The organism is Kocuria sp. JC486 (assembly GCF_011602805.1).
Classification (GTDB): Bacteria; Actinomycetota; Actinomycetes; order Actinomycetales; family Micrococcaceae; genus Kocuria; species Kocuria soli.
This window is the reverse complement of sequence record NZ_JAAOZS010000019.1, coordinates 1-57671: the sequence shown is the minus strand read 5'-3', so window position 1 is coordinate 57671 and position 57671 is coordinate 1. Positions and strand designations below refer to the sequence as shown.

The window sequence follows — 57671 nt, the reverse complement described above, 5'->3', positions numbered from 1 at the left end:
GCCACGTCAGGGCGGCCGCGACGGCGGCAAGCCCGATGCGCGCAACCGGTGGGAGTCCGGACGCCGGGAGGAGCAGCGCACGGAACGCTTCGGTCGACGTGATGAGCGAGATTCCCGGCGAGACGAGCGTCGTGACGACCGCAGGGACGACCGCAACGGTGACCGCCGTGGTTCCTGGCGCGACAACCGGCGAGATGACCAGCGAAATGACCGCCGCGACGGTCGACGTGAAGATCGTCGGGATGGCCGCGCAGGCGACAACCGTCGGGACGACCGCGGGGGCCATCGGAGCGACAGCCGGCGCGATGACCGCGGCAGCGACCGCCGGGACAACCGGCGTGGTGACCACAGGGGCCCGCAGCGCGATGACCGCCGGACGCAGGACCGTTTCCGGGATGATGCTGACCGTAAGCCGCGGCTGACCGCCCCGGAACTGGACGACGACGTGACCGGTGAGGAGCTGGATCGCGCGACCTTGCACCAGATCCGCTCGTTGGAGGCCACGAACGCCGAGGGCGTCGCCAAGCACCTGGTGATGGTGGGCCGTTACCTGTACGACGTGCCCGAGTTCGCACTGGAACACGCGCGCTACGCGGTGAGCCGGGCCGGTCGCGTGGCAGCTGCCCGCGAGGCCGCCGCCGTCGCGGCCTACGAGAACGGTGAGTACCACGAGGCTCTCAAGGAGTTCCGCACCTTCCGCCGCATGACCGGCGACGACGTGCACCTCCCGCTCATGGTCGACTGCGAACGAGCCCTGGGGAAGCCGGACAAGGCGCTTGAACTGGCCACCTCCGAAGCCGTGGAGAACCTTGACGCGAACGCCAAGGTGGAGCTGGCGATCGTCGTCGCCGGTATCCGACGGGACCAGGGGGACCTGGAAGGCTCCCTCAAGGCCCTTGAGATCCCGCAGCTGGACCGCAACCGTGGCTTCTCCTACAGCCCGCGACTGTTCCGGGCTTACGGGGAGGCGCTGCGCGGTGTGGACCGGGACCGCGAGGCCCAGGGGTGGGAGCGGCAGGCCGTTGTGGCCGAGGCAGCGCTCGGCCTGGGGCAGTTCAGCGAGCCGGAGATCTTCGACCTGGTCGGGGAGGAGCCCGAGGTCGAGGAGGGCGTGACCCTGGCCGACCCTGACGAATCGACAGAGTCCGCTCCGGACACCGCCGACGACGCCGGGACTGACACGACGGACGCCGACGCCGACGCCGACGCCGACGACGACGTCGCGGCCGATGCCGAGGCGGCCTCTGAAGTCAGGGCCGATGAAGCTCCCGCTGTCGGCGCCCCCACCACAGAGGATGCGACCGCAACAGAAGCTGAAGCCACGGAAGCAACTGGCGGAGCAGCGGCCACGGAAGGATCCGACCTTGACCGGTGACCGCTTGATCGACTCCTTCGACGCGGTTCTCTCCGACCTGGACGGTGTGGTCTACGCGGGCCCGGACGCCATTCCGGGCGCGCCGGAAGCCCTGGAAGCCGTCAAGGCCGAGGGGGTGCCGGTCATCTTCGTGACGAACAACGCCTCCCGGTCCGTGGACCAGGTGGCCCAGCACCTCAGTGACCTGGGCGTCCGGACAACGGGCGCGGAGGTCATCAGTTCCGCGCAGGCTGCGGCGGGGGTGCTCGCGGAGACGCTGGATCCGGGATCGAAGGTCATGATCACGGGTTCCCGCGCTCTGGCGGACATCGTGGCGGACGCGGGTCTGGAACCGGTGTGGTCGGAGGACGACGCGCCGCAGGCCGTGGTGCAGGGATTCGATCCAGGGATCGCGTGGAAGGACCTGGCCGAAGCTGCGTTCGTGCTCGCGGACCCGAACGTGCTCTGGGTGGCCACGAACACGGACGGCTCCATTCCACAGGCGCGGGGGATCGCCCCCGGCAACGGGACGTTGGTGGCCGCCGTGGCATCGGCGACCAAGCGCACTCCGCTGGTTGCAGGCAAGCCGGAGGCCCCGATTTTTCACGACGGCGCCAAACGGGTGGGTTCCTCACGCCCGGTGGTGATCGGCGACAGGCTCGACACGGACATCCAAGGCGGAAACCGGGCGGGTTTTGCGACCATCGCCGTGCTGACCGGCGTGGACACTCCCGAATCGATTCTGGGTGCCGTGACGGAGCAACGTCCCACGCACGTGATCAACACCCTGGCGGAGCTGTTCGAACCGGTGTCCTCGGTGCGCACGGAACTGGGCGACGACGGCTCGGACGGAGAGGTTTCCGGTCACTGGGTCCGCGCCGACTGCGGTCAGGCCAGTGCCAGAGCACAAGGGCAGAGCGTGGTGGTGCGCGGTGAGTCCTCGGACCTGGACGCATGGCGGGCAGCCTTCGCGGCGTGGTGGGAACTGAACCCGCAAGCTGAGGAGCCGACGTCGCCCTGCGTGGTCTGGGAGCACGCGTGAGCGAACCCACGAGCACGGCGGAGGCAGTCCGGGGCGAGTTCAACCCCACGGGGCACACCGCCGTGGACCGCGCACTGACCGAGCTGGAGCAGATCACGGCCAGCGCCGTCGACGAGCACGCCGGGCTCTACCAGGAGGCCCACGAACGGCTGACCGAGGTTCTTGACGCGCCCGTCAACGCCGTTCCGGCCAATGGCGCAGCTGCCCCATCCACCCCGGGGCCCCGGGCTTGAGCTCGGCGGATCCGGTGCGCCTGGACCGCGCCCTGGTGGACCGCGGCCTTGCCCGTTCGCGTACTCAGGCTTCCGGGTGGCTCGATGAGGGGAGAGTCAGCGTCGACGGCGTCGTCGTGCGCAAGTCCTCCGTCAAGGTGGGTCCGCAGGCTGAGGTCACCGTGGCTCCCGGTACCGAGCCCGAGTACGTGAGCCGCGCCGGACACAAACTGGCCGGTGCGCTGGATGCGTTCCCTGACGTCCGTGTGCAGGGGCGTCGCTGTCTGGACGCAGGGGCCTCAACAGGCGGATTCACGGACGTCCTGCTGCGCCGCGGGGCGGATCACGTGGTCGCGGTCGACGTCGGCCACGGCCAACTGGTCGAATCCCTGCGGCAGGACCGGCGAGTTCACGTGCACGAAGGCCTCAACGTCCGGTACCTGACGCCCGAGCGGATCGGCGGACCGGCTCAGCTGACCGTGTGCGACCTGTCCTTCATCTCCCTCACGCTCGTGGTCGAGCCGCTGACGCACGCCACGGAACCCGGCGGCGATCTGATCCTGATGGTCAAGCCTCAGTTCGAGGTCGGTGCCGAGCGCCTGGGCCGCACAGGCGTGGTCACCAGCGAGCAGCAGCGTCTGGAAGCTGTCGAAACCGTGGTGGCCTCGGCGCGCGCGGCAGGCTTGGAAGAGCACGGACGTGTCCTGTCACCGCTGCCGGGCCAGGACGGCAACCGGGAGTTCTTCCTGTGGCTCCGGCGCCCGGGCAGCGGGGCCTGAACCCACGGTGTCCTCCCGAACACGTAGGCTGGAACCCATGACTACTGACGTGACCGGTGACCAGGTTGCGGGCACCCGTCGCGTCTTGGTGCTCGCCCACATGGGCCGCGCCGAAGCGCGCATCGCCGCCGAACAGACCGTGCAGCAACTGCACGACGCCGGGCTGCGGCCGGTCCTGACCGAGGACGACCGCCGGGCCCTGGCCGATGCAACGAACGGGCAGGCCATGCCGCCCGTTGACCTGCTGCCCACGGACTGTGCCCTGCGGGAGCTGGAACTGGTCATGGTCCTGGGCGGTGACGGGTCCATCCTCCGCGCCGCAGAACTCATCCGTGACGTCGACGTCCCGCTGCTGGGCGTCAACCTGGGGCACGTCGGGTTCCTGGCGGAATCCGAACGCTCGGGCCTGGCCGAAACCGTGGAAGCCGTGGTCGACGGTCGCTACACGGTCGAGAACCGCATGGCCCTGGACGTCGTGGTGTGGCAGGACGGCAAGAAGGTCCTGCACACCTGGGCTCTGAATGAGGCCTCGATCGAAAAGGGCGACCGCGAGAAGATGCTCGAGGTCGTCACCGAGATCGACCAGCGACCCATCTCCAGCTTCGGTTGCGACGGCGTCATCCTGGCCACGCCCACCGGCTCCACGGCCTACGCGTTCTCCGCGGGCGGCCCGGTCGTGTGGCCGGAGGTCGAAGCCCTGCTGATGGTGCCCTTGTCCGCACACGCCTTGTTCTCCCGGCCGCTGGTCGTCGCGCCGTCGTCGACCATGGCGGTGGAGGTCCTGACCCGGACGGATGCCCGCGGTGTCCTGTGGTGCGACGGCCGTCGTACGGTCGACCTGCCACCGGGATCACGGATCGAGGTCACGCGCTCGCCGCGGCCGGTGACCCTGGCACGCATGCACCTGACTCCGTTCTCCGAACGGTTGGTGCGCAAGTTCGAGCTCCCCACGGTGGGTTGGCGCGGCCCGCGCACCCAGTCCGAGGACGCCCCGCCGCCCACCTCCACGTTGCCCATCGTCCAACCGACGTACGGGACCCAACCGGTCGAGGGTCAACGCATCCCCGTGGGGCGCGAGATCGCGCACGATCCGTTCGACGACGCCGACCGTCACGGTGAGAAGTCAGCTGGAACGGACGGGGGACCCTCGTGATCGAGGAGATCCACATTCGCGACCTGGGCGTCATCACCGATGCCGTCCTGCCGCTGGGCCCGGGCCTGAGCATCCTCTCGGGCGAAACCGGCGCGGGCAAGACCATGGTGGTCACCGCGCTGGACATGCTCCTGGGACACCGGGCCGACGCCGGAGCGGTGCGCACGGGGGCTGACAAAGCGTTGGCGGAAGCCGTCGTCACGGTGCCTGTCGACCACGCCGCCGTGGCATTGGTCGAGGATGCCGGGGGAGACGTGGACCGCGACCCCGGTGAGAACGGCACGGCCACTCTCCAGCTCAGCCGCACCGTCGCGGCTGCCGGGCGTTCCCGGGCACACGTGGGAGGGCGCAGCGCGCCGGTCGCCAGGTTGGGTGATATCGGGGAGACCCTGGTGGCCGTCCACGGCCAGTCCGACCAACTGCGTCTGACCTCCGCGGCGGCGCAGCGGCACGCCCTGGACACCTACGCCACCGTGCACGCCTCGGGTGACTTCCCGCAGATGCTAGCGGCCTACCGGCAGACCCTCGAACAGTTCGAAGCCACACGCGCCGAATTGCGCGAGATCCGCGACAAGGTCCGCGAACGCGCACTGGAAGCCCAGAGCCTGCAGGTCGCGCTCGAAGAGATCGACGGTGTCGAGCCCCGCCCCGGGGAAGATGTCGAGCTGGACGCCGAGTCGCAGAAACTGACCCACCTGGAATCCCTGCGTACCGCCGCCACCACCGCGCACGCGGCGCTCAACGGCGACGACGCGGAGCCGGACGCGCCGGCAGCCGTCGTGCTGATCGCAGCGGCGCAAAACGCCCTGGACCAGGAATCGGACGCGGATCCGGAGCTCGAAGACCTGGCAAAGCGGGTGCGGGAACTGTCGATTCTGGTCAACGACGTCGCCGGGGACCTCTCCGGATACGCCGCGGGTCTGGACGAGGACGGGCCCGCTCGGCTGGCGGAAGTCGAATCGCGCCGGGCGGCCCTGCGCTCCTTGACCCGTACCTACGGTGCTGACATCGCCGAGGTCCTGGAGTTCGCCCGCACCGCGCGCGAACGGCTCGACACGCTCGTCGAGGACCCTCACCGCGAGGAAGAACTGGCCCAACGGCTCGAGGAGCTGGAACGCGAACTCTCGGCTCAGTCCGCGGGGTTGACGGATCGTCGTCGTGCCGCGGCGGAGGAACTGTGTGCCTCCGTTCGTGAGGAACTGGCCGCGCTGGCCATGCCGAACGCGGCCCTGGTCGTGGAGGTCGAACCGACCGAGTCCTTCGACCGCAACGGGCGGGACCGCGTCGAGTTCCTGCTGCGTCCCCACGCGGAGGCCTCACCGCGCCCGTTGGGCAAGGGCGCATCGGGCGGTGAGCTCTCCCGTCTCATGCTCGCGCTGGAAGTCGTGCTGGCCGCCGTAGATCCCGTTCCCACGTTCGTGTTCGACGAGGTGGATTCCGGGGTGGGCGGTAAGGCAGCCGTGGAGATCGGACGCCGCCTCAAGATGTTGGCCCAGCACGTCCAGGTGCTGGTGGTCACCCACCTGCCCCAGGTGGCCGCGTTCGCCGACGAACACATCCTGGTGTCCAAGAGTTCGGATTCGACCGTGTCCGACGTCCGAGTCCTGGACCCGGACGAACGTGTGATCGAGTTGGCCCGCATGCTCGCGGGACACGAGGACTCCCGGGCGGCACGCGAACACGCGCAGGAACTCCTGAACAACGCGGTGCTACCGGAGTCACACAGCTCCTGACGTAATTCCTCTCCTGTTCCCCTCCCTCCAGTGATAGGCTCGAATCCCGTGGTGAACGCATACGACGCCGCCTCGACGGCAGGCCAGACGCAGTCCGAGACCCCCGCTTCCGCGAAGGTCACCCGACAGATTTTCGTCACGGGAGGTGTCGCCTCCTCCCTGGGTAAGGGACTCACGGCATCCTCACTGGGCATGATTCTCAAAGCCCGTGGCCTCAAGGTCACCATGCAGAAGCTCGATCCCTATCTCAACGTGGATCCGGGCACCATGAACCCCTTCCAGCACGGTGAAGTCTTCGTGACCGACGACGGTGCCGAGACCGACCTGGACATCGGGCACTACGAGCGCTTCCTGGACGAGAACCTTGACGCATCCTCCAACGTGACCACCGGCCAGGTGTACTCCGCGGTGATCGCCAAGGAGCGTCGCGGCGAGTACCTGGGACAGACCGTGCAGGTCATCCCGCACATCACGGATGAGCTCAAGACCCGGATGCGCTGGCACGCGGACAACGTGCCGGAGGGCGAAGAGGCTCCCGACATCATCATCACGGAGATCGGCGGCACGGTCGGTGACATCGAGTCCCAGCCGTTCATCGAAGCCGCCCGCCAGATCCGCCGGGACATCGGGCGAAAGAACGTGTTCTACCTGCACGTCTCCCTGATCCCGTTCATCGGCCCCTCAGGCGAGCTCAAGACCAAGCCGACCCAGCACTCGGTGGCGGCCTTGCGCAACCTCGGCATCCAGCCGGACGCCCTGGTCCTGCGCTGCGATCGTGAGGTCCCGGACGGAATGCGCAAGAAGGTCGGCGATGCGTGTGACGTCGACGTCGACGCCGTGATCTCCTGCGCGGACGCGCCGTCGATCTACAACATCCCCAAGACGCTGCACTCGCAGAACTTGGACTCCTACATCCTGGACTGGTTCGGAATCCCCACCCAGGAAGCCGACTTCGGGCAGTGGGACCGCCTGCTCTCGGCCGTGCACGAGCCGGCGCACCACGTGACCGTGGGCCTGGTGGGCAAGTACATCGACCTCCCGGACGCCTACCTGTCCGTCTCTGAGGCCCTGCGGGCCGGCGGGTTCGCCAACAACACCCGGGTCAAGCTCAAGTGGGTCGCCTCCGACCTGTGCGCGACTCCCGAAGGAGCTGCCCGTGAACTCGGTGACGTGGACGCCATCTGCGTCCCGGGCGGTTTCGGCATCCGCGGTCTTGAGGGCAAGCTCGGGGCCCTGAAGTTCGCACGGACCACCGGCCTGCCGACCATCGGACTGTGCCTCGGCCTGCAGTGCATGGTCATGGAGTACGCGCGCAACGTGGCCGGACTGCCGGAGGCTTCCTCCACGGAGTTCGACCCGGACACCAGCACGCCCGTGATCGCGACCATGGAGGAGCAGAAGGCCTTTGTGGAGGGCGCGGGGGATCTGGGCGGAACCATGCGACTGGGCCTGTACCCGGCCACGCTCAAGGAAGGGCCCGTAGTCGCAGCGGCCTACGGCGCGACCGAGGTGCAGGAGCGCCACCGGCACCGCTACGAGGTCAACAACGCCTACCGTCAGCAGCTCGAGGACGCGGGACTGGTCTTCGGCGGCACCTCCCCGAACGGCACCCTGGTCGAGTTCGTCGAGCTGCCCGCGGAGGTCCACCCCTACTACGTGTCCACGCAGGCACACCCCGAGTACCTCTCCCGCCCGACCCGTCCGCACCCGTTGTTCGACGGGCTGGTCAAGGCGGCATTGGACCGGCAGGCCGCTCGCGCCGAAGAACCCGCGCAGGCCTGAGCGCCGGGCCGTGACCGGCCCGTCGCATCCCACCCGCACCCAACCGCCCCGGAAGGATCGCCGTGGAGTTCGTCGAACTGGGACCCGAGGAGCTCGCTGACGCCGTGGACCCGCGCCGGGTCCTGAGCTCCGAGCGCGTGTACGAAGGCCGGATCTGGGACGTCCAGGCAGAGCAGTTCGAGCTGTCGGACGGCGGTCCGCGGATGACCCGGGACTTCATCACCCACCCGGGCGCCGTGACGGTGGTGGCCCTGGACGACCAGGACCGGATGCACCTGATCCGCCAGTACCGGCACCCGGTGGGAATGACCATGTGGGAGATCCCGGCGGGCATCCTGGACATGGAAGGGGAACGCCCGGAAGTCACGGCGCGCCGGGAACTCGCGGAGGAAGCGGACCTCGAGCCCGAGGACCTCCGGATTCTGGCGGACTTCAACAACAGCCCCGGCTCCTCGGCCGAGGCCATCCGGGTGTTCCTGGCCCGTGGTCTGAGCGAGGTGCCGGAGGACCAGCGGCACGAACGATCCGACGAGGAGTCCGAGATCGTCAGCGCCCGGGTTCCCCTGGACGACGTGGTCGCGGCTGTTCTGGCGGGCCGGGTCAGCAGCCCCAACCTGGTGGTCGGCGCGCTGGCCGCCCACGCCGCCCGCGCCACCGGGTGGGCCACCCTGCGCGATCCGTCGGCGCCCTGGCCCGCCCACCCGCAACTGCGGAACTCCGGGGGAGTGGTGACCCGCTCGATCATCCCTCCGGACCAGCGTTGACGGTCCGAGGACTCTCACGGTGACCGCTCCGACGCGGTTGGAGCGCGCCGTCGAACGGTATCTCCAGCACCTGGTGGTGGAACGCGGGGTCGCTGCGAACACCCTCAGTGCCTACCGGCGAGACCTGACCCGCTACCTGGACTTCGTCCAGCACGTTGCGGACCCGCCGGCCGCCGCCCCCGTCGACGACCCCGCCTCGGTCCAGGCCGCTCACGTGTCTGCTTTCGTGCGCCACCTCCAGCGTCCATCGGATGGGCCGGTCCCGGGGGCTGGTCTGAGCGCCAGGAGCGCGGCGCGCGTCGTCGTCGCTGTCAGGGGTGCACACCGGTTCTGGGCACTCGAAGGTTTGACGACGACGGACCCGGCGGCCGAAGTCTCCCCGCCGACACCCGGGATGCGGCTGCCCAAAGCCATCTCCGTACGGGACGTGACGCGGCTGCTCGAGGCGCCCGACCCGTCCACACCCGCGGGGTTGCGGGACCGCGCCCTGTTGGAGGTCATGTACTCGACGGGTGCCCGGGTGTCGGAGGCCATCGGCCTGGACGTCGACGACCTTTCAGCCGCCGTTCGCGGTGCCACCGGGGGCGAGGAACAGGGGCTCCCGTTCATCCGTCTGTTCGGCAAGGGGTCGAAGCAGCGGATGGTGCCGTTGGGGCGTCCGGCCGTGGCGGCGCTGGACGCGTGGCTGGTCCGTGGCCGCCCCGAACTGTCGGCCAAGGGCAAGGCCAACGCGGCGGTGTTCTTGAACGCCCGCGGCGGTCGGATCAGCCGACAGACTGCGTGGAACACGATCAAGGCCGCCGCCGAACGGTCCGGGCTGGCCGAAGACGGCGTGGAGGTCACCCCGCACACTCTGCGCCACTCGTTCGCCACGCACCTCTTGGAGGGCGGGGCGGACCTCCGCGTGGTGCAGGAGCTGCTGGGGCACGCGTCGGTCACCACCACCCAGGTCTACACGCTGGTGACGGCCGATTCCCTGAGAGAGGTCTGGAGCACGGCCCACCCGCGGGCGCGTTAGACGCCCAGGGGCGATTACCGCCGTTACCGGCCCGCGACGTGCGACGCGATTGTGATCAAGGTGCAACCTCCCAGGCAACGCCAAGGTTCGGTTGCGGATCTAATCTCAAGACATGAGCATGTCTGGCAGCGTCGCCACTTGCGACTCCCGCACCCCGGCCGTGTCCGTTCCGCATGGTCCGGAGCCTCAGCGACGACGTCGAAGTCTCTGGCAGGCACTGGTCCTGCTGGTCGTTGCCCTCCTGGCGTCGTCGATGCTCGCGGCGACCTCCGGCACCCCGGCCTCGGCAGCCACCGCCATCGATGCCAAACACGCGGCTGAAGGTGGCTCCACAGGCTGGATGGGACCACCCACGACCGCTGAACGTTGCGGGTTGGCGCAGGGCGGATGCGTCCGCGGCTACCGGACGGCGATCATCCTGTGGAGCCCCAAGACCGGGGCCAAAGTGGTGTCCGGCGCGACGTTGAGCTCCTACCTCAAGCACGGCAGGGAGGGCGGTGTCCTCGGCTACCCGACGGCGGACAAAGCCTGCGGACTGCGGGACGGGGCCTGCTGGCAGCCCTTCCAGCACGGGCGGATCTACTGGAGACCGGCCAATGGGGCGCACCCGGTGAACGGAGCGACCTACACGGCGTGGAACGCTCAGAAGCGGGCAAGCGGACCGCTCGGTTATCCCACGTCGGACAAGACCTGCGGCTACGGGTGGTGCACCCAGTCCTTCGAACGTGGCCGCATCGGCTGGACCCCCAGCCGTGGAACGCGGACCTATCGCAACATCGACGAGGCCAACAGCATCTTCACGCTGGTCAACAAGAAGCGACCGCTCAACCCCAAGACCTATGCACCGACCGACCTGCGCGCCACGAGCGGCATCTACCTGCGTGACCCCGCCGCGGACGCGTGGGACCGTATGCGCCGGGACGCCTCTGCCCAGGGCGTGGGCCTGACCGCCGTCAGCGGCTACCGGTCGTACGCCACCCAGTCGTCGCTCTACAACGGGTACGTGAACAAGTACGGGCAGGCCCAGGCTGATCTGATTTCGGCCCGCCCCGGTTACAGCGAACACCAGACCGGGCTCACCGTGGACGTCGGCAACCCGAACGGAGCCTGCGGCCTCCAAGCCTGCTTCGAGACCACACCGGCAGGCCGCTGGGTCGCCAACAACGGGTGGAAGTACGGATTCATCATCCGCTACCCCAAGGGCCACACCGCAACCACGGGATACTCCTACGAGCCGTGGCACCTGCGCTACGTGGGCACCAAGACCTCCAAGTCGCTCCGGTACAGCGGGTACGTGACCTACGAGGGCTACCTGGGCCAGCCGAAGGCGCCGACTTACTGACCTGGACCGGACGGGAGCCTTGACAGGGAAACGGCCATCTTCAGCCCCTCGGCAGGGCCTTTTCCCTGTCAATCTCCACTGAGGGCCCGTGTGAGCCAGAGATGGAGGCCGTACAGGCGATCCGGGAGCTTCAAGTCGTTCAACAAGACATTGCGGATCTGCCACCCCGCGTCCTGAAGTTGATTCAAACGGTGCATCTCTTCCACGTAGCCGGGGTCCAGGTAGTGGCCGCGACCGTTGTATTCCAGCCCGACCTTCTTGTCCGGCCAGGCAAGATCCACGTAGGCCGTGGAGTGGTCCGGAAGCATCACGCAGACGTTCGGCACGGGCCGTGGGAACCCCCAGTGCTCAACCAGGAGCCGGAGAACAGTCTCCATGGGGGACCACGTCCGCTCGACGGCCCTGGACACACCAACCCGCAAGGACCTGGCCCCGTGGGTATGGATGGGAAGTGCATCCAGTTCACTTTCGAGCTCGGCGATGCTCATCGGACGACGGTCAGTCATGGATGTCCCGTGCGCCAACAGGAAGTCCACGGCAGCAACCCCCCTCCAACCCGGCAGGAGGGGCTGCAACGCCAGGAGAGTCTCCAGGGCGCTGGTGACGTTCGCTCCCCACAAGCCGTTGGCCGGAGGCAACCCCAGGCCTCGGTGAAGTACGTGGCCTTGTGCCGACTGGCTCGGACGGCCGTGAGCTTTCGACAGGTGCGGGCGTTCGTCGTGTCGTGGTGTCTGTGGGGCCTCTCCGAGGAGGTCGTGGATCCAGGCCAGGTGTGGGGACAGGGGAAAGCCCCACAGACGGCCCGCGCTCAGATGCGAGACCCGTAGGTCAGGGCCCAATAGTGGCTGCAACAGGGCGGCCCTCTCCCAATGATGCAGGTCCACCGGTGGGATCCCCGCTGGCCAGCGCGCCCAGTACCCGTGAGACACCCGGGTCATCCGGGGATCGTTCGACAAGGCACGGGAGCGCCGTCCCCAGTCCCAGGTGCTCCGGACCTCCGGTTTGGGGAAGCGCTGTCCTGTGCGTGGCGGTGACTTCACACGGTGACCATAGGGTCGCAGGAGTGTGGATGGGCGTTGTCCACAGACCACTTACGTAGCAGACGGGAGCCTTGACAGGGAAACGGCCATCTTCAGCCCCTCGCCAGGGCCTTTTCCCTGTCAAACCCTCACCAACAGCGCGCACGACGACGGCACCGCCCTCCGTGGAACGTCAAGCAATGCAGTTCCAGAAGGGCGGCACCGTCGTCGTCGGTCCAACAGAGCTGAAGGTCAGCTCACGTGGCGCTCCTCAGAGCCGTTGTAGGCCGACAGCGGGCGGATCAGGGAGTTCGCCGCACGCTGCTCGATGATGTGCGCGGTCCAGCCGGTGATGCGGGCGCACACGAAGATCGGGGTGAACGTGGGGATGTCGAAACCCATGAGCCAGTAGGTCGGCCCCGCGGGGTAGTCCAGGTTGGGCTTGATGCCCTTGGCCTCGTCCATGGACTTGGCCAGACCGTTGTAGAGGCCCAACAGCTCGGGGCGCTCGTAGTGGTCCAGCATGCGGAACAGGGCGTCCTGCATGGTCGGCACGCGGGAGTCACCGTTCTTGTAGACGCGGTGGCCGAATCCCATGACCTTCTTCTTCTGCGCCAGGGCGTCGTCCATCCAGGCCTTGGCACGCGCCTCGGCCTCCTCGGCGGATTCGTCCTTGCGGATGCCGAGTTCCTCGAAGGTGTGCATGACGGCCTCGTTGGCGCCACCGTGCAGCGGGCCCTTGAGCGCGCCGATTGCAGCGGTCACGGCCGAGTGCAGATCGGACAGGGTGGAGGTCACCACGCGTGCCGTGAACGTCGACGCGTTGAAGGAGTGCTCCGCGTACAGGATCATCGACACGTTGAAGGCCTCGACCACCTCGGGCGCCGCCTCCTCGCCGAAGGCCATCCACAGGAAGTTCTGCGAATAGTTCAGGTCCTCACGCGGTTCGATCGGCTCCTGGCCGTGGCGGCGCCGCTGGTCATAACAGACCACGGCCGGCATCTGCGCGAAGAGCGCCTGGGCCTTTTCGAGCTCCGCCTCAGGGGACTCGTCCTCAGCCTTGGGGTGCTGCGCGCCCAGGACGGAGGCCGCGGTACGGCACACGTCCATCGGATGGCAGTCGGTGGGCAGAGCGTCGATCACTGCCTTGAGCTCCGGCGTCAGGGCGCGGTTGGCCCGCTCGAACGACGTGAACGTGGCAAGTTCCTCGTCCGTGGGAAGCTCACCGTTCCACATGAGCAGTGCAACCTGCTCGAAGGAACAGCTGGCGGCCAGTTCCTGCACCGGATACCCCCGGTAGAGCAGGGAGTTGGAATCAGGGTTGACCTTGGACACCGCGGTGACATCGGCCACCACACCGGCCAGACCCTTCTTGATCTCAGTGTTCTCGCTCATGATCGTCCTCCGGGAACCTCGAAGTTGAAGACATTGCTGTCGAATGCGCCGTAGCCGTCGTAGTCAACTGTCTCGTACAAACGGGCACGTGTCTGCATGTCGGCCACGGCCGCCTGCTGGGTGCCGTCGGCCTTGATGGTGTCCAGCAGTCGTTCGACCGCGCCCATGGCCGCCCGCTGGGCGGAAACGGGGTAGATCACCATGGACACCCCGGCGTCCTGCAACTGCTGGACCGTGAACAGTTCGGACTTGCCGAACTCGGTCATGTTGGCCAGCACCGGCACGGACACGGCGGAGGCGACGGCCTCGAACTCGTGGATGTCCCGCAGCGCCTCCGGGAAGATCACGTCCGCGCCGGCCTCCACGAGGGCCTGGGCCCTTTCGATCGCGACCTCGAGTGGTTCGATCGCGCGGATGTCCGTGCGGGCCATGATCACGAAGTTCGGGTCACGGCGTGCCTGGACCCCCGCCTGGATCCGCTTGACGGCGGTTTCCAGGTCCACCACGGACTTCCCGTCCAGGTGGCCGCAGCGCTTGGGGTTGAACTGGTCCTCGATGTGGCACCCGGAGACCCCGGCGTTCTCGAGTTCCTGAATCGTGCGGGCCACGTTCATGGGCTCACCGAAACCTGTGTCGGCGTCGATCAGGGTGGGCAGGTCCGTGGACCGGGCGATCTGGGCGCCGCGCTGGGCCACTTCCGTGAGGGTGGTCAGGCCGACGTCGGGAAGCCCGAGTTCGTTGGCCAGCACACCGCCGGAGATGTAGACGCCGTCGAAACCCTTGTCCTGGATGACCTTGGTGGCCAACGGCGTGAAGGTCCCCGGGAACTGGACGCAACGGTCCTCGGCCAGCAGCTGCCTGAACTTGAGGCGCTTGGCCTCTGCTGTGACGTGTGAGTACAACATCAGAAGATCCCCTTCGTGCCGGTCTTGAGTTCGACGGCGGCGGTCACGTTGAGCGCGTCCAGGTCCCCGGCGCCCAGCTCGGGCAGGCTCTCGGCGGCCTGGATGAACCGCTCCAGTTCGGTGTCTGCCACCAGGCCGTCGGCCAGGGTGCGTAGCTTGTTGAGGTACTGCTCGCGGGCGAACGGGCGGGCACCCAGCGGGTGGGCGTCGGCCACGGCGATCTCGTCGACGATCGTGGAGCCGTCCTTGAGCACGATCTCCGCGCGGCCACCGAAGGCCTTCTCGGAGATGTCCAGGGAGTGGTACCGGCGGGTCCACTCGGCGTCCTCCTCCGTGGTGATCTTGTGCCACAGCTCGACCGTGTCCGGGCGGCCCGCACGCTCGGGGGCGTAGGAGTCCACGTGGTGCCAGGACCCGTCCTGCAGGGCCACGGTGAAGATGTAGGGGATCGAGTGGTCCAGAGTTTCGCGAGTGGCCTTGGGGTCGTACTTCTGCGGGTCGTTCGCGCCCGAACCGATCACGTAGTGCGTGTGGTGGGAGGTGTGCAGGACGATGCGCTCCACGTTGGCCGGATCCGCGATCTCGGGGTGCTGGGAGTGCAGCTTGCGGGCCAGGTCGATCCAGGCCTGGGCCTGGTATTCGGCCGAGTGCTCCTTGGTGTAGGAGTCCAGGATGGCGCGCTTGGCCTCACCCGGGGCGGGCAGCGGGACCTCGTAGGCGGCGTCCTTGCCGTCCAGCATCCAGGCGATCACGCCGTCCTCGCCCTCCCAAATCGGGGTGGGGGAGGTCTGCCCGCGCATCGCACGGTCCACGGCCTCGACGGCCATCTTGCCGGCGAAGGCCGGGGCGTGGGCCTTCCAGGTGGAGATCTCGCCCTTGCGGGACTGGCGGGTGGCGGTGGTGGTGTGCAGCGCCTGCCCGATCGCGTGGAAGATCGTGGTGGTGTCCAGACCCAGCAGGGTGCCGATGCCGGCGGCGGCCGACGGGCCCAGATGCGCCACGTGGTCGATCTTGTGCTTGTGCAGGCAGATCGCCTTGACCAGGTCCACCTGGATCTCGTACCCGGTGGCCAGGCCTCGGACCAGGTCCCGGCCGTTGGAACCCGCGTGCTGGGCCACGGCAAGGATCGGCGGGATGTTGTCACCGGGGTGGGAGTACTCGGCGGCCAGGAAGGTGTCGTGGTAGTCGAGCTCACGGACGGCCACACCGTTGGCCCAGGCAGCCCATTCGGGGGAGACCTTGGTCTGGGCGGCGTCCACACCGAACACCCCCGCGCCGGTTCCACCGGGGCCGGGCTTGTGCGCCAGTGCCTGGTCACGGGCGGACACGATCGGCCCGCGGTTCAGAGACGCGATCGCCACGGAGGCGTTGTCCAGGACGCGGTTGATGACCATTTCGGTGACCTCGGGCGTGACCTCCACGGAGTCGGCCGCGACCTCGGCGACCTTCCATGCCAACTGGTCTTCCTTGGCCAGGTTGTCCGACGACGGGTGGACTCGGACGGAGTGGTTGACGGTCATGGAATGTCCTCTCGTGGTTCTGCCCGACGGCGCCGGGCCACTTGCTGGGATTCGGGCGGTTGCCCGGTGTCACGCCTGGGCGGGAGCTTCGCTGAGACTGCTGTCGGAGTTGCTGTGCGGATTGCTGTGCGGCGCTCGGGTGAGCGCGGAGTTCAGGGCGTTGTTCAGGTGCAGCCGGACCGCTGCTTCGGCCAGCTGGGTCGATCCGGTCGAAATGGCGCGGGCGATCTGTTCGTGCTCGCGTGCGGCGGCTGCCAGACGGGAGGGGTCGTGAGCGGCCAGGCGCCGGACGCGGGCCAGCTGCATGCGCACGGTGGACGACGCCGCATCCAGCCACGGGTTGGCGGCCGCGGCGTCGATGGCGCGATCCATCTGCTCGACGAGCTCGTAGTACGTGGCTGGTGGATCCTGGTCCGTGCAGTGCTGCGAGGAGTCGAAGAGGCCGGCGACCTCCTGGAGCCGGTCGGCCAGGGCCGCGAACTCGGCAGGATCGCAACGCAATGCGGCCAACCGCGCAGCCTGGATGTCCAGGGCTTCCCGCACCTCGAACAGAGGGGCGATGTCGTCCACCGTGACTTCAGAGACGACGACGCCGCGACCACCTTGCTGCTCTGCCAGGCCCTCCGCGGCCAACCGGCCGATGGCCTCGCGCACCGGGGTGCGGGACATGCCGAACCGTTGGGACTGCTCGACCTCGCCGAGTACCTGACCGGGCGGGAGGACGCCGTCGAGAATCTCGCTGCGCAGTTGTTCGTACACGCGTTGGCTGGCTCGCACGGTGATCCTCCTCTCATGGCCGTTGCGCCCTAATGTATACACAGATCGCAGGATTCGCACCATCCACCACGGAAGTGCTCAAGAAACTTGGAAAAATGTATACATAGGGGTGGTGGTGCGTGATCGGGGTCACTAGTGTGGCCATCAGTGACGGACGAGTGACGAAGACCGGTCCAGGCCTCTTGAATCCCAGGCCTGCCGAGTCCGGGACCACCGAGACCGAGATCGCAGCGAAAGGAAGCGGCCATGAGCCAGCATCAGGAAGAACCCACACAGGACGCCACGGATCTGCCTGCGGCCGGGGGCCTCGGTTCGCTGCCCGGTGACGGCACCTATGCGGCCGAATTCACCCGCAGCGTCCAAGACCCCGAAGGGTTCTGGCTCGATGCCGCCCGACGCATCGACTGGGAGACCGCGCCGACCAAGGCCCTCGACGATTCCAACGCCCCCATCTACCGGTGGTTCCCCGACGGTGTGCTCAACACCTGCCACAACGCCGTGGACCGCCACGTCCAGGCCGGACACGGGGACCGCACGGCGATCATCTACGACTCCGCCGTGCTCGGCCTCCAGGAGAAGATCACATACGCCCAGTTGCAGGAAAAGGTCGCCGCGTTCGCAGGGGCGCTCGCAGCGGCCGGCGTGAGCAAGGGTGACCGCGTCCTGATCTACCTGCCGATGATTCCCCAGGCCGCGATCGCCATGCTGGCCACTGCGCGTCTGGGTGCCGTCCACTCGGTGGTGTTCGGCGGGTTCGCGCCCAAGGAACTCGCGGTGCGTATCGACGACTGCCGGCCGACCGCCGTCGTGACGGCATCCGGTGGTGTCGAGCCCAAGCGTCGTATCGAGTACCTGCCCGCTGTGGCCGAGGCGATCGGCATGGCCGGGCACACCCCGGGAACCGTGTTCGTGCACGAGCGTGACGGGTTCGAGCACTCCGTCCAGGAAATGCAGACGGAAGCCGACGCCGGATCGACCGGCGTGGCCTGGAAGTCGTGGGCCGGCGCGGTCGCGGAGGCCGAACCGGCCGACTGCGTGCCCGTGGCCGCCACGGACCCCCTCTACGTGCTCTACACCTCCGGTACCACGGGCACTCCCAAGGGTGTGGTGCGGGACAACGGCGGTCACGCGACCGCTCTGGCCTGGACCATGGAGAACATCTACAACGTGGCCCCGGGCGAGGTCATGGCCACCGCCTCCGACGTCGGCTGGGTGGTGGGCCACTCCTACATCGTCTACGGGCCGCTGATCGCCGGCGCGACCACCGTGATCTACGAAGGCAAGCCGGTGGGCACCCCTGATGCCGGTGCGTTCTGGCGGTTGATCCAGGACCACCAGGTCAGGTCCTTCTTCACCGCACCCACGGCCCTGCGCGCCATCCGGCGCCAGGACCCGGAGGGTGAGCTGGTCAAGGACTACGACATCTCCAGCCTCCGGACCCTCTACGTGGCCGGCGAGCGCCTGGACCCGGAGACCTGGAGCTGGGCTTCCCGCGTCCTGGGGGTCCCCGTGGTGGACCACTGGTGGCAGACCGAAACGGGCTGGGCGATCGCGGGCAACCCCATGGGCCTGGAAGCACTGGAACTCAAGTCGGGTTCCCCGACCGTGCCGATCCCCGGTTACCAGGTGGAGATCCTGGACCCGCTGGGCGACCCCGTGGGCCGTGGCGAGGAGGGCAACATCGCGGTCAAGCTCCCGCTGCCTCCCGGGACGTTGGCCACGCTGTGGGGCAACGACCAGCGTTTCATCGACTCCTACCTCACGGCCTTCGACGGCTACTACGCGACCGGTGACTCGGGGCTCATGGACCAGGACGGTTACGTCTACGTCATGGGCCGCACCGACGACGTCATCAACGTCTCCGGCCACCGCCTCTCCACGGGGCACATGGAGCAGGTGCTCGCGTCCCACCCCAAGGTGGCCGAGTGCGCGGTCATCGGTGTGGCCGACGATCTCAAGGGTCAGCGTCCCTCCGGGTACGTGGTGCTCAAGGCGGGCGCGGAGATCGACGAGGACCGCCTGATCCAAGAGCTCGTGGCCATGGTGCGCAACCAGATCGGTGCGGTGGCCGACCTCAAGCACATCGCGGTTGTGGACGCGCTGCCCAAGACCCGCTCCGGCAAGATCCTGCGCAAAACCATGCGTCAGATCGCCGACGGCGTGGAGGCGCCGGTGCCCTCGACCATCGAGGACCCGGCCGTGCTGGAAGCGATTTCGGAAGTCCTGCGTACCGGCGCCTGAGCGCTCAGCGGCCGTATTCCATCTCCGGGCGGCCCACGGTCCCGTGCCGTGGGCGCCGCTGGGCAAGGTGGCGTTCGGCCAGGTACTCCAGGTAGCGCCGGGCCGTCACACGGGACATGCCGGCGCGTGCGGCCAATTCGGTGGCCGAGAGCCATTCACCCCCGGCCAGGATCTCCTGGACCCGTTGCAGGGTTTCCGGCGCGAGTCCCTTGGGGGTGGAGGCGGGTTGGCCGGGGGAGCGCAGCGCGGTCATGGCCCGGTCTAGGTCGGCCTGGTCGATGGTGCCCGTGGCGTCCAGGGCCTGTCGGTAGTCCCGGTAGGCCTCGAGGCGACGGACCAGGTCCTCGCGGAGGAAGGGCTTGATGACGTACCCCACCACGCCCAGGGCGCTGGCCGCCCGGACGGTGTCGACGTCCCGGTGCGCGGTGACCGCGAGCAGGTCCACGTTCTCCCCGGCGCCACGCAACCTCCGGGCCACGTCAAGGCCCGTGGCATCCGGGAGATTCACGTCCAGCAGGATGAGATCCACCGGGCGCCCGGTCTTGCGCAGCCCGGCCACTGCGCGTAACGCCTCGGCTGCCGTGCCCGCCGTGCCCACGGGTTCGAAGCCCGGGGTGTGGCGCACGTATTCGAAGTGCGACTCCGCCGTCAGCGGCTCGTCCTCCACGATCAGCACGCGCAGGACGGGGCCGTTCGCGCCCCGGTTCCGCGTCACCTCGGGGTTCATGCGTCGGCCTCCATCACGTGGGTCGGGTTCGGTTCGGGGACACGGGGTGAAGCCGCGGGGACGGCCTCACCGTGCCCGGGCGTCTCGGTCGCAGCCAGCGGGACCGTCACCACGAACACGGCGCCGCCGTCGTCATGGAACTCAATGCTGCCACCGTGCCGCTCCACGACCGTGCGCACCAGCGCAAGCCCCACGCCGCGGTTCGGGTCACCGTTGTCGACCGGTTTGGTGCTGAAACCCCGCTGGAAGACAGATTCCTGAAGGTCGGGGGAGATCCCGGGGCCGTTGTCCGCGACCGTGAGGAGTGCTGCGGGGTGGCCGCCGTCGTCGATCTCCGTGAGCTCGACCTCCACGGTGGGTGCTTCCGTGTGCGCAGCGGGGTCGGTGGTGCCCGTCTGCGGCCCCGAACCGTCCCTGTATTCGACCAGGGCGTCCACGGCGTTGTCGATCAGGTTCCCGACGACGGTCACCGTCTCTCCCGGGGTGAACGGCAGGGGTGGAGGATCCCCGTGGACGCTGACGTCCAGGCGCACGCCGCGTTCATGGGCGGCCGAGGTCTTGCCCAGCAGGAGCGCTGCCAGCACGGGATCGGTCACGGCCGATTCCACGTCCCCGGCAAGTCCCCGCGAACGGCGCAGGTCCTCGGAAGCGAAGTGCAGCGCCTCCTCCGGCCGGTTCAGCTCCAGGAGCGAGACCACGGTGTGCATCCGGTTGGCGTGCTCGTGGGTCTGCGAGCGCAGGGCATCGGCCATGAGGGTCGTGGACTGCAGCTGCCCGGACAGCCGGCTCAGCTCCGTGTGGTCCCGGACCACGGCAACGGTGCCGTTGGAGGGCTTGGATGCCGGCGTGGTGCTCACGATCAACGTGTGTTCCCCGACGACGACCCAACGTTCCAGCACGTTCTCCTCGGCCAGCAGCAACGCCACGAGTTCCTCCGGCAGGTCCAGGTCCGTGAGCTTGACCCCGCGCGCTCGCCGTCGTTCGAGCATGCGCCACAGGGCGGAGGTGTGAGCCCGGGGTTCGGACAGGACGTTGTCGTCGATGTCCAGCAGTTCCCGGGCTCTGGGGTTGGCCAGGACCAGGCGGCCGTCGTCGACCAGCAGCAGGCCCTGAGCGGCGCGTTCCAGGACGGCGTCCTGGACGGCCACGGCTTCCGCCAGTTCCTCGGGCTGCCTCCCACCCGTGACCCGGGAGAGGTAGCGGGAGAGTCCGGCGGTCACGGCACTGGCGGCCAGGAACAGGACCAGCGCGATCGCGATCAGCAGCGGAACCTGCGCCCAGGAATCGGCCGCGATGTTGTCCAGCAACACCCCCGTGGCCACCAGTGCGACGATCTCCCCGTCCTGGTCCCTCACCGGTGCGATGGTGCGGGCGGACATGCCCATCTGCCCCATCTCCGTGGTGGTGCTCAATTCCCCGTCCAGGGCGGCGTCGATCGAGCCGCTGTACGGCTTGCCGATGTACTCCGGCCACGGGTGGGTCCACCGGGTGCCGTCGGTGTCCATGATCGTGACCCAGTCGATGTCCGAATCGGCCACGAGTTCATCGGCCAACGGCTGCAGAGTTGAGTGCGGGTCCTCGGTCTTGGCCTGTTCGGCGATCCACTGGTCCTCGGAGAGAGTCAGGGTCGTGGCCCGGGTGACGCTGCGCGCTTTGTCCTCGACGTCCGAAGAGGTCCGGTCCACCAGCACCACGGCAACGATCACGGTGATGCCCAGTACCAGCAGCAGCTGCATCAGCAGGAAGCGGCGTGCAAGGGACATGGCGGCCTCCTCTTCTCGGTCCTCGGCGTTGTCGTCGGTCTCTGTCGTTCGTCGTCGTTGTGCGTCCGCACTGCGCGGAGCGCGGACGGTGTCCCCAGAGTTGTGATCGCGACCACTATGACCGCAATGCGACGGCGGTCACGTTCCCGGGGAACTCTATGACGTGAACCTGGGCCACGAGTGCCCGGGTCCAGGCCCGTCCAGTATCCGCCGTGAATGCACCGGCGCCGACCTGCTGAGGAGAACCTCGTGGCCAACGCAGCCTCTGAGCCCGCCAACGCGACATCGTCGTCGCAGGGCGCACCCGTCAAGAAGAAGGACCGCACCCACTTCCTCTACATTTCCGTGATCGTGGCGGTCATCGCGGGTGCCGCACTGGGCCTCATCGCCCCTGACACCGCGGTGGCCCTCAAGCCGCTGGGCACGGCGTTCATCGCGCTCATCAAGATGATGATCGCCCCCGTGATCTTCTGCACCATCGTCCTGGGCGTCGGATCCATCGCCCAGGCCGCCACGGTCGGCAAGGTCGGCGGTATGGCCCTGGCCTACTTCCTGACCATGTCCACGTTCGCGCTGGCCATCGGCCTGCTGGTGGGCAACATCATCCACCCGGGCAGCAACCTGGACATGAGCCAGGCGACCTATGAGGTCCCGGCCGACGCCGGACACGGCGGTGGCGGTAGCGGTAGCGAGGAAGGCGGCATGATCGGCTTCCTCCTGGGCATCATCCCCACCACGCTGCTGTCCGCCCTGACCGAGGGCAACATTCTCCAGACCCTGTTCGTGGCACTGCTGATCGGATTCGCGCTGCAGGCCATGGGGGAGTCCGGCAAGCCCGTGCTCAAGGCGATGACCTACATCCAGGCCATCGTGTTCCGACTGCTCATGATGGTGATGTGGCTGGCCCCGATCGGCGCGTTCGGCGCCATCGCCGCCGTCGTCGGTGCCACCGGCGTGCAGGCCATCACCTCGATGATCGTCCTGATGGTGGCGTTCTACATCACCTGTGTGCTGTTCATCGTGGTCATCCTGGGCATCATGCTGAAGGTCGTCTCCGGCGTGAACATCTTCTCGCTCATGAAGTACCTGGCACGCGAGTACCTGCTGATCTTCTCGACCTCCTCCTCTGAGGCCGCCCTGCCGCGCCTGATCGCCAAGATGGAACACCTGGGTGTGTCCAAGCCGGTCGTGGGCATCGTGGTCCCCACCGGATACTCGTTCAACCTGGACGGAACCGCGATCTACCTGACCATGGGCTCGCTGTTCGTGGCCGATGCCATGGGGACCCCGATGGCCCTCGGTGAGCAGATCACCCTGTTGGTGTTCATGATCATCGCCTCCAAGGGCGCGGCCGGTGTCTCCGGTGCGGGTCTGGCCACCCTGGCCGCCGGCCTGCAGGCCCACCGTGCGGACCTGGTCGACGGCGTCGGCCTGGTCGTCGGTATCGACCGCTTCATGTCCGAAGCCCGTGCGCTGACCAACTTCTCCGGCAACGCCGTCGCCACCCTGGTTCTGGGCACGTGGGTCAAGCAGATCGACAAGCAGCGCGTCCGCGACGTCCTCAAGGGCGAGCTGCCCTTCGACGAGGCCAGCATGGCCGTGGATCCGCACGCCTCGCCGAACTCCGCGGAGCAGGCCACCGAGGGTTACCCGGCCTCCAAGGTCTACTGACGTAGAGCCCGTCCCTGCTGACCGGTGAGTCGTCCCGCCCATCACCCCTGATGGGCGGGACGACTCACCGGTCAGTGCTCGTTCTGGGCCTCCTCACCGGTTCTGCGCAAAACTGCCCTCGGCGGTAGTCTGGCCCGGAGCGTGTGCGCTGGCCGCCGCCGCCTTCCCCCGGTGAACCCGTGATTGCGCGGGTGCAGTGCCGTGCACAGACAAAGAGACTTCCGAGATTCCGAGGAGAGTACGCGAGTGAGCAGCAAGAGCGAGGACCGGTTCCCGGAACTGGACGACGCCAGCTCGGGCAAGGTGGGCCCCACGGGTCGACCGCTACGGACCTTCCCGGATCCTGCGCCCCTGGACTCGCACGGCCCGGCACGAATCATCGCCATGGTCAACCAGAAGGGTGGCGTGGGGAAGACGACGTCGACCATCAACCTGGGGGCCGCGCTGGCCGAATGCGGGCGCAAGGTGCTCATGGTGGACTTCGATCCGCAGGGCGCATTGTCCGCGGGCTTCGGCGTGAACCCGCACGAGCTGGACCAAACCATCTACAACGTGATGATGGAACGCGGCGTGGACCCCTGGGACGTGATCCTGGAGACGGAGGTCGAGAACATCGACCTCATGCCCGCCAACATCGACCTCTCCGCGGCCGAGGTGCAGCTGGTCTCCGAGGTGGCCCGAGAGCAGGTGCTGGCCTCCGCGCTGCGCAAGGTCGAGGACCACTACGACGTGATCCTGATTGACTGCCAGCCCTCCCTGGGTCTGCTGACCGTCAACGCGCTGACCGCCTCCCACGGCGTGATCATCCCGCTGATCTGTGAGTTCTTCGCCCTGCGCGCCGTCGCGCTGCTGGTGGACTCGATCGAGAAGGTCCAGGACCGCCTCAACCCCAAGCTGGTGATCGACGGCGTCCTGGCCACCATGTTCGATTCCCGCACCCTGCATTCGCGGGAGGTGCTGGATCGGATCGTGGAGGCCTTCGGGGACAAGGTCTTCGACACCGTCATCAAGCGCACCGTGAAGTTCCCGGACGCAACGGTCGCGGCCGAGCCGATCCTGTCCTTCGCCACCAACCACCCGGGTGCGGAGGCCTACCGGCAGTTGGCCCGCGAGCTGATCTCCCGCGGCGGCGCTCCCTGATGAGCACGCTGGTGCCCGAGGTGGACTCCGGTGAGCTCTCACCGGGTCTGTCCTCCGGGTTCGCGGTGGAGCTGGAGAACTTCGCCGGGCCGTTCGAGGTCCTCCTGGGGCTGATCGGCAAGCACGAGCTGGACATCACCACCGTGGCGTTGTCCGTGGTCACGGACGAGTTCATCGAGTACGTCCGTGCGCTGCGCCTGGAGAATTCGCCCGCGGCGTTGGATGCGGCATCCGAGTTCCTGGTGGTGGCCGCAACGCTGCTGGACCTCAAAGCCGCCCGTCTGCTGCCCCGCGGGGAGGTCGACGACGACGAAGACCTGGCACTGCTCGAAGCCCGCGACCTCCTGTTCGCCCGGCTGCTGCAGTACAAGGCGTTCAAGGACGTCTCCCACCTCATGGCGGACTCCATGCGCACCGAATCGGCGCGTCAGGCCCGGTCCGTGCCCCTGGATCCGGAGTTCGCGTCGTTGCTGCCCGAACTCGTCTGGCGCACCACGCCGGAACAGTTCGCCGAGATCGCCCGCAAGGCTTTTGAGCCGCGCGCGGAGGTCCCCACGGAGGTCGGCACGGACCACCTCCACGGATTCGCGGTGACCGTCCGGCAGGAGGCGGAGGAACTGCGTCTGCTCCTTGAGGACGGGGCGGAGCACGGGTTCAGCGCGTTGATCGCGCAGGCGGAGTCGGTGCTGGTCGTCGTCGTGCGATTCCTGGCGATCCTGGAACTGTTCCGCGACCGCGCCGTGGACCTGCGGCAGGACGCGCCCCTGGACGAACTCTGGGTCACCTGGACCGCCGACGAGGACTGGACCGCCGCGCGGCTCTCCGACGAACACGACCGCCCTGCGCTCCCTGAGGACGACGCCGCGGCCGGTCCGGTCACGGCCGAGGAGGTGGCGTCTTGAGCGCCGAACCGTCACAGCCCGTCACGCTCGATCCGGACACCGTGCCCGGCGGACTGGCCGCCGCGTTGGAGGCCGTGCTCATGGTGGCTGACCGCCCGGTGAGCGAGTTCGACCTGTCCGAGGCACTGTCCATTCCCGTGGCCGAGGTCCGTGCCACGTTGGATTCCCTCCGAGCCGAGTACGACGGCGTCGGCCCGGCAGGCGGTGTGCCGCGTGGATTCGAGCTGCGAAAGGTGGGCGGGGGCTGGCGGTTCTACTCCCGCGCCGAATTCGCCCCGTTGGTCCAGGCCTTCGTACTCGAGGGGCAGACCTCCCGGTTGAGTCAGGCCGCGATGGAGACGCTGGCCGTCGTCGCGTACCGCCAGCCCGTGAGCCGGGCCCGGGTCTCCGCCATTCGCGGGGTCAACGTGGACGGCGTGGTCCGGACCCTTGTGGCCCGTGGGCTCCTGGCGGAGGTGGACCGGGACCCGATCAGCGGGGCTCTGCTCTACGCGACCACCCCGTACTTCCTGGAGAAGCTGGGGCTGGACTCCCTGGAGGAGCTGCCCCAGATCTCCCCGCACCTGCCGGGCGTGGACCAACTCGACGAGTTCCAGGCGTAACCGCCTCTTTGCCGCGACCACACCGCTGATTGCGACCACACCGGGTGTCCGCGGTGTGATCGACAGCTACCGGTGTGGTCGGGACTTGGTGGGGGCTTGGCGGTAGACTTGGGGCTTTGCGGCGCCTCGCAATCCCCACCCTTTGACGCGATTCACGGGGCGGGATCCTGCGGTCCGTCATTCACGACGACGGCGCCCCACGCGGACCGGATGAGCCATCCTCCGCGCGAACTCCACCACAGACCTAAACAGGACAGTGAGACATGGCTGAGAACAGACAGAACAACAACCGCGGGGGACGCCCCGGTCAGGGCGGATCCGGCCGCGGCCAGGGGCGCCCCGGCGGAAAACCCGGATCGGGTGGCCCGGGCAACCGTCCCGGCGGCAAAGCAGGTACAGGTCGCCCGGGTGGAAAGCCCGGCTCCCGCGGCCCGGCCGGCAAGTCAGGCCCGGGCAAGCCGGGTGCAGGCAAACCCGGTTCGGCCAAGTCCGGACCCGCCCGCAACTCCAAGGCCCCCGCGGGCAAGGGCCCGCAGCGCGGCGCCCCGCAGCAGGGTGGCGACCGCCCCTACGCCAACACGGACCGCTACGGCCGCAAGATGCCGGACAAGGTCGCCATTTACGGGCCGCACCGTCGTCGTCGTCCCAAGAACCCGCCGGTGGACCGCCTGGAGGTCCACGACGCCGAGGGCGTGCGCCTGCAGAAGCTGCTGGCCAACGCCGGCGTTGCGTCGCGCCGCGTGTGCGAGGAGATGATCTCCGAGGGCCGCGTGACCGTTGACGGCGACGTGGTCACGGAGCTCGGCGTCCGCGTGGACCCCAAGACCGCGGAGATCACCGTGGACGGGCTGCCCATCCAGCTCGACGACAAGCTGGTCTACTACGCGTTCAACAAGCCCGAAGGCGTGGTCTCCACCATGGAAGACCAGGAGGGCCGCCAATGCATCTCCGACTTCCTGGTGCCACACCGTCACCAGCACCGCATCTTCCACGTGGGGCGCCTGGACATCGAGACCGAAGGTCTGCTGCTGCTGACCAACGACGGCGAACTCACCAACCGCCTCACCCACCCCTCCTACGAGGTCCCCAAGACCTACCTGGTGCAGGTCCGCGGCCCCATGGAGAAGGGCGTGGGCGATCAGATGAAGGAAGGGATCATGCTCGACGACGGCATCGCCAAGGTCGACTCCTTCCGCCTGGTCGACTCCGTCCCGGGGCACATCCTGGTGGAGGTCGTCCTGCACTCGGGTCGCAACCGCATTGTGCGTCGCCTCTTCGACGCCGTGGGGCACCCCGTGGAGCGGCTGGTCCGCACCCAGGTGGGACCGATCCGCATCGGCAACCAGAAGCAGGGCGTGGTCCGCGACCTGTCCAAGACCGAGGTGGGGCACCTGCTCGCCTCCGTCGGACTGAGCAGCTGACGTGGTCGCTGACGCAGGGCGGGACGCGGATTCCCTGACGGAATCGACGGAGCCTGAATCCTCGGTACCCGAATCAGCGACGACGGCGACCAACGCCCCCGTGGGCACGGTCCTGATCGTCGGCGCCGGGCTGTTGGGCGCCTCGATCGGCCTGGGACTGCGCAACCTGGGAGTCGACACCTGGCTGCGGGACGCCTCACCGACGGCGGAAGCCGTGGGGGAGGACATCGGCGCGGGCCTGAGCGAACGCGCCTGGCCGGGGCAGATGGGCGACCCGCAGCTGGTGGTCGTGGCCACCCCGCCGGATGTCACGGTGGACCTGGTGGCGGCAGCGCTGCGGGAGTTCCCGCGCGCCGTCGTCACGGACGTGGCCTCCGTCAAGGGTGCCGTGCTGCGTGGGCTGGAAGAGGCCGGAGCCGATCTGGCCCGCTACGTGGGCTCGCACCCCATGGCCGGGCGGGAGAAGTCCGGGCCGGTGGCCGCACGCGGTGAGCTGTTCACCTCCATGCCGTGGGTCCTGTGCTCGGCCGAGCAGACAGCTCCGTCCACCCGCCGGCTGGTGAAGGCGCTCGCCGTGGAACTGGGTGCCACGGTCACCGAAATGTCCGCGCAGGAACACGACGACACCGTGGCCCTGATTTCCCACCTGCCGCAGGTCATGTCCTCCTTGCTGGCCTCCCGCCTGCAGGACACCGCCTTGCACCACCTGGCCCTGGCGGGTCAGGGGCTGCGAGACACCACGCGGATCGCCGGATCGGACCCGGGCCTGTGGGTGCAGATCCTCAGCGCCAATGCGTCCTCCCTGGTCCCGGCGCTGCACGGGGTGCGCGAGGACCTGGAACGCCTGATCACCACGCTGGAAGCACCCACCGCCCCGGGTGCGCGCCTGGACGTGGCCCAGCTGATCGCCGAAGGCAACGCGGGGCAGGCACGCATTCCGGGCAAACACGGCGGCGCGCCCAAGGCCTTCGCACAGCTGACGGTCCTGGTGGACGACATCCCCGGGACCATCGCGCACCTGCTCACGTTCATCGGGGAGATCGGCATCAACCTGGAAGACTTGCGCCTGGACCATTCACCCGGGCAACCGGTGGGTCTGGCAGAAGTGTCGGTGGAGCCCAACCGCCGGGACGAACTCGTGGAAGCTCTCACCGCAAACGGATGGAAGGTGGTCCAGTGACGGATCCAGTTCAGGTCGTCGTGGCGATCGACGGGCCCTCGGGTTCCGGGAAGTCCACGGTCTCCAAGGAGATCGCCCGCCGCCTGGACCTCGGGTACCTGGACACCGGTGCGATGTACCGGGCCGTCGCGTGGTGGGCCCTGGACCAGGGCGTGGACCTGAGCGACCCGGCTGCCGTCGTCGACGCCGCCCGCAACGCCCCCGTGGAGATTTCCACGGACCCTGACCACCAGACCGTCCAGGTGGGGGAGACGGACGTGACGGACGCGATCCGCACCCCGGAGGTCACCTCGCACGTCTCCTCCGTGGCCACCGTGCCCGCGGCCCGTGAGGTGCTGGTGGACCGTCAGCGGCAGGTGATCGAGGACTCCGGGCGGCGCATCGTGGCCGAAGGCCGTGACATCACCACCGTGGTGGCCCCGGATGCCGATGTCCGCATCCTGCTGGTGGCCTCCGAGCAGGCGCGCATGAACCGCCGCGGCGCCCAGCTGGGTGGCTCGCAGAATGCCGAGGCACTGCGGCAGCAGGTGGTCGGACGCGACGCCAAGGACTCGACCGTGGTCAATTTCTCCACCGCGGCCGACGGCGTGACCACCCTGGACAATTCGGAACTGAACCTGGAGCAGTCCGTGCAGGCCGTCATGGACCTGGTCCTGCGCGCCGTTCCTGAACTTGCCTGATCACAGGCCCCACACTTTGTAAAAGCTTTAGTGAGAGGAGGGTCCTCGATGACTGAGAACCCCACCCCCAATCTTGAACCGTGGCAGCGCCCGGTCGACCCCTACGTCGAGTCCGTGCTGGGCGGTGAAGACGACGACGTCGTCGAGCGCCTCAACGCCATCGACGACGACGAGGCCGACCAGCGCGCCGAAGCCCTCCGCGCAGGCCTCGAGGACTACGACCTGGACGACGAGGACCTGGCGCTCCTGGGCGACTGGGAAGACGACGAGTTCGGTGCCCTGACCCGCAAGCCCGCGCCCGTGGTCGCCGTGGTGGGTCGCCCGAACGTGGGCAAGTCCACGCTGGTCAACCGCGTGATCGGCCGCCGTGAGGCCGTGGTGGAGGACGTCCCCGGTGTGACCCGCGACCGCGTGTCCTACAGCGCAGAATGGCTCGGCCGCCCGTTCACCATGGTGGACACCGGTGGCTGGGAGTCGGATGCCCGCGGCATCGACAAGACCGTGGCCGACCAGGCGGAACTGGCCGTGCAGCGCGCGGACGCCGTGCTGCTGGTCCTGGACACCGTGGTCGGGGTGACCGCCACGGACGAGGCCATCGTGAAGATGCTGCGCCGTGCCGGGCGTCCTGTGATCCTGGTGGCCAACAAGTGCGATTCGCCCGCGCTGGAACTGCAGGCCACCGAGCTGTGGTCCCTGGGCATGGGGGAGCCGTACCCGGTCTCCGCGCTGCACGGCAAGGGTGCCGGTGACCTGCTGGACGCCCTGTTCGAGATCCTGCCCGAGTTCTCCGAGGTGGCTGAGCCCGAGGTGATCGGCGGTCCGCGCCGCGTGGCCCTGATCGGCCGTCCGAACGTGGGCAAGTCCTCCCTGCTCAACAAGTTGGCCGGTGCCGAGCGCGTGGTGGTCAACGAGCTGGCCGGCACCACCCGTGACCCGGTGGACGAGATGGTCGAGCTGGGTGGCCGCCCCTGGCGCTTTGTGGACACGGCCGGTATCCGCCGCCGCGTGCACATGCAGCAGGGCGCGGACTACTACGCCTCCCTCCGCACGCAGTCTGCCCTGGAGCGCACCGAGGTGGCCGTGGTCCTCCTGGACGTTTCCGAGCCGCTGGCCGAGCAGGACGTCCGCATCCTGCAGATGGCCATCGACTCCGGCCGTGCCCTGGTCCTGGCTTTCAACAAGTGGGACCTGCTGGACGAGGAGCGCCGGTACTACCTGGATCGGGAGATCGACAAGGACCTGGCCCACGTGGCCTGGGCCCCGCGCGTGAACATCTCCGCCAAGACCGGGTGGCACAAGGACAAGCTGGTGCCCGCACTGGAGAAGTCCCTGGAGTCCTGGGACACCCGCATCCCCACGGGGCGCCTCAACGCGTTCCTGGGCGAGCTGGTCGCAGCACACCCGCACCCGCTGCGCGGTGGCAAGCAGCCCCGCATCCTGTTCGGCACGCAGGCATCCGCCCGCCCGCCCAAGTTCGTGCTGTTCACCACCGGGTTCCTGGATCCGGGGTACCGCCGTTTCATCACCCGCCGCCTGCGGGAGACCTTCGGCTTCGAAGGCACCCCGATCGAGGTGGCCATGCGCGTCCGCGAACGGCGGCCGCGCAACAAGCGCTGAATGGGGCGGGCATCAGCCTGACCTCATCACGACGACGGCGGTGGGCCACCTTTCTCGGGTGCCCCACCGCCGTCGTTACAGGGGAGGGATTTCTCAGGTGCCGCCTTGGCCAGGGACACCGTTACGACGCCGACACATTGGGCTGGCATGAAGAACTCCAGAGGCCCGGAAATGCGGTGGCGGTCACGTCATGGACAGGTGTCACCGTAGACTGGTGCCACCGCTTCGCCTGCCCGACGACGTGCAGGCGGCCCGCACTGAAACTGCAGCAGGGGCTGACGGCGCCCGAACGGGTACGTCCCGGCCAGCCCCGGAAGAAGGAGTGCCTGTGTTCAAGAAGATCCTGGTGGCCAACCGCGGCGAGATCGCCGTTCGCGCCTTCCGAGCCGCCTACGAGCTGGGTGCGAAGACCGTGGGCGTGTACCCGATCGAGGACCGCAACTCCATTCACCGCCAGAAGGCGGACGAGGCCTACCGGATCGGCTCCGAGGGCCACCCCGTCAAGGCGTACCTGGACGTGGACGAAATCATCCGCGTGGCCAAGGAGTCCGGGGCCGACGCCGTGTACCCCGGCTACGGCTTCCTCTCTGAGAACGCCGGTCTGGCCAAGGCCTGCGCAGACAACGGGATCACGTTCATCGGCCCCGCCGCCGATGTTCTGGACCTTGCCGGCAACAAGGTCGCCGCGCTCAAGGCCGCCAAGAAGGCGGGCATTCCCACGCTGAAGGACTCCGAGCCGTCGTCGGACCCGGAGGAGCTGCTGGCGGTGGCGGACGAGATCGGGTTCCCGATCTTCGTCAAGGCCGTGGCCGGCGGTGGTGGTCGCGGTATGCGCCGGGTGGAGACCAAGGAGGACCTGCCCGACGCACTTGAGGCCGCCATGCGCGAGGCCGGGACCGCCTTCGGTGATCCGACCGTGTTCCTGGAGCAGGCCGTGTTGCGCCCGCGCCACATCGAGGTCCAGATCCTGGCTGACGCCACGGGGGAGACCGTTCACCTGTTCGAACGTGACTGCTCCCTGCAGCGGCGTCACCAGAAGGTCGTGGAGATCGCCCCGGCACCCAACCTGGACCCTGCGGTCCGGGAGGCGCTGCACAACGACGCCGTGAAGTTCGCCCGCGAACTCGGTTACGTCAACGCGGGCACGGTCGAATTCCTCCTGGACACCGTGGGGGAGCGCGCCGGTGAGCACGTGTTCATCGAGATGAACCCGCGCATCCAGGTGGAGCACACCGTGACCGAGGAAGTCACAGACGTGGACCTGGTCCAGGCCCAGATGCGCATTGCCGCGGGGGAGACCCTGGCCGACATCGGGATCGTGCAGGACGAACTGCACGTCCGCGGCTTCGCCATGCAGTGCCGCATCACCACGGAGGACCCGGCCAACGGATTCCGGCCCGACGTCGGCAAGGTCACCGCCTACCGTTCCGCGGGTGGCTCCGGCGTGCGGCTCGACGGCGGCACCGTGTACGCGGGCGCGGAGATTTCCCCGCACTTCGATTCGATGCTGGTCAAACTGACCTGCCGAGGCCGCGACTACCAGACCGCCGTGCACCGCGCCCGCCGTGCCCTGGCCGAGTTCCGCATCCGCGGCGTGGCCACCAACATCCCGTTCCTGCAGTCCGTGCTGGAGGACCCGGAGTTCCTGGCCGGCAACGTGACCACGGACTTCATCGAGCGCCGCCCCGAGTTGCTCGAGGCGCGCGGCACCGCCGACCGCGGTACCCGCGCCCTGACCTACCTGGCCGAGGTCACGGTCAACAAGCCCAACGGTGAGCGCATCGAGGGCATCGACCCCCGTACCAAGCTGCCACGATTCCCCGGTGACAAGGTCGAGGACCCGGACCGGTCGCCCTTTGACGGCCCGGGTGAGCACACTCCGCCGGACGGTTGGCGGAAGGTCCTCCTGGACGAGGGCCCTGAAGGGTTCGCGGCCAAGCTGCGCGCGCAGACCGCCGTCGCCGTCACTGACACGACCATGCGTGACGCGCACCAGTCCCTGCTGGCCACTCGCATCCGTACCCGCGACCTGCTGGCCGCGGCACCCGCGTACGCCCACACCTTGCCGAACCTGTTCTCCATGGAGGCCTGGGGTGGGGCGACCTACGACGTCGCGCTGCGGTTCCTGGGTGAGGATCCGTGGGAGCGCCTGCGGTACCTGCGTGAGGCGATGCCGAACATCCCCATCCAGATGCTGCTGCGTGGGCGGAACACGGTGGGCTACACGCCGTACCCCACGGAGGTCACGGACGCGTTCGTCAAGGAGGCTGCGGAGACGGGGATCGACATCTTCCGCATCTTCGACGCGCTCAACGACGTCTCGCAGATGACACCTGCGATCGAGGCCGTGCGCAAGACCGGTACCGCGGTGGCTGAGGTGGCGCTGTGCTACACCTCGGACCTGCTGGATCCGGCCGAAGAGGTCTACACGCTGGAGTACTACCTGGATCTGGCGCAGCAGTGCGTGGATGCCGGGGCGCACATTCTGGCGATCAAGGACATGGCGGGTTTGCTGCGTCCGGAGGCCGCGCGTCGTCTGGTGACCGCGCTGCGTGAGCGCTTCGACCTGCCGGTTCACCTGCACACCCACGACACCGCGGGTGGCCAGATCGGTACGCTGCTGGCCGCGATCGACGCCGGCGTGGATGCGGTGGACGTTGCCACCGCGACCATGGCGGGAACGACGTCGCAGCCTTCGGCGTCGGCTCTTGTGGCCGCGCTGGCGCACACCGAGCGGGACACGGGGCTGTCCCTGCAGGCCGTGTGCGACATGGAGCCGTACTGGGAGATCATCCGCGGGATCTACAAGCCGTTCGAATCCGGGCTGTCCGGGCCGACCGGTCGCGTGTACCGCCACGAGATTCCGGGTGGCCAGCTCTCCAACCTGCGCCAGCAGGCCATTGCGCTGGGGCTGGGGGAGAAGTTTGAGCAGGTCGAGGACATGTACTACGCCGCCGACCGCATGCTGGGCCACCTGGTCAAGGTGACGCCGTCATCCAAGGTGGTCGGTGACCTGGCGCTGCAGCTGGTGGGCATGGACGTGGACCCGGCGGAGTTCGAGGCGAACCCGCAGAAGTTCGACATCCCGGATTCGGTGATCGGCTTCCTCAACGGTGAGCTCGGCACCCCGCCAGCCGGCTGGCCGGAGCCGTTCCGGAGCAAGGCTCTGGAGGGGCGGCACGAGAAGCCGGCCTTGGCTGAGCTGTCCTCCGAGGACCTGGAGGGACTCGGTGGTGAGTCGGCCGTGCGCCGTGCGACGCTGAACCGTCTGCTCTTCCCTGGCCCGACGGCGGATTTCGAGGCCAAGCAGAAGCAGTACGGCGACGTCTCCGTGCTGCACACGCGTGACTTCCTGTACGGCTTGATGCCGGAGCGTGAGCACGTGATCTCCCTGGGCAAGGGCGTGCGTCTGCTGGTGGTCCTGCAGGCCATCGGCCCGGCCGACGACAAGGGCATGCGCACCGTGATGGTCACCCTGAATGGTCAGATGCGCATGCTGGAGATCCGGGACACCTCCGTGGCCACGGATCACGTGGAGGCGGAGAAGGCCGATCCGGCCAACCCCGGCCACGTGGCGGCACCGTTCGCGGGGTCCATCACGGCGACCGTGTCCGTGGGCGATTCGGTTTCCGCCGGTGATCGGGTGGCGACCATTGAGGCCATGAAGATGGAGGCCTCCGTGACCACGCAGCAGGGCGGCACGGTCAAGCGCGTGGTCATCACGGGGCCCTCGCCGGTTGCCGGCGGGGACCTGGTGGTGGAGATCGATCCGGCTTGATGCTGGTTCGAAGTTGACGTCCCGGCGCCCTCCGATCGGGGGCGCCGGGACGTTCCGGTTCCCACGGCCCGGCGATGTGAAATCCCCCGGCCGTTGGGGTAATGTATGGCGGGTGCTTGAGGCGGTCTGACCGTCTTGTGAAGCACAGGTTGGGCGGTCCGCCGCCCACGGGATGTGGCGCAGCTTGGTAGCGCACTTGACTGGGGGTCAAGGGGTCGCAGGTTCAAATCCTGTCATCCCGACATTTTTGCCCAGGTGAGAGACTCCTCTTACCTGGGCATTGTCGTATCCGGGCCCTAAGTGATCGCAAGGTTCGAGAAAGTGACGCACCAATGAGCCCGCACCACCTGCGCACACGTACTCCAGCTGATTGTGAAACCGTAGTCGGCTGGGTACCCGATGTAGAGGCGCTGCATCTGTTCACGGGTCCGCGTATGACTTGGCCGCTGACCTCGGGGCAACTGTCGACAATGGAAGGCAGCGGCCTCAGCGCCTGGATGCTCGTAGCAGACGATACTGACGCGGCGCTCGGGCACTTCGATCTCACTTTGGACGGCCAGTCCGCCCGAATCGGTCGGGTTCTCATCGATCCTGCACGCCGCGGTCACGGTCTCGCTCATGTGCTAATTGGCCTCGCCATGGAGAAGACGCGGGAGCTTGGGGCAATGGAGCTGCGGTTGAACGTGATGGTCGGTAACGAACCGGCCATCCGCACCTATGCCCGCGCGGGATTCATTGAGATGGAGCAGTCTGATCGACCAGACGTGCACGTCATGACCCGCTCTATGTAGCAGCTATAACCCCCGCCAGAATGCAAGCTGGCCATTCCTGCGTACCTTCGACCTTGCAGGAACCGAGGGCTGCGTCGACCACAAGAGTGCGAGCACCGATGACCGGCCCAACAGGCGGCGTCTCCATTGCTCTATCGGGATGCTCACCCCGATAGAGTTCGAAACGCTCCATGACGAGGCGCTCACCCGAGAGGCTGAACCCGCACCGTAGTGGCACAGAACCCGGACCGATTCATCTCTGAGTTATCGTTGCGGAGCGACCCGCATATTCGAGGAAAGTAGTAAGAGAGGTAACGCCATGTTCAACATGCTGGTTGGTCTGCCCGTCGGCGGCTTGCTCTCCAAGGATCGCCTGATGGAGGGCACCTCGACCCATATCAAGTATCGTCTGAATGTGGCTAACGGCGATTTTACCGAGCTACTGAAGTTACCGACACTTGCCCTGCCCGAAGTGGGCCCACAGGGCTCATCCGATGTGGCCACAGTGGGAACACTGAGCCGCATTACGCCGAGCGGCACGAGCTACATGCTGGAGTTTACCCCTAACGCGAACATCGACCCAATCCCCGTTAACGAGCTTCTGGCCAACCAGAACGCCTTCGATGTCGCGGACGCATGGGGCTTCCATAGGACCAGGCTCATGGTCAAAGACATCGACCTCTACCGCACTCTGCTCGAAATTCGGCACTCAAGTGAGGTAGTCCGCCCCAGTCGCAATTACCTCAAGTTTCCGGACGGTCCGATAGACGACAACTTGGTCGTTGTGATGATGCCATTCGGGAGTGAGTTCCAGCCGGTCTGGGAGGCAATCCAGCAAGCCGTCTACGACGCCGGTTTGCAATGCGAACGTGCAGATTCGATCTGGGACGAAGATTCGATCATGGATGACATTGTTGGCCTGCTGTGGCGTGCCAGAATCGTCATAACCGATTACACAAGCCACAATGCCAACGTATTTTACGAAACCGGTATCGCACACACGTTGGGTCGGAAGTGCATCCCGCTTACGCAGCTCGCTGATGAGATTCCGTTCGACCTGCAGCATCTGCGAACCCTGAAGTATGAGACGACCGACATCGGCTTGAACAAACTCAAGCTCGCGCTCGGCCAGCGCCTCCGAAACATCCTGCGGACAAATTAACCGATACAGGTTGGTTACCTGTAGCATAACGTGATAATCCGTGCCCGCTACCAGTGCGCCCTCGAAGTGGCGTGCCACCTTGGTGTCGAGGTGGAACTGAATGCTTGGTAATGGGGCTCTTTGCATTTGACTGTCTAGAGGTGGAGCGAGGGTGTCCGGCGCGTCGCCTGCCGGTATGAGTCGAGGCCTCCAGGTGATGGAGGTTCTCACGCTTACCCATCTGGAAGACCTCGACGTGCCCAACGCTATCGTCCTTCGCCCCGACCTGATCACGTTCGTTCGCCTGGACGGGTTTGCCTAGGAAGTCAATGGCCAGCACGTGGAGCCCATGCCTGTGGTCCTGGCGCGTCGAGTCCTCGACCCAGCGCAATGGTGCTGTCAGGGCGCATGTGCAAGAGTGCCGCGGGACGCGGTGACCTGCCGGTTAGTGCATAGGCTGTTCGGTCGGTGGCCCACCGTATTGGTGGTCGCCCCAAGCGCCGAATGGTCGGCTGGAGCAGCTCCGTGGCTCCGCCTTCGGCTGGCGGAATTTCACCAATTACATCGTGCGATCACTCCGCGAAACCGGCTGCTTCAGACCCCAGCTACGCCGTTGATCGTGATGGGTCACGACAGTTCTACCGACAGTCAATCGCTCGTTTATGTCGTATGTATGATCGCAGTATGAGAAAAGTTCGTCGCTCCCAATACGATAAGGTCATGAATGAATGTCAATGCTTGTCTGACAATGACCTGCGAAGGCAAATAGTCGTGAACCGATCTGAAATAAGTTATATTGCGGCAGTCGGCCCAATTCTGGCCTTGTGTGGGGTTTTCGTTTCGGTTGGGCTGACTTCAAACACTGAGGTTGATGGCCTATTTGTGACAGCGATCTATGCAACGGTCTTGCTGTTAGGATCTTGCGTATTGGCAGGGCAGAACGAGAAGTGCACGAGACGGGCTGAAGTAGCGAAACAGATCCTTGAACAGAGGAGCGAGGCTAAGAATCCTTCGGGCCGCGGGCTACTCAGGAGATTCTTCTGAAGAGAGTCGAGGGCCTCAACCCATGACAACGGCACAGCCGCCACGTACTGACAGCTAGGCAGGGGGTGACGCTTGGCCGTCGCCCAAACGAAAAGCCAGTGGCGCCCGCATGCAGCGGGCGCCACTCACATGTACCTACAGAACCGACATCACTTCACGTCGAACCGATCCGCGTCCATGACCTTCGCCCAAGCCTTCACGAAGTCGTTCACGAACTTCTCCTTGGCGTCGTCCGAGGCGTAGACCTCGGCCAGGGTGCGCAGCTCCGAGTTGGAGCCGAACACCAGGTCGTTGCGGGTGCCGGTGAGCTCCGCACCGTCAGCGGTCACGCCGCGGTACTGGCCCTCGGCCACCTTCTCCCACTGGGTGTCGATGTCCGTCAGCGCCACCAGGAAGTCGTTGGACAGCACGCCCACCTGATCGGTGAACACCCCATCCGAAGTCCCACCGTACGTAGCGCCCAGCACGCGCAGCCCGGCCACCAGCACGGTCATCTCCGGTGCGGACAGACCCAGCAGGTTGGCCCGGTCGATCAGTGCGAACTCCGCCGGGAACTCCTTGTTGCCGCGGGGATCGTAGTTGCGGAAACCGTCGACCTTGGGCTCCAGGTAGCCGAAGGACTTGACGTCTGTCTGCTCCTGCGTGGCGTCGCCGCGGCCACCGGTGAACGGAACGGTCACCTGCACACCGCCGTCGGCGGCAGCCTTCTCCACGGCCCAGTTGCCCGCGATCACCAGGGTGTCCGCAAAGGACACACCGTTGCCGGCTGCAATGGACTCCAGGGCCGAGATCACCGGACCGGTCACGGCGGGCTCGTTGACCTCCCAGGACCGCTGCGGTTCCAGGCGGATCCGGCCACCGTTGGCGCCACCGCGGAAGTCCGAGTTGCGGAACGTGGATGCAGCGGCCCAGGCGGTCTTGACCACGTCGGTCACGGACAGCCCGGCACCTGCCACGGCCTCCTTGATGGTGGCAACCTCGGCATCGCCGGGCACGGATGGTGCCGCGGGGATCGGGTCCATCCAGACCAGTTCCTCGGTGGGAACTTCCGCACCCAGGTGACGGGAGATCGGGCCCATGTCACGGTGGGTCAGCTTGAACCACGCACGGGCGTAGGCGTCCTGGAACGCGGCGAAGTCGTCCTTGAACTTGCGGGAGATCTTGTCGTAAATCGGGTCCTCACGCAGGGCAAGGTCGGAGGTCAACATGCGCGGCTCACGACGCCCGTTGAAATCGGATTCCGGAACCATGTCCGACCCGCCACCGTTGACCGGGCGCCACTGCTGCGCACCGGCGGGGGAGTGGAACAGCTCCCACTCGTAGGCGTAGAGGATGTGGAAGAACTCGTTGTCCCAGCGGGTCGGGTGGTAGGTCCAGGTGACCTCCAGGCCGGACGTGATGGTGTCCCGGCCCTTGCCCTCGCCGTAGGAGTTCTTCCAGCCCAGGCCCATCTGCTCCAGCGGGGCGGCCTCGGGCTCCGGGCCCACGTGCTCCGGCACGGTGGAGGCACCGTGGGTCTTGCCGAAGGTGTGACCGCCACCGATCAGCGCCACGGTCTCCTCGTCGTTCATGCCCATACGGCCGAAGGTCTCGCGGATGTCGATCGCGGACTTCTTCGGATCCGGCTCACCTTCCGGGCCCTCCGGGTTGACGTAGATCAGACCCATTTCGACGGCGGCCAACGGGTTGTCCAGGTCGCGCTCACCCTTGTAGCGCTCGGCACCGCCGTTGGTCCACTCGGTCTCCGGGCCCCAGTAGACGTCGTCCTCGGGCTCGTAGGCATCCACACGACCACCGGAGAAACCGAAGGTAGGCATGCCCATGATCTCGTGCGCCACGTTGCCGGACAGCACGAACAGGTCGGCCCAGGACAGTGCCTGGCCGTACTTCTTCTTGACCGGCCACAGGAGGCGGCGGGCCTTGTCCAGGGAGGCGTTGTCCGGCCAGGAGTTCAGGGGAGCGAACCGCTGCTGACCGGTGCCGGCGCCGCCGCGGCCGTCCATCGAACGGTAGGTGCCGGCGCCGTGCCAGGCCATGCGGATGATGAAGGGGCCGTAGTTGCCGAAGTCTGCGGGCCACCAGTCCTTGGAGGTAGTCAGCACCTCACCGATGTACTGCTTGACCTCGGCCAGATCCAGGGCCTCGAAGGCGGCCCCGTAGTCGAAGTCCGGGTCATGCGGGTTGATGACCGGCTGTTCCTTGGCCAGGATCTTGAGGTTCAGGCGGTTGGGCCACCACTGCTGGTTGGCGTCGCCGGAGGTCGGGTGCGGCAGGGAGGCGCCGTGCGCAACCGGGCACTTGCCCTCGGAGGACTCCTGAACCGGCTGCTCCGGCAGACCGGTGGCCTCCGTCTCGGTCATTTCACCGACCGTGGTGGTGTCGTCGCCGTGGGGCTTCTGATCGTCGCTCACTTCTGATCCTCTCGATCCGTATGTGACTGGGTGGGGAACTCGGTGGAACCTGTGGCTCGGCCTGCTTGGCATGCCGGGCACAGGCCCCAGAAATAAACCTCGGCCTCGTCGATCGCGTAACCGTGGTCGTCGTCGGTGTGCAGGCAGGGCGCGGGCCCGGTCTGGCACGGGATGTCCACCACGTCGCCGCAGCCGCGGCAGACCAGGTGGTGGTGGTTGTCGTTGCGTCGGATCTCGTACCTGGCGGGGGAACCCGCGGGTTGGATCGAACGCACCAGCCCCGCCTCCGTCAGCGCGTGCAGGCAGTCGTAGACCGCCTGGTGTGAGACGGAAGGGGACGTTCGGCGAACCGCATTCAGGATGGCCGTGGCGTCCGAATGCTGGTGGTCACGCAACACGGTGAGCACGGCCAGCCGCGGCTGGGTGACGCGCAGGCCCGCGCCGCGCAACAGGGTGCGCTCGCGGTCCTGTGCCGCCTCTCCCGCATCGACTGTGCTCATGGCCACCATCGTGCCCTGTTTTCTGGAATGGATCAAGAAAACATGCACACGGTTTCAACCCACTGTGCTCAGCACCCCGTTGGTCAACCCGTGGTCATGGCGAGTCTGCCGTCCGTGCACCAAGGCTTTGGGACAATCCAGGGGTGACAGACGCGCCACAGACCGCTCCCCCCAGCCCTCTGCTCGCCGGTGACCACGCCCCCGGTCCTCGCACCCTGGTGGATGTTTTCCTCGAAACGGTGGAACTTCACGGTGCTTCTCCGGCCATCGACGCCGGGGATTCGGTCATGACCTACGCGCAGTTCCACGAGGCCGCCGGCGATGTGGCCGCCGAGCTCGCGGAGCGCGGAATCGGTGCGGGAGACAAGGTCGGCGTGCGCGTGCCCTCGGGGACCGCTGACCTGTATGTGGCCATCATGGGCATCCTCCTGGCCGGGGCCGGGTACGTTCCGGTCGACGCCGATGACCCTGATGAGCGCGCCCGGACCGTGTTCTCAGAGGCCGACGTCGCCGCCGTCGTCAGCGCCGACCTGGTGGTCACGGGAAGGCTTCAAATTCCGCGCGAACCGGTGGAACCGGCCCCGCCGTCGCTCACGGACGACTGCTGGGTCATCTTCACCTCCGGTTCCACAGGCAAGCCCAAGGGAGTGGCGGTCAGCCACCGCAGCGCCGCAGCATTCGTCGACGCCGAATCCCGGCTGTTCCTCCAGAACAAACCGCTCGGCCCGGGCGACCGGGTCATGGCAGGTCTGTCCGTGGCCTTTGACGCCAGCTGCGAGGAAATGTGGCTCGCCTGGGCCCACGGTGCCTGCCTGGTTCCGGCGCCGCGCTCGCTGGTCCGTTCCGGGATGGACCTGGGCCCGTGGCTCGTGGCCAACGCGGTCACGGTGGTCTCCACTGTGCCCACGCTGGTGTCCTTGTGGCCCGCGGAAGCCCTCTCCAACGTCCGCCTCCTGATCCTCGGCGGTGAGGCGTGCCCTCCGGAGATCGGTGCCCGCCTGGCCAACGAGGAGCGCGAGGTCTGGAACACCTACGGGCCCACGGAGGCCACCGTGGTCGCCTGCGCCGCGCGACTCACGGGCGAACCCCCGGTCCGCATCGGGTTGCCGCTGGAGGGGTGGGACCTCGCCGTCGTGGACGAGGCCGGGAACCCGGTGCCCGAAGGGGACAGCGGCGAACTGATCATCGGGGGAGTCGGGCTCGCCCGCTACCTAGACCCGGACAAGGACGCCGAGAAATACGCGCCGATGCCCACTCTCGGGTGGGAGCGCGCGTACCGCTCGGGGGATGTGGTGGTCAACGATCCCGCGGGGCTGCTCTTCAAGGGTCGGGCCGACGACCAGGTCAAGGTCGGCGGCCGCCGCATCGAACTCGGCGAGATCGACGCCGCCCTGCTCGCGCTGCCCGGAGTCATCGGGGCGGCCGCCGCCGTGCGGAAGACGGCCAGCGGAAACTCGCTCATCGTCGGGTACCTGACCGTGGACGGGACCTTCGACCGCGTCGCGAGTCTGGACCGGCTCCGCGCCGACATGCCCGCAGCGCTGGTCCCGCGCCTCGCCGTCGTCGAGGATCTCCCCACCCGCACGAGCGGCAAGATCGACCGTGACGCCCTGCCATGGCCCCTTCCCGACGACGGCGGTGCCGCGTCCCAGGAGATGGGTGCGACGGCCGCGTGGCTTGCTGACATCTGGAACGACGTCCTGGGCTCCCGCCCGAGCACCCCGGACGAGGACTTCTTCGCCCTGGGCGGTGGGTCGCTCACCGCGGCGCAGATCGTGGCGCGCGTCCGCGAGAAACACGTCAACGCGACCGTGGCCGACGTGTACGAACACCAGCGCATCGGTGAGTTCGCCGCGTGGCTGGACACCGCGGACACCCCCGTGGGGCGGCTCAACGAGCGGGTGCAGCCCGTCCGTCGAAAGACCCAGGCTGCCCAACTGGCGGCACTGGTGGCCCTGCGGAGCATCGGCGGACTCCGCCTGCTGCTGTGGCTGGCGCTCGGTGTGCGCGTCGCCGATCTCCTGGGGTGGACTCTGCCGGGCGACGCCGTCGGGCTGGTTCCGTGGTGGGTCCTGGGCGTCACGTGGTTGTTGCTGGTGGCCCCGCTCGGTCGCCTTGCGGTCAGCGCGCTCGGAGCCCGCGCGATCCTGGCGGGCGTGCGGCCCGGTCACTACCCGCGCGGCGGACGAACACACCTGCGGCTCTGGCTGGCCGAGCGATTCGCCGACGAGATGGGGGTCGGTCAGATCGGTGAGGCCGGCATGGTCCGGTGGTACGCCCGGTGGCTGGGCTGCCAGGTGGGGCGCGACGTCGATCTCCACGCCATGCCCCCGGTCACCGGCTTCCTGCGGCTCGGCAACGGCTGCTCGATCGAACCGGAAGTGGACATGCAGGGCCACTGGATCGACGGCGCCAGCGTGCACATCGGCGATATCACCGTGGGCAAGCGGGCCCGCGTGGGCGCCCGATCCACGCTGGTGCCCGGCGCCAGGATCGGCAACGACGCCGAAATCGCCCCGGGCTCCACGGTGTTCGGACCGGTCGGAGCCGAACAACGCTGGTCCGGCTGCCCCGCCGTGCCGGTCGGTGACGCCCGCGGTCCGTGGGGACCCCGGCCCAAGTCCAGGCCCGTGTTCACGGTGCTCTACATGCTCTCCGGCCTGGTGATTTCCCTCCTGCCGGCCCTGGCAACCGTGGCGGGGCTGGCCGTGCTGTGGGCTCCCCTCAGCGGTACCCACACGCCGGGCCAGGCCGTCACCACGGCGCTCCTGTGGCTGCCGCTCGCGGGTCTGGTCGGTTACGCCGTGCTGGCGCTGATGATCTTGGCGCTTGTCCGGCTGTGCGCCATCGGGCTGGAGGGCGGACCGCACCCGGTGCAGGGCATTCGCGCGCTCCAGGCCTGGACCACGTTGCGCCTCATGGACGAGGCCCGCACTTGGTTGTTCCCGCTCTACGCCGGGATGGCAACCACGTGGTGGTTGCGCGCGCTCGGAGCCCAGGTGGGCAAGGACGCGGAGGCTTCCACGGTCCTCATGATCCCCAGCCTGACTCGCGTGGGCGCACAGGCCTTCCTGGCCGACGACACCTTGATCGGCGGCTACGAACTCGGCGGTGGTTGGCTGCGCATCGAACGCGTCAAGATCGGACGCGGCGCGTTCGTGGGGAACTCGGGGATGACCGCCCCAGGGCGCAAGGTGCCCAAGGAATCGCTCGTCGCAGTCCTGTCCGCCGCACCCCGGCGCAAGAAGGCCAAGGCGGGATCGTCGTGGGTCGGCTCCCCGCCCGAAAAACTGCGGCGTACACACAGCGACGTCGACGCCACGAGGACCTACGAACCCTCCCGCGCGCTGCGGTTCCTGCGCGGCGTGATCGAAACCTGCCGGATGTTTGCCCTCCTGGCGCACCTGCTGCTCCACCTGGCCGCCGTCGTGGCGCTCGCCGTGGTGGCGGCCTCCTGGGGCGCGTGGGCTGCGGCCCTGCTCTCCGGTGTCATCCTGCTGGGCTGCGGGTTGGTGGCCGTCGTCGTCGCTGCCCTGGCCAAGTGGCTGCTGGTGGGGCGGTGGAAGCCCTCTGAACATCCCTTGTGGTCCGGTTTCGTGTGGCGCGGGGAGCTGGCCGATGCGTTCGTGGAAGCGGTGGCCGTGCCCTGGATCCTGCGATACGTGTCCGGCACGGCGTTGCTCAACCTGTACTTCAAGGTCATGGGGGCCACGGTGGGGCGGGGTGTGTGGAGTGAGACCTACTGGCTCCCCGAACACGACCTGATCGAGCTCGGGGAGGCGGCCACGGTCAACCGCGGTTGTGTGGTCCAGACCCACCTGTTCCACGATCGCGTCCTGGCCATGGATGCCGTCCGCCTGGGGCCGGGCGCAACCCTGGGGCCCAACTCCGTGATCCTGCCGGCTGCCACACTGGGGCGGTACGCGACCGTCGGCCCCGGCTCTCTGGTCATGCGCGGTGAGTCCGCCCCGGACAAGACGCGGTGGGTTGGCAACCCCATCGGTCCGTGGGTGGATGAGCTGGACGCACAGGAGCGGGATTAGACTGCCCGCCGAACCAGACACCGTGCCCACTCTTGACCTCCACGAACCCCGATCGGAGTCCGAATGACCAACCCAGACCCGTACCTGAGGGGGCACGGCGACACTCGATACCGGGTTTCGCATTACGACCTCAAGCTCACGTACAAGGTTGCGGCCAACCGGTTGGAGGAAAAGGCTCAGCTGTACGTTGAGATCGCCGAGGCCACCAATCGGATCGACGTCGACCTCCACGGCTTGCGCGTCAGCAAGGTCTTCCTGGACGGCCGCCCCGCCAAGTACCGGCACAGAGGCCAGCGGGTGTCCGTCGATGTCGGGGATCGCGTACCCGGAAACCGCTTCCTGCTCGAGTTCCGTGTCTCCGGTAAGCCCGGTCCCGTTCCGGGTGTGCACGGGACGGCCGGGTGGGAGGAACTCACGGACGGGTCGATGGTCGGCTCCCAGCCGCACGGCGCCCCGAGCTGGTTCCCCTGCAACGACGACGCCGCGGACAAGGCCACGTACCGGATCGAGGTGACCACGGAGCCCGAGTACCACGTGGTGGCCAACGGGACCCTCACGGATTCGACCCGCAGCGGTGCGACCACGACCTGGACGTACGTGATGGACCGGCCCATGGCTCCGTACCTAGCGACCGTTCAGATTGGCCCCTACCAGACCCAGCGACGCCGGGCCTCGGTTCCCGTGGAGGTGGTGCATCCCCAGGGACTCGACGTGGGGCGCGGGACCGCGTTCGAACGCCAGGGCGAGATGGTCGACCTGTTCTGCGACCTCTTCGGGCCGTATCCGTTCGCGGAGTACCGCGCCGTGATCGTCGACGACGACCTTGAGATCCCGCTGGAAGCGCAAGGTCTCAGCACGTTCGGTCGCAACCTGGTGGAGCCGGAATGGGAGAACGAACGTCTGGTGGCCCATGAACTGGCCCACCAGTGGTTCGGCAACAGCGTCACTGGGCAGCAGCTCAAGGACATCTGGCTCCATGAAGGATTCGCCTGTTACACCGAGTGGTTGTGGTCGGATCATCGTCGGAAGCGGGGGGACGGCGCCTCCGTTCAGGAGCGCGCGGCCGAACACCATGCGGCTCTGGGGCCCACTCCGGAGGGCAGCACACTGGCCGATCCGGGGATGGAAGCCATGTTCGACGACTGGGTCTACAAGCGCGGCGCCCTGACCCTGCACGCCATCCGGGCGCTGGTGGGTGACTCCGCGTTCTTCGACCTGCTCCGCAGCTGGACGCAGGAGCACGCCGGCGCCACGGTGAGCACCGACGACTTCGAGGCGCACTGCCTGCGCTGGGCCGGTTCCGCAGGGGACCAGATGGATGCCCTGCTGGACGCGTGGCTGCACCGCTCCGAGGTCCCGGAACTGCCCGAGGTCTCCGACCGGGGCTGATCGGCCGGTTCTTGGTGATGGTGGCTGCGCTCAGCTGAGGATCAGTCGGACCGCCGCCGGGGGAGTCACCGCGACGGCGCAGGTCCAGTCGGGGCCGAGGTCCAGGTCGATCACGGTGGCCGGTGGACCTTTCAACACGCGGCCGTCTTCGTCCAGGCGGAGCTGCCGCGGGTCCGTCACCAACCCCGTGCCGTGGGCCTTCAGGACAGCCTCTTTGCGTACCCAGAGGCGGGTCCGTTCGTCGTCATCGGCGCAGCGTTCGTCCGGGTGGAGCGCGACGTCGTCGAACCCGGCGAAAGCTGCGTCCCCGGCGCCCTCGATGTCGACTCCGACCTGCCCGCCAACGCACACGGCGACCACACCGAGATCCTCGGACCGTGCGCGGGACAGTGAGACCCCCAGCGTTCCCGTCCGGGTCAGGATCACGGGGCGTCCGTGGTCAGAACCGCCGCAGGTGGGGCAGGCGTGCGTGAGCCGAACGGCGGCGTCGCCGGTGACCTCCGCTGCCAAGGCGAGTAGTGCCCGGTGGAGGTCCTCCGGCGGTGCGGTTCTGATGTGGATGTCCGTGGGGTCCTCCAGATTGCGATGGCCGATTCCAAATTACCGACCATGCGGTCGTATACGATGCTAGACTCACGATCACGTGATACAGGTCACACTCGCGCGTAGGTGAATCCCCTGGTCAACAGGCCTACGTGCAGTGCGGAAGACACCAAACGCTGCGGTGAGACAAGGAAGTCCTCGCCGCAACGGCCCGCGGTCCCCACCCACATCTCGGGGCGCCGTCGGGCTGGTGAGGGAGCTTCCGCCGTCGAGTCGCTGACCACCCGGTGGATCACGCCCGCACCACCAAGGAGGATCCATGTCCCGACCGCGCAACATCGTCAAACTCACCGCTCTCACCGGCGTCGCAGCCCTGGCCCTCACCGCGTGCGGTGACGGGGGCGGTGGGGGAGGCGACGGCGAAACCTACAAGATCGGCGTCACCCAGATCGTGTCTCACCCGTCCCTCGACGCCGCCCGTGAAGGCTTCAAGTCGGCATTCGAGGAAGAGGGCATCGAGGTCGAATGGGATGAGCAGAACGCCCAGGGCGAGCAGGCCACGGCCTCCAACATCGCCGGCACCTTCGCCAATGACGACAAGGACCTGATCCTGGCCGTCGCCACGCCCACCGCCCAGGCCGCGGCCCAGTCGATTCAGGACAAGCCGATCGTGTTCACCGCCGTGACCGACCCGCAGGAGGCCGGACTGGTGGACTCGTGGGAGGAGCCGGGTGGCAACGTTACCGGCACCTCTGACATGAACCCGGTCAAGGAACAGCTCGAACTGCTCAAGGAGATTGACCCTGACGTCAAGACCGTGGGCATCGTCTACTCCTCGGGTGAGGCCAACTCGCAGGTCCAGGTGGACGCCGCCAAGGAGGCCGCGAAGGAGCTGGACCTGGAGATCAAGGAAGCCACGGTCAGCAACTCCTCCGAGGTCCAGCAGGGGCTCCAGTCCCTGGACGTGGACGCGGTGTACGTCCCCACCGACAACGTCGTGGTCTCCGCACTGGAGACCGTGATCCAGTACGGCGAGGAGAACCAGCTCCCGATCCTGGCTTCCGAGGGCGATTCGGTCACCCGGGGTGCCGTGGCCACCTACGGCATCGACTACGAGTCCCTGGGCAAGCAGGCCGGTGAGATGGCGATCAAGATCCTCAAGGAGGACGCAGACCCCGCGACCATGCCGGTCGAGGAGCAGACGGAACTGCAGCTCCACATCAACCCGGAGGCCGCCAAGGCGCAGGGCGTGGAGATCCCGCAGGAGGTCCTGGACCGCGCGGACGTCGTGGTCGGCGAGGACGTCGAGGCCCAGGACCCGGCATCCGCCGGCGAAGAGGGCTGACCACCTGAGTGGTCGGGCCCGCCGTCGTCGTGACCCACAGTGACGACGACGGCGGCCCGGCACCCCACCGAACCCCCCTCACTTCCATCCACCCGACGCGGGCAATCCCAGCGCGCGGCCCCCACCATCTCCTGACGAGGACAGATGATTACTGCAATCGAACTCGGCCTGATCTACGCGATCGTGGCCCTGGGCGTTTACCTGACCTTCCGAGTACTCAATTTCCCCGACTTGACGGTCGACGGCTCCTTCACCACGGGGGCGGGCACGGCCGGTGTGCTGATCGTCAACGGCATCAACCCATTCCTGGCCACGGCTCTCGCATTCGTGGTGGGCACGATCGCCGGTCTGATCACCGGCTTGCTGCACACCAAGGGCAACATCAACGGCCTGCTGGCCGGCATTTTGACCATGATCGGGCTCTACTCGATCAACCTGCGCATCATGGGCGCTGCCAACGTTCCCCTCCTGCGGGAGGACACGCTGTTCACGCTCCTCTACGACTACGTGGACCGTGGAGTCCTGTCGATCGTGCTGTTGGCCGTGGTGGCCATCCTGTTCAAACTGGTCATCGACTGGTACCTGCACACGGACACCGGCCTGGCCCTGCAGGCCACCGGTGACAACGAACAGATGATCAAGTCCTTCGCGGTTTCCACGGACCGGCAGAAGATCTACGGGCTCATGATCTCCAACGGACTGATGGGCGTGGCCGGCGCGCTGGTGGCCCAGTACCAGGGATTCGTGGACATCCAGATGGGCATCGGCCTGATCCTGGTGGGTCTGGCCTCGGTGATCGTGGGGCAGGCCATCTTCGGCAACGGTGTGGTCTTCCAGGCCACCTTGGCCGTGGTTCTCGGTGCCGTCCTGTACCGCCTGGCCATCCAGTTCGCCCTCAACGCCGGGCTGAACCCCAACGACATGAAGCTGCTCTCCGCCCTGCTGGTGATCGCGGCACTGTTGCTGCCGCAGTGGTCCGGATTCCGCAAGATCGCCAAGTGGCGCCACGGCCTGGGGATCGGCGGTGGTGCGGCCACGCTCACCTCCGACGGCGCAGAGGCTGCCGCTGAGGGCGAGATGGCCACCAAGACCGAGGCCCAGCGGGTCCTCGGTGTTCCGGCCGGAGCGGCTCCGGACAGTCCACACGCCACCGAAGCCACGGGTAGCACCGCAGGGAAGGAGAACTGAGCATGTTGAAGATCGAAAACGTCTCCAAGACCTTCTTCCCCGGAACCGTCAACGAACGCAAGGCGCTCGTGGACGTCTCGCTGGACCTGCGCGAAGGCGACTTCGTGACGGTCATCGGCTCCAACGGTGCGGGCAAATCGACCATCCTGAACACCATTGCCGGGAGGATCCCGCAGGACCGCGGCCAGGTGTTGATCGACGGCAAGGAGATCTCCAAGCAACCCGAACACAAACGAGCTGCTCGGGTGGGCCGGGTGTTCCAGGACCCCATGGCGGGTACCGCCCCCAACCTCACGGTCGAGGAGAACCTGTCCCTGGCGGACCGCCGCGGCGCGGTCCGCGGGCTGGCCCGGGCGGTCACCGGGTCCAAGCGGGAACGCTTCGCCGAGGAACTCAAGGTGCTCGAACTCGGCCTGGAGAACCGGCTCAAGACCAAGGTGGGGCTGCTCTCGGGCGGCCAGCGTCAGGCATTGAGCCTGCTCATGGCCACGTTCTCCAAGCCCAAGGTGCTCTTGCTGGACGAGCACACGGCCGCGCTGGACCCGCAGCGCGCCGAACTGGTGACCCGTTTGACCAAGCAGGTGGTCCAGGCCCAGGGGCTGACCACGTTGATGGTCACCCACAACATGAACCAGGCCCTGGACGTGGGGAACCGGCTGATCATGATGCACGAGGGCCGGATCATCCTGGACGCCTCCCCGGAGGAGAAGCAGCGCATGACCCCGGAGGACCTGCTGCACAGGTTCACCCAGCTCAAGGGTGCTGCCCTGGACGACAAGACGTTGCTCCAGTAGCTGCCAAGGATCGGCCGACACACCTGACAGGCCGGGCCCGCCGTCGTCGCAACCACCCGCCGAAGCGTGGATCTGGCCGCTCATCACCCATGATGGGCGGCCAGATCCATGCTTCGTGCGAGTGCAGACGAGGCATCACGTGTGGGTGGCATACCCCGGAAACACGGGGCTGACCGGGGCTTTTCGGCGCTAGGCTCGAGGTGGGCCAAGAGCCCGGCGTGGGATCACCGCCGGTAGGTCATGGGAATCCCACGTGGATGGGAGAGGACCACGTAACCAGTCGCCGCAGGGTCGGGAACCACAGTCGGTAGACGTCACCCAAGTCCCACATCGGTCGCCCAGCCCCTCACTTGGAGACTCGATCGCAACGACGCACGAGTCCACCGGAAGTTTCTTGATCACCTGCTCGTCGCAGCCATGCTGGAGGTGTGAGAAATGACGAGTGAAGCATTTGTTCTGTGGTTCGAAGACCTCAAGTACACCAACATCCCCCAGGTCGGAGGCAAGAACGCCTTCCTGGGTGAAATGATCCGCAGCCTCGCCGAAGAGGGTGTGCAAGTTCCCGGTGGTTTCGCCACCACCGCCCACGCGTACCGCGAGTTCATCAGGCACAACAACCTCAAGGACATCCTGGCGGAAGAGACCCAGGCACTGGACAAGGGGGAACGCACCTTGGAGCAGGTGGGCACGGCCATCCGCCGCGCCCTGCGCCACGGCGAGTTCCCGGAGGAGATTGCCCACGCGATCCGTGAGGCCTACGCCGGGATGTGCCGCAGGGACGGTGTTGAGGCGGCCTCCGTGGCCGTGCGCAGCAGTGCGACGGCGGAGGACCTCCTGTTGGCCAGCTTCGCAGGCCAACAGGAGGCCTACCTCAACATCACCGGTCCGGAGGACCCGCTCGCGGCCTGCAAACGCTGCTACGCCTCCCTGTTCACGGACCGGGCGATCAACTACCGGCGCGAACGCGGCTTCGACCACCTGGAGGTCGCTCTGTCCGTGGGCGTGCAGAAGATGGTCCAGTCTGACCGTGCCGGCTCCGGGGTCATGTTCTCCCTGGACACGGACACGGGCTTCCCGGATGTAGTCGTGATCGACGCCGCCTGGGGCCTGGGCGAAACCGTGGTGCAGGGCGCGGTGGACCCGGACGAGTACCGCGTGTTCAAGCCCCGCCTGGCCGAACCCGACCTGGACCCCATCCTGACCAAGAAGCTGGGGCGCAAGGAAAAGAAGATGATCTACGCGGTGGGCGGCAACCAGTCCACCCAGACCGTGGACACCCACGAGGCCGAGCGCAACAGGCTGGTCCTCACGGACGACGAGATCCTGACCCTGGCCAGGTGGGCGGTCATCATCGAGAAGCACTACCGCATGTCGGGGTTGTGACAGCCGCTCGGTATGGACTATTGAACAGCAGGCAGGCGGTAGTAGGCGACTTGAAGGCGTTGCAACTCGCCGTCGAAGTCACTATCCTGAGGCGTCTGATTCATACCAAACGAGTAATGAGTGTCGGATACGAGGTAGAAGTGCTCTCCTGCATCCAATCTCTCGAACGCCTCGCCGATCACTTCCGAATCGAACGTGTTCGACAGTAGCATTCCCGCGAGCCCCGGGTTAGACTCCACAATGCTCCACGGGTCTACACAATCCTTGACGCGGCTCAACGCCGACTTGTAGAAAGCTGCCGAGTATCTGATGATCTCGCCGGCAACATTCCCATCCAGCAATCCCGAGTCAGCCGAATCAAGCGCAGTCTGAATAATCGAGTTTCGCCTCTCCCAAACAAGCCATCGGGCAGGTAACTCGTCCGCACCCGTGTACATGCAGAGCCGCTCAAGGTGCTCGTAGAAGACACGAATAGACCCGTCTACGTCAGCCTTAGTCTCGAACCCACGGTCATATACAGCGTTGAATCCGAGCGATAGCTCGGTAAACAACCTCATGCACGCAGGGACCAAGGAGAGGACTTTCGAACTCGTCGGGGTCTCTGCCATTCGAACAAGAGCATTGTGGAACGCGTCTGGGTTTTGGTCCGCCCTCATCGCTTGGGAGAACTGCAGGCTCGTGTGCGTGGTATTTGCGAGAGTCGCTGATGCGGGCTGCCAATAGATGGCCCCATCAGAGAGATCGCAGAGGATGCACATAACGTTCAGCGGCAAGGTCGCCCAATAGTTCTGCGTCGAAGTCTTGATACTGACGCTTTCAACATTGCTTTTTGCGAAGGCGGGGCCCTGCGTGCCCTTCACTTGGCACTTGACGAGTAGCCCCGAGACGTACCGCCCCTCGTGCAGTTCTAGTTCCAGGTCGACACCGAAGTCCGTGCTCTGTTCCTCCTGCCGCACTACGATGTCGTTTTGCTGCAGCCAAGTCGATACGTGACTGGCAGCAAGGCGACCCGCCCGCTGAGTGGCTTTGTCACTCGGAAGATCCATTTCGACCCCTCATCATCGGAAATCTGGGCGGTCCGCCGCCGGGAGTCACCGCCAGCCGAGCCCGGGAGCGACGTGGGTCAGGATACTATCGATGACGTGCGCGTTGTACTCGACACCGAGTTGGTTCCGTATCGCTTAATATATATCTAAGCGTGGATGGAGAGCGGAGGACACATGGATTTGAGCAAGGCAGCGGTGGTCTACACAAGAATTTCACGCGATGCAAGCGGTGACGGAGAAGGAGTGGACCGACAGGAACACTTGTGCCGCGAACTCGCAAATCGTCTACAACTCGACGTGGTGGCCGTCTACTCCGACAACGACATCGGTGCATCCGAACGAACTTCAAAGAAGAAGGTTCGCACCGGATTCAATGAGATGATCTCCGCCGCACATCGTAAGGAGTTCGCACACATCCTCGCGTACTCAAACTCGCGACTAACAAGACGAATGTGCGAACTTGAAGACCTCATCCAACTTCACGAGCAAACATGTGTGTTGATCCGCACCGTTGTGTCTGGCGAGGACGATCTTTCAACAGGTGACGGACGCATGGTAGCGCGGATCAAAGCATCAGTAGATGCGGCGGAGTCAGATCGAATCTCCGAACGCCAACAAGCCGCCTTGCTGCACAACGCACAAGCAGGAAAGCCAAAGCTACAGCATCAACGCCCGTTCGGCTGGAAAAAGGATGGAGTAACACTCGAACCCGAAGAAGCAGAACGGATGCGTGACGCAGTCAAGAAGATCAAGCAAGGCGTGTAAATCACAATGCTGTGCAAAGAGTGGATGCAGGCAGGCATCAAAACAGCATCAGGGAACGACAAGTGGCAGTGGACCACCATGAAGAACGTCCTGTTGGGATGGCGTGCGGCAGGCGTGCGAACCTACCGCCGCAAACCGCTTTCCGATGGTGCAGGCGGCTATGTAAAAGGCATATGGGAACCGATCATCTCGCTCGAAGATCGTGAAGCCGCACTCGCAATGCTCAAAAAGCGCGGACTGACAAAGGTGCGACAAGGCAAGTGGCTGTTGAAGGGGTTAGTCACGTGCGGTGAATGTGGTGGCAAGATGTACGGGCAGTTGACCGGAGCGAAGACCTACAGTTGCAAAGACGGGAGCGGTCACGTAGCGATCAGCGCGGAACGGCTCGAACAATGGGTTGAGGGTCATCTAGTAGCACACATCACCGACCGCATGGAGAAGGAGCGCGAAGGCGGCCAGCTACAACAGAGTGAGGAGCCAGCCGAATGGCCACACGAAGCAAAGTTGCGGCGAGTCGATGAGAAGATGACCGAACTCATGAGCGCATACAACAACGATGAGCTGTCGGGCGAGGTCGTTTTTCCGCAGATCAAGAAGTTCGAAGCCGAACGAGGCGAACTCCGTCGAGAGCGCGATGACTTTTACGCATTGCAGGCGCAACCAACAACCGACTACAACAGTTTCGAAGAGATCGTAGATTGGGGATTGGACAACGTCGCCATCAAAGACGGTGACGATGAGGCAACCATTGACAAGAAGCGGTCTTTTTTTCGTGAGGGAGATTGAAACGGTGATCGTCAAAAAGGGCAAGCGAGGTCGAGCGGGATGGGGACACGCGAGCCTTGACCGCATCGAAGTCGTGTGGCGCGAGCAAGCGCAGGGCGAACCTGCAAGGCATGCTGACACAGCGGAGTAGCCATGTGTAGACTGTCGAGTGAGCGGTGCACCAGTGATCAACGCACATCGCCTACACCTCTCCGCTCGACCCGTTAGACCGCAGAGCACAGCGTGAGAGAAAGCGAGCAACGATGAGCGACACTGAAGATACATACTATTTCGTGGAAGAGAAAAAACACGGGATCGAACACGAAGACAATCCGCAAAGCATCACTCGCTCCTTGAAGCAACTGTACAAGAAATCGGGTCGTCTCTTCCCGAATGAAGAAGCATTCACAAACGCCGTGCTCAACAGTGAGGACGTGCAACGAGCAATCGGCTTTGCCGTCAGAGTCGCAACAGAAAAAGATCTCGAAGACTTCGGTGACCAAATCGCAGTGTTTGAAGCCGTCAACCGCTACAACGAGGCCGATGACATCGCTCGTGCAACCACAAAAGAAGCGCGCCGCACTGTAGTAGAATATTTCAACGAAAACGTGCGTGATGAAGATGAGTTCAAGGAACTTATGACGGCATTGGGTCTGCGCCACACCACCTTGAAGTCATGGTTCAGAGATCAAAACACTAAAGGTCCACATGGGGACCAGGAGCCATACGTTGCATCGCCTGATGTTTATAGCGATCTACGCTGAATATGCCAGTGCGAAGCAATCCGCAAGTCGACGCAAACCACCGAAGCATCACATAGACAACTTCTTCAAGCGCAACTAGCGACCGCTCTCACTACGAAGCCCCGCCCATGTGATGATGAACGGGGCCACGAGCGGGTGTGGCGGAATCAGCCAGTGCGCATCGAGGTCAACTTGTCAGCGAACTCTTGAAGCACTTTCACGGCCGCATCGCGCCTGCCGCGTGCTTCCTTCGGCGACTTCGAGAACAACGGACGCTTGCGGCGAGCATCATCGGCGAGCGTGGACAACTCGTGCCGCATCATTGACACAAGGCGCGAGACCTCCGCACGGTCGAAAGTGTCAACCTCTTCGGTCGTGTTGGTGTTCGTGGAGGCGTTGGTAGCCATAATGGTTCCTTTCAATCGACAAGTGATGAACCGGTTGGAACTCAATCACGAGTCGGCGAGTTGTCAACCACCCCATCGAGAGACAGCAAGAAGCGCAATGTCTCGTGAGCCTTATTTCGCAGTGTGAGAGCGTCAGCGTAGATCACGTCATAGCGATGCGTAGGCTGACATTAGAACGGGTTTTGAACGTCAGTCGATGCGAAACACAGGTAGCGACGAGTTGATCGTTAGACCGCAGTTCGCTAGCGGGAGGACAAGTGGGCGAGTTCTGAAAACTTCAGGCTGGCGCTGTCCAGATGTTCGTGCACCTGTTCCGGAGTGGGCCACGCCATGGCGACGGCCGCCGCAGCCAGAATCGTCAGGATGAACGCGGGCACCAGGCAGCACAGCAGGGCGGTGCGCAACGCTCTCACGGGGTCCGGATTCACGCAGGAAGCCTACCTTGGTGATCCCCCATAGGTGCCCGACGTGCATCGATGGCGGGTGTCTGCCTAGGCTGGCGCCATGGGGCAGGAACTGAACAACGTACCCGCGTCCGGGCAGCCGCCGCGTGAGCGGGGCCCGCACGTGGTCACCCACGAGAACGTCGCCCGCGGATCAATGCTCGCAAGCCTGTGCTCGATCGGCGCCGTTGCGGCGGGCATCGGCGCGATCCTCGGGATCATCACGGTGATCGCAGCGTCCGTCAGCGACGATCCCGAGTTCGCCGACGCGCTGCCCGCCGGCATGGCCATGATCGCGTTCTGGTGCGCCCTCGGAGCGCTCGTGATCCTCGCGCTGCCGTTCACCGTGTGGGTGCTGAGCCGCGACCGGAAGCTCCTCAGCGCGCGGACGCGCGCACCGGAGCAGGACGAGGAGATCCTTGCCGCTCGGAGCCGGGCGTGGTTCTTTAGCGGGGTGAGCTACGCACCCGCACTCTTCTTCCTGGGCTACCTCGTCATCACCTACGGGTGGCACCTCATTCAGGGCGGCGACTGGAACATCTGGAGCCTGGGATGAGCGCCCCATCGCGGGAAGAGGCCCGCGACTACTTCGACGGCTGGATGGTACGCCGGCCGGACGACCTGCGGCGCTTCACTGACGAGTACCTCTCCGATCTCCGGACCGAGCCGTATTCGGTGGAGTCACTCCCGGAGGTGGAGCAGGTGCTAATTGCGCATCTGGGCGACCGGTTCTGCTTCTTCGCCTCCATGATGTACTTCGGCGAGACGCTCATGAGGGCGGCCGATTGACCCGGGGTGTAGCGCAGTTTGGTAGCGCACCTGCTTTGGGAGCAGGGGGTCGCAGGTTCAAATCCTGTCACCCCGACCAAAGGCACGATCTAGTGTGCTCAACACTGAAGGCGGGACCCGATGAGGGCCCCGCCTTCAGTTGCTATGGCGCGGTTCTGATGCGTGAAACTTGCTCACGACTGTTCAAAGGGTCATCGGCTGATTTTCAGTTTGTTGACCTAGGTAAGGCCAACACATACGGTCATCCGCCATGGTTGATCGACAGCGAGCCCTGCGGGGCACCGGCAGCGTGTTCTTGACCCAGATCCGAGGCCGGCCCACCTGGTGCGCAGCCATGTCCGTACAGGACAAGGAGGGCAAATCAGTCAAGGTACGAGGCTTCGGATCCTCTCCCACCCAAGCCGTGGAGCGGCGCACTGCGAACCTTCAGAAGCGACTTGGTGGCTTCGGGGGTGTGACCTCGCATGAGCGTAGCCCGAAGATCAGCGCCTACCTGGAGGAGTGGCTGTCCAAGGTCGGAGACGATGAGCAGAACGCCACCTCTCGCAAGCGCAACCGGCGCAACCTCGAACAGCATGTGATCCCTCACCGGTCAAGTCCCCGTTAGTGGTGTAGCGGTGTCCTTCGTTCTGTCGGGTTAGGCGGAGAGTTGGAGGACGGGCTCGGTGGTCTCCTCGCTTCCGGTGTCGGGCACGAGGTTGAGGCGGCTCTTGGCGAGGACGTCGAGGCCGAGGTAGCGGCGTCCCTCGGCCCATTCGTCGGTCTGCTCGGCCAGGACTGCGCCGACCAGGCGGATGATCGCGTCGCGGCTCGGGAAGATGCCGACGGAGTCGGTGCGGCGGCGGATCTCGCGGTTCAGTCGCTCGTTCGGATTGTTCGACCAGATCTGCTGCCAGACGGCCTCGGGGAAGCTGGTGAAGGCGAGGATGTCGGCTCGTGCGGTGTCGAGGTGCTCGTGCGCGTCGGGCAGTTTCTCGCCGACGTAGTCCAGCAGCCGGTCGAACTGCGCGTGCACGGAGGGCCCGTCGGGCTGGTCATAGACCGAGTGCAGCATCGCCTTCACGGCCGGCCAGTAGCTCTTGGGCGTGACGGACATGAGGTTCGCGGCGTAGTGGGTGCGGCAGCGCTGCCAGGCGGCCCCGGGAAGGTTCGCTGCGACCGCCTCCACGAGGCCGCGGTGGGCATCGGAGGTGACCAGGCGCACGCCGGCGAGGCCGCGGGCGACGAGGTCGGCGAAGAACGCGTTCCAAGCCGGCCCGGTCTCGCTGGTGGCGACCTGCATGCCGAGGACCTCGCGGCGGCCGTCGCTGTTGACGCCGGTGGCGACCATGACGACGGAGCTGATCACGCGGCCGCCCTCGCGGACCTTCATCGTGAGCGCGTCGGCGGCGACGAATGTGAACGGGCCGGCCTCGTCCAGTGGCCGGTGCCGGAACTGCTCCACGTGCTCGTCGAGCTCGGCCGCCATGCGCGAGACCTGCGACTTCGACAGCGAGTGGATGCCCAGCGTCTTGACCAGCTTGTCCATCCGGCGCGTGGAGACGCCCGCAAGGTAGCAGTCGGCGACGACCGTGAGGGGCTGCCGCACGAACAGGTGACAGTTCGGGTTTCAGGCCGCGAGGCTCACGGCCGGGTTCATGATGGT

47 protein-coding genes, 2 tRNA genes and 1 pseudogene (1 of these 50 running past the window's edge) are annotated in these 57671 nt (G+C 66.6%); 36 read left to right on the top strand and 14 right to left on the bottom strand.

Annotation, left to right across the window (positions count from 1 at the left end):
• From GWK18_RS10140 to GWK18_RS10090, 11 genes are all read left to right on the top strand, one after another.
• On the top strand, nucleotides 1–422 hold the 3' end of the coding sequence (locus GWK18_RS10140) for a hypothetical protein (RefSeq protein WP_166835056.1). The gene continues 469 nt to the left of window position 1, outside the view; only the last 422 of its 891 coding nucleotides appear in the window; its start codon lies off the left edge, out of view; it ends in the stop codon at nucleotides 420–422.
• A gap of 23 nt (nucleotides 423–445) precedes the next feature.
• Nucleotides 446–1375, top strand: a complete 930-nt coding sequence (locus GWK18_RS10135) for a hypothetical protein (RefSeq protein WP_166835054.1) — start codon at nucleotides 446–448, stop codon at nucleotides 1373–1375.
• Nucleotides 1365–2396 carry an HAD-IIA family hydrolase gene (locus GWK18_RS10130; protein WP_166835052.1) on the top strand — a complete coding sequence of 344 codons (1032 nt, stop codon included), beginning with the start codon at nucleotides 1365–1367 and terminating at the stop codon, nucleotides 2394–2396. The genes GWK18_RS10135 and GWK18_RS10130 overlap by 11 nt, the downstream gene beginning before the upstream one ends.
• Nucleotides 2393–2629 (top strand): hypothetical protein, encoded by a 237-nt coding sequence (locus tag GWK18_RS10125; protein WP_166835050.1) that lies wholly within the window; start codon nucleotides 2393–2395, stop codon nucleotides 2627–2629. The genes GWK18_RS10130 and GWK18_RS10125 overlap by 4 nt, the downstream gene beginning before the upstream one ends.
• Nucleotides 2626–3387: a TlyA family RNA methyltransferase gene (locus GWK18_RS10120; RefSeq protein WP_166835048.1), complete on the top strand. Its 762-nt coding sequence runs from the start codon at nucleotides 2626–2628 to the stop codon at nucleotides 3385–3387. Before GWK18_RS10125 ends, GWK18_RS10120 begins: the two co-directional genes overlap by 4 nt.
• Nucleotides 3388–3424: 37 nt before the next feature.
• On the top strand, nucleotides 3425–4540 hold the full coding sequence (locus GWK18_RS10115) for an NAD kinase (protein WP_166835046.1): 1116 nt from the start codon (nucleotides 3425–3427) through the stop codon (nucleotides 4538–4540).
• On the top strand, nucleotides 4537–6273 hold the full coding sequence (gene recN, locus GWK18_RS10110; RefSeq protein WP_166835044.1) for a DNA repair protein RecN: 1737 nt from the start codon (nucleotides 4537–4539) through the stop codon (nucleotides 6271–6273). The genes GWK18_RS10115 and recN overlap by 4 nt, the downstream gene beginning before the upstream one ends.
• A gap of 48 nt (nucleotides 6274–6321) precedes the next feature.
• Nucleotides 6322–8055, top strand: coding sequence for a CTP synthase (locus tag GWK18_RS10105; protein ID WP_166835042.1), 1734 nt, complete (start codon nucleotides 6322–6324; stop codon nucleotides 8053–8055).
• A 62-nt stretch (nucleotides 8056–8117) separates the two neighbouring features.
• On the top strand, nucleotides 8118–8819 hold the full coding sequence (locus GWK18_RS10100; protein ID WP_166835040.1) for an NUDIX hydrolase: 702 nt from the start codon (nucleotides 8118–8120) through the stop codon (nucleotides 8817–8819).
• 19 nt (nucleotides 8820–8838) lie between these two features.
• Nucleotides 8839–9837, top strand: coding sequence for a site-specific tyrosine recombinase XerD (locus tag GWK18_RS10095; RefSeq protein WP_348535922.1), 999 nt, complete (start codon nucleotides 8839–8841; stop codon nucleotides 9835–9837).
• A gap of 112 nt (nucleotides 9838–9949) precedes the next feature.
• A complete protein-coding gene (locus tag GWK18_RS10090) occupies nucleotides 9950–11179 on the top strand; it encodes a D-alanyl-D-alanine carboxypeptidase family protein (RefSeq protein ID WP_166835038.1) in 1230 nt (409 codons plus the stop codon).
• A 68-nt stretch (nucleotides 11180–11247) separates the two neighbouring features.
• Here GWK18_RS10090 and GWK18_RS10085 read toward each other — a convergent pair whose 3' ends face one another.
• The 5 genes from GWK18_RS10085 to GWK18_RS10065 all read right to left on the bottom strand — a co-directional run bounded on the left by GWK18_RS10085 (nucleotide 11248) and on the right by GWK18_RS10065 (nucleotide 16795).
• Nucleotides 11248–11667: a hypothetical protein gene (locus tag GWK18_RS10085; protein WP_166835036.1), complete on the bottom strand. Its 420-nt coding sequence runs from the start codon at nucleotides 11665–11667 to the stop codon at nucleotides 11248–11250.
• 783 nt (nucleotides 11668–12450) lie between these two features.
• Nucleotides 12451–13593 (bottom strand): bifunctional 2-methylcitrate synthase/citrate synthase, encoded by a 1143-nt coding sequence (locus GWK18_RS10080; RefSeq protein ID WP_166835034.1) that lies wholly within the window; start codon nucleotides 13591–13593, stop codon nucleotides 12451–12453.
• The gene (prpB, locus tag GWK18_RS10075) at nucleotides 13590–14498 is read right to left on the bottom strand and encodes a methylisocitrate lyase (protein WP_166835032.1); all 909 of its coding nucleotides are present in this window, start codon (nucleotides 14496–14498) and stop codon (nucleotides 13590–13592) included. The genes GWK18_RS10080 and prpB overlap by 4 nt, the downstream gene beginning before the upstream one ends.
• Nucleotides 14498–16018 carry an MmgE/PrpD family protein gene (locus GWK18_RS10070; protein WP_166835030.1) on the bottom strand — a complete coding sequence of 507 codons (1521 nt, stop codon included), beginning with the start codon at nucleotides 16016–16018 and terminating at the stop codon, nucleotides 14498–14500. The genes prpB and GWK18_RS10070 overlap by 1 nt, the downstream gene beginning before the upstream one ends.
• 69 nt (nucleotides 16019–16087) lie before the next feature.
• A complete protein-coding gene (locus GWK18_RS10065; protein ID WP_166835028.1) occupies nucleotides 16088–16795 on the bottom strand; it encodes a GntR family transcriptional regulator in 708 nt (235 codons plus the stop codon).
• A gap of 246 nt (nucleotides 16796–17041) precedes the next feature.
• Between GWK18_RS10065 and GWK18_RS10060 the strand changes: the two genes are divergently transcribed.
• Nucleotides 17042–19036, top strand: coding sequence for an AMP-binding protein (locus GWK18_RS10060; protein WP_166835026.1), 1995 nt, complete (start codon nucleotides 17042–17044; stop codon nucleotides 19034–19036).
• Nucleotides 19037–19040: 4 nt separating this feature from the next.
• On the opposite strand, the gene GWK18_RS10055 is transcribed toward GWK18_RS10060, so the two are convergent.
• On the bottom strand, nucleotides 19041–19763 hold the full coding sequence (locus GWK18_RS10055; RefSeq protein ID WP_166835024.1) for a response regulator: 723 nt from the start codon (nucleotides 19761–19763) through the stop codon (nucleotides 19041–19043).
• Entirely contained in the window at nucleotides 19760–21526 is a 1767-nt protein-coding gene (locus GWK18_RS10050) for a sensor histidine kinase (RefSeq protein WP_166835022.1), read from the bottom strand. Before GWK18_RS10050 ends, GWK18_RS10055 begins: the two co-directional genes overlap by 4 nt.
• Before the next feature lie 249 nt (nucleotides 21527–21775).
• Here GWK18_RS10050 and GWK18_RS10045 point away from each other — a divergent pair, with 249 nt between their 5' ends.
• From GWK18_RS10045 to GWK18_RS09990, 12 genes are all read left to right on the top strand, one after another.
• Nucleotides 21776–23197: a cation:dicarboxylase symporter family transporter gene (locus GWK18_RS10045; protein WP_348535921.1), complete on the top strand. Its 1422-nt coding sequence runs from the start codon at nucleotides 21776–21778 to the stop codon at nucleotides 23195–23197.
• A 246-nt stretch (nucleotides 23198–23443) separates the two neighbouring features.
• Entirely contained in the window at nucleotides 23444–24337 is an 894-nt protein-coding gene (locus GWK18_RS10040) for an AAA family ATPase (protein WP_166835018.1), read from the top strand.
• Complete coding sequence (locus GWK18_RS10035; protein ID WP_166835016.1) at nucleotides 24337–25239, top strand: ScpA family protein; 903 nt, start codon at nucleotides 24337–24339, stop codon at nucleotides 25237–25239. Before GWK18_RS10040 ends, GWK18_RS10035 begins: the two co-directional genes overlap by 1 nt.
• The gene (scpB, locus tag GWK18_RS10030; protein WP_245193184.1) at nucleotides 25236–25841 is read left to right on the top strand and encodes an SMC-Scp complex subunit ScpB; all 606 of its coding nucleotides are present in this window, start codon (nucleotides 25236–25238) and stop codon (nucleotides 25839–25841) included. Before GWK18_RS10035 ends, scpB begins: the two co-directional genes overlap by 4 nt.
• 263 nt (nucleotides 25842–26104) lie before the next feature.
• Nucleotides 26105–27262, top strand: a complete 1158-nt coding sequence (locus GWK18_RS10025) for a pseudouridine synthase (RefSeq protein ID WP_166835014.1) — start codon at nucleotides 26105–26107, stop codon at nucleotides 27260–27262.
• A 100-nt stretch (nucleotides 27263–27362) separates the two neighbouring features.
• Nucleotides 27363–28442: a prephenate dehydrogenase gene (locus GWK18_RS10020; protein WP_348535923.1), complete on the top strand. Its 1080-nt coding sequence runs from the start codon at nucleotides 27363–27365 to the stop codon at nucleotides 28440–28442.
• Complete coding sequence (gene cmk / locus GWK18_RS10015; protein ID WP_166835012.1) at nucleotides 28424–29122, top strand: (d)CMP kinase; 699 nt, start codon at nucleotides 28424–28426, stop codon at nucleotides 29120–29122. Before GWK18_RS10020 ends, cmk begins: the two co-directional genes overlap by 19 nt.
• 48 nt (nucleotides 29123–29170) lie before the next feature.
• Nucleotides 29171–30739 carry a ribosome biogenesis GTPase Der gene (gene der, locus GWK18_RS10010; protein ID WP_166835010.1) on the top strand — a complete coding sequence of 523 codons (1569 nt, stop codon included), beginning with the start codon at nucleotides 29171–29173 and terminating at the stop codon, nucleotides 30737–30739.
• 328 nt (nucleotides 30740–31067) lie between these two features.
• The gene (locus GWK18_RS10005; protein WP_166835008.1) at nucleotides 31068–34517 is read left to right on the top strand and encodes a pyruvate carboxylase; all 3450 of its coding nucleotides are present in this window, start codon (nucleotides 31068–31070) and stop codon (nucleotides 34515–34517) included.
• A 168-nt stretch (nucleotides 34518–34685) separates the two neighbouring features.
• A tRNA-Pro gene (locus tag GWK18_RS10000) sits at nucleotides 34686–34759 on the top strand.
• A 90-nt stretch (nucleotides 34760–34849) separates the two neighbouring features.
• Complete coding sequence (locus GWK18_RS09995; protein ID WP_166835006.1) at nucleotides 34850–35308, top strand: GNAT family N-acetyltransferase; 459 nt, start codon at nucleotides 34850–34852, stop codon at nucleotides 35306–35308.
• Nucleotides 35309–35606: 298 nt separating this feature from the next.
• A complete protein-coding gene (locus GWK18_RS09990) occupies nucleotides 35607–36449 on the top strand; it encodes a hypothetical protein (protein WP_166835004.1) in 843 nt (280 codons plus the stop codon).
• A gap of 1172 nt (nucleotides 36450–37621) precedes the next feature.
• On the opposite strand, the gene katG is transcribed toward GWK18_RS09990, so the two are convergent.
• Nucleotides 37622–39832: a catalase/peroxidase HPI gene (gene katG, locus GWK18_RS09980; protein ID WP_166835060.1), complete on the bottom strand. Its 2211-nt coding sequence runs from the start codon at nucleotides 39830–39832 to the stop codon at nucleotides 37622–37624.
• Between the two features lie 47 nt (nucleotides 39833–39879).
• Nucleotides 39880–40383 carry a Fur family transcriptional regulator gene (locus tag GWK18_RS09975; protein ID WP_166835002.1) on the bottom strand — a complete coding sequence of 168 codons (504 nt, stop codon included), beginning with the start codon at nucleotides 40381–40383 and terminating at the stop codon, nucleotides 39880–39882.
• Nucleotides 40384–40526: 143 nt separating this feature from the next.
• Here GWK18_RS09975 and GWK18_RS09970 point away from each other — a divergent pair, with 143 nt between their 5' ends.
• The gene (locus tag GWK18_RS09970; RefSeq protein ID WP_166835000.1) at nucleotides 40527–44426 is read left to right on the top strand and encodes a Pls/PosA family non-ribosomal peptide synthetase; all 3900 of its coding nucleotides are present in this window, start codon (nucleotides 40527–40529) and stop codon (nucleotides 44424–44426) included.
• Between the two features lie 63 nt (nucleotides 44427–44489).
• Nucleotides 44490–45815, top strand: coding sequence for a M1 family metallopeptidase (locus GWK18_RS09965; protein ID WP_166834999.1), 1326 nt, complete (start codon nucleotides 44490–44492; stop codon nucleotides 45813–45815).
• A gap of 30 nt (nucleotides 45816–45845) precedes the next feature.
• On the opposite strand, the gene GWK18_RS09960 is transcribed toward GWK18_RS09965, so the two are convergent.
• The gene (locus GWK18_RS09960) at nucleotides 45846–46325 is read right to left on the bottom strand and encodes a 4'-phosphopantetheinyl transferase superfamily protein (protein WP_166834997.1); all 480 of its coding nucleotides are present in this window, start codon (nucleotides 46323–46325) and stop codon (nucleotides 45846–45848) included.
• Between the two features lie 352 nt (nucleotides 46326–46677).
• Here GWK18_RS09960 and GWK18_RS09955 point away from each other — a divergent pair, with 352 nt between their 5' ends.
• The 4 genes from GWK18_RS09955 to GWK18_RS09940 all read left to right on the top strand — a co-directional run bounded on the left by GWK18_RS09955 (nucleotide 46678) and on the right by GWK18_RS09940 (nucleotide 51068).
• On the top strand, nucleotides 46678–47703 hold the full coding sequence (locus GWK18_RS09955) for an ABC transporter substrate-binding protein (RefSeq protein ID WP_166834995.1): 1026 nt from the start codon (nucleotides 46678–46680) through the stop codon (nucleotides 47701–47703).
• 144 nt (nucleotides 47704–47847) lie between these two features.
• Entirely contained in the window at nucleotides 47848–48891 is a 1044-nt protein-coding gene (locus GWK18_RS09950) for an ABC transporter permease (protein WP_166834993.1), read from the top strand.
• 2 nt (nucleotides 48892–48893) lie between these two features.
• Nucleotides 48894–49685, top strand: coding sequence for an ABC transporter ATP-binding protein (locus GWK18_RS09945; RefSeq protein WP_123824627.1), 792 nt, complete (start codon nucleotides 48894–48896; stop codon nucleotides 49683–49685).
• A 435-nt stretch (nucleotides 49686–50120) separates the two neighbouring features.
• Nucleotides 50121–51068, top strand: coding sequence for a PEP/pyruvate-binding domain-containing protein (locus tag GWK18_RS09940; protein ID WP_166834991.1), 948 nt, complete (start codon nucleotides 50121–50123; stop codon nucleotides 51066–51068).
• 17 nt (nucleotides 51069–51085) lie between these two features.
• Here the strand turns inward: GWK18_RS09940 and GWK18_RS09935 are convergent, their stop codons facing one another.
• On the bottom strand, nucleotides 51086–52114 hold the full coding sequence (locus GWK18_RS09935; protein WP_166834989.1) for a DUF4365 domain-containing protein: 1029 nt from the start codon (nucleotides 52112–52114) through the stop codon (nucleotides 51086–51088).
• A 174-nt stretch (nucleotides 52115–52288) separates the two neighbouring features.
• On the opposite strand from GWK18_RS09935, the gene GWK18_RS09930 reads away from it, so the two are divergent.
• The 3 genes from GWK18_RS09930 (at nucleotide 52289) to GWK18_RS09920 (ending at nucleotide 54408) form a co-directional block, all read left to right on the top strand.
• On the top strand, nucleotides 52289–52879 hold the full coding sequence (locus tag GWK18_RS09930; protein ID WP_166834987.1) for a recombinase family protein: 591 nt from the start codon (nucleotides 52289–52291) through the stop codon (nucleotides 52877–52879).
• A gap of 24 nt (nucleotides 52880–52903) precedes the next feature.
• Nucleotides 52904–53665: a recombinase zinc beta ribbon domain-containing protein gene (locus GWK18_RS09925; RefSeq protein ID WP_166834985.1), complete on the top strand. Its 762-nt coding sequence runs from the start codon at nucleotides 52904–52906 to the stop codon at nucleotides 53663–53665.
• A gap of 242 nt (nucleotides 53666–53907) precedes the next feature.
• Complete coding sequence (locus tag GWK18_RS09920; RefSeq protein ID WP_166834983.1) at nucleotides 53908–54408, top strand: hypothetical protein; 501 nt, start codon at nucleotides 53908–53910, stop codon at nucleotides 54406–54408.
• Nucleotides 54409–54554: 146 nt separating this feature from the next.
• On the opposite strand, the gene GWK18_RS09915 is transcribed toward GWK18_RS09920, so the two are convergent.
• Together GWK18_RS09915 and GWK18_RS09910 are read right to left on the bottom strand one after the other, a co-directional pair.
• A complete protein-coding gene (locus tag GWK18_RS09915; protein ID WP_166834981.1) occupies nucleotides 54555–54794 on the bottom strand; it encodes a hypothetical protein in 240 nt (79 codons plus the stop codon).
• Between the two features lie 242 nt (nucleotides 54795–55036).
• Nucleotides 55037–55222 (bottom strand): hypothetical protein, encoded by a 186-nt coding sequence (locus GWK18_RS09910; protein WP_166834979.1) that lies wholly within the window; start codon nucleotides 55220–55222, stop codon nucleotides 55037–55039.
• Between the two features lie 76 nt (nucleotides 55223–55298).
• On the opposite strand from GWK18_RS09910, the gene GWK18_RS09905 reads away from it, so the two are divergent.
• The 3 genes from GWK18_RS09905 (at nucleotide 55299) to GWK18_RS09895 (ending at nucleotide 56105) form a co-directional block, all read left to right on the top strand.
• Nucleotides 55299–55793 carry a hypothetical protein gene (locus tag GWK18_RS09905; protein WP_166834977.1) on the top strand — a complete coding sequence of 165 codons (495 nt, stop codon included), beginning with the start codon at nucleotides 55299–55301 and terminating at the stop codon, nucleotides 55791–55793.
• Nucleotides 55790–56026, top strand: a complete 237-nt coding sequence (locus tag GWK18_RS09900; RefSeq protein WP_166834975.1) for a hypothetical protein — start codon at nucleotides 55790–55792, stop codon at nucleotides 56024–56026. The genes GWK18_RS09905 and GWK18_RS09900 overlap by 4 nt, the downstream gene beginning before the upstream one ends.
• A gap of 2 nt (nucleotides 56027–56028) precedes the next feature.
• Nucleotides 56029–56105 (top strand) — tRNA-Pro (locus tag GWK18_RS09895).
• 558 nt (nucleotides 56106–56663) lie between these two features.
• Here the strand turns inward: GWK18_RS09895 and GWK18_RS09890 are convergent.
• Nucleotides 56664–57602 (bottom strand): annotated as a pseudogene (locus tag GWK18_RS09890) (IS256 family transposase); the annotation flags it as partial.
• Nucleotides 57603–57671 lie beyond the last annotated feature (69 nt).

Excerpts from the sequence above, each read along its gene's own strand:
- GWK18_RS10115 (WP_166835046.1), top strand. The coding sequence starts at position 3,425 with ATGACTACTGACGTGACCGGTGACCAGGTTGCGGGCACCCGTCGCGTC.
- GWK18_RS10090 (WP_166835038.1), top strand. The coding sequence starts at position 9,950 with ATGAGCATGTCTGGCAGCGTCGCCACTTGCGACTCCCGCACCCCGGCC.
- GWK18_RS10085 (WP_166835036.1), bottom strand. The coding sequence starts at position 11,667 with ATGAGCATCGCCGAGCTCGAAAGTGAACTGGATGCACTTCCCATCCAT.
- GWK18_RS10080 (WP_166835034.1), bottom strand. The coding sequence starts at position 13,593 with ATGAGCGAGAACACTGAGATCAAGAAGGGTCTGGCCGGTGTGGTGGCC.
- prpB (WP_166835032.1), bottom strand. The coding sequence starts at position 14,498 with ATGTTGTACTCACACGTCACAGCAGAGGCCAAGCGCCTCAAGTTCAGG.
- GWK18_RS10070 (WP_166835030.1), bottom strand. The coding sequence starts at position 16,018 with ATGACCGTCAACCACTCCGTCCGAGTCCACCCGTCGTCGGACAACCTG.
- GWK18_RS10060 (WP_166835026.1), top strand. The coding sequence starts at position 17,042 with ATGAGCCAGCATCAGGAAGAACCCACACAGGACGCCACGGATCTGCCT.
- GWK18_RS10055 (WP_166835024.1), bottom strand. The coding sequence starts at position 19,763 with ATGAACCCCGAGGTGACGCGGAACCGGGGCGCGAACGGCCCCGTCCTG.
- GWK18_RS10050 (WP_166835022.1), bottom strand. The coding sequence starts at position 21,526 with ATGTCCCTTGCACGCCGCTTCCTGCTGATGCAGCTGCTGCTGGTACTG.
- GWK18_RS10035 (WP_166835016.1), top strand. The coding sequence starts at position 24,337 with ATGAGCACGCTGGTGCCCGAGGTGGACTCCGGTGAGCTCTCACCGGGT.
- GWK18_RS10025 (WP_166835014.1), top strand. The coding sequence starts at position 26,105 with ATGGCTGAGAACAGACAGAACAACAACCGCGGGGGACGCCCCGGTCAG.
- cmk (WP_166835012.1), top strand. The coding sequence starts at position 28,424 with ATGGAAGGTGGTCCAGTGACGGATCCAGTTCAGGTCGTCGTGGCGATC.
- der (WP_166835010.1), top strand. The coding sequence starts at position 29,171 with ATGACTGAGAACCCCACCCCCAATCTTGAACCGTGGCAGCGCCCGGTC.
- GWK18_RS09995 (WP_166835006.1), top strand. The coding sequence starts at position 34,850 with ATGAGCCCGCACCACCTGCGCACACGTACTCCAGCTGATTGTGAAACC.
- GWK18_RS09990 (WP_166835004.1), top strand. The coding sequence starts at position 35,607 with ATGTTCAACATGCTGGTTGGTCTGCCCGTCGGCGGCTTGCTCTCCAAG.
- katG (WP_166835060.1), bottom strand. The coding sequence starts at position 39,832 with ATGACCGAGACGGAGGCCACCGGTCTGCCGGAGCAGCCGGTTCAGGAG.
- GWK18_RS09975 (WP_166835002.1), bottom strand. The coding sequence starts at position 40,383 with ATGAGCACAGTCGATGCGGGAGAGGCGGCACAGGACCGCGAGCGCACC.
- GWK18_RS09965 (WP_166834999.1), top strand. The coding sequence starts at position 44,490 with ATGACCAACCCAGACCCGTACCTGAGGGGGCACGGCGACACTCGATAC.
- GWK18_RS09955 (WP_166834995.1), top strand. The coding sequence starts at position 46,678 with ATGTCCCGACCGCGCAACATCGTCAAACTCACCGCTCTCACCGGCGTC.
- GWK18_RS09950 (WP_166834993.1), top strand. The coding sequence starts at position 47,848 with ATGATTACTGCAATCGAACTCGGCCTGATCTACGCGATCGTGGCCCTG.
- GWK18_RS09945 (WP_123824627.1), top strand. The coding sequence starts at position 48,894 with ATGTTGAAGATCGAAAACGTCTCCAAGACCTTCTTCCCCGGAACCGTC.
- GWK18_RS09940 (WP_166834991.1), top strand. The coding sequence starts at position 50,121 with ATGACGAGTGAAGCATTTGTTCTGTGGTTCGAAGACCTCAAGTACACC.
- GWK18_RS09935 (WP_166834989.1), bottom strand. The coding sequence starts at position 52,114 with ATGGATCTTCCGAGTGACAAAGCCACTCAGCGGGCGGGTCGCCTTGCT.
- GWK18_RS09930 (WP_166834987.1), top strand. The coding sequence starts at position 52,289 with ATGGATTTGAGCAAGGCAGCGGTGGTCTACACAAGAATTTCACGCGAT.
- GWK18_RS09925 (WP_166834985.1), top strand. The coding sequence starts at position 52,904 with ATGCAGGCAGGCATCAAAACAGCATCAGGGAACGACAAGTGGCAGTGG.
- GWK18_RS09920 (WP_166834983.1), top strand. The coding sequence starts at position 53,908 with ATGAGCGACACTGAAGATACATACTATTTCGTGGAAGAGAAAAAACAC.
- GWK18_RS09915 (WP_166834981.1), bottom strand. The coding sequence starts at position 54,794 with ATGGCTACCAACGCCTCCACGAACACCAACACGACCGAAGAGGTTGAC.
- GWK18_RS09905 (WP_166834977.1), top strand. The coding sequence starts at position 55,299 with ATGGGGCAGGAACTGAACAACGTACCCGCGTCCGGGCAGCCGCCGCGT.
- GWK18_RS09900 (WP_166834975.1), top strand. The coding sequence starts at position 55,790 with ATGAGCGCCCCATCGCGGGAAGAGGCCCGCGACTACTTCGACGGCTGG.